Annotated in this window: 51 protein-coding genes, 3 tRNA genes and 3 pseudogenes (1 of these 57 cut by a window edge); 29 read left to right on the top strand and 28 right to left on the bottom strand. The window is 67.9% G+C overall.

What is annotated here, in order from left to right:
• The 4 genes in view from C9E82_RS18315 to C9E82_RS18300 are tightly spaced (at most 22 nt apart) and all read right to left on the bottom strand, a layout consistent with a single transcriptional unit that may run on beyond the window.
• Positions 1-613 carry the 5' portion of an amidohydrolase family protein gene (locus C9E82_RS18315; protein ID WP_119900940.1) on the bottom strand. It extends 281 nt beyond the left edge of the window, so the window shows 613 of its 894 coding nt (coding positions 1-613); its start codon is at positions 611-613; its stop codon lies beyond the left edge, outside the window.
• Positions 614-623: 10 nt separating this feature from the next.
• Positions 624-1,751: an FMNH2-dependent alkanesulfonate monooxygenase gene (ssuD, locus tag C9E82_RS18310; RefSeq protein ID WP_119900939.1), complete on the bottom strand. Its 1,128-nt coding sequence runs from the start codon at positions 1,749-1,751 to the stop codon at positions 624-626.
• On the bottom strand, positions 1,748-3,202 hold the full coding sequence (locus C9E82_RS18305) for an LLM class flavin-dependent oxidoreductase (protein ID WP_119900938.1): 1,455 nt from the start codon (positions 3,200-3,202) through the stop codon (positions 1,748-1,750). Before C9E82_RS18305 ends, ssuD begins: the two co-directional genes overlap by 4 nt.
• Positions 3,203-3,224: 22 nt before the next feature.
• Positions 3,225-3,788 carry an NAD(P)H-dependent oxidoreductase gene (locus C9E82_RS18300; protein WP_122449349.1) on the bottom strand — a complete coding sequence of 188 codons (564 nt, stop codon included), beginning with the start codon at positions 3,786-3,788 and terminating at the stop codon, positions 3,225-3,227.
• 432 nt (positions 3,789-4,220) lie between these two features.
• On the opposite strand from C9E82_RS18300, the gene C9E82_RS18295 reads away from it, so the two are divergent.
• From C9E82_RS18295 to C9E82_RS18270, 5 genes and pseudogenes are all read left to right on the top strand, one after another.
• Positions 4,221-5,201: an aliphatic sulfonate ABC transporter substrate-binding protein gene (locus C9E82_RS18295; RefSeq protein WP_119897627.1), complete on the top strand. Its 981-nt coding sequence runs from the start codon at positions 4,221-4,223 to the stop codon at positions 5,199-5,201.
• A gap of 28 nt (positions 5,202-5,229) precedes the next feature.
• Positions 5,230-6,060, top strand: a complete 831-nt coding sequence (locus C9E82_RS18290; RefSeq protein ID WP_119897628.1) for an ABC transporter permease — start codon at positions 5,230-5,232, stop codon at positions 6,058-6,060.
• 3 nt (positions 6,061-6,063) lie between these two features.
• Positions 6,064-6,822 carry an ABC transporter ATP-binding protein gene (locus C9E82_RS18285; protein WP_119897629.1) on the top strand — a complete coding sequence of 253 codons (759 nt, stop codon included), beginning with the start codon at positions 6,064-6,066 and terminating at the stop codon, positions 6,820-6,822.
• 21 nt (positions 6,823-6,843) lie between these two features.
• Positions 6,844-7,209 (top strand): annotated as a pseudogene (locus tag C9E82_RS18280) (acyl-CoA dehydrogenase family protein); the annotation flags it as partial.
• 296 nt (positions 7,210-7,505) lie between these two features.
• Entirely contained in the window at positions 7,506-8,903 is a 1,398-nt protein-coding gene (locus C9E82_RS18270) for an LLM class flavin-dependent oxidoreductase (protein ID WP_119897630.1), read from the top strand.
• Positions 8,904-8,980: 77 nt separating this feature from the next.
• Here C9E82_RS18270 and C9E82_RS18265 read toward each other — a convergent pair whose 3' ends face one another.
• The 4 genes and pseudogenes from C9E82_RS18265 to C9E82_RS25315 all read right to left on the bottom strand — a co-directional run.
• Positions 8,981-9,613 carry a methionine ABC transporter permease gene (locus C9E82_RS18265; protein ID WP_244936042.1) on the bottom strand — a complete coding sequence of 211 codons (633 nt, stop codon included), beginning with the start codon at positions 9,611-9,613 and terminating at the stop codon, positions 8,981-8,983.
• On the bottom strand, positions 9,606-10,721 hold the full coding sequence (locus C9E82_RS18260) for a methionine ABC transporter ATP-binding protein (RefSeq protein WP_119897632.1): 1,116 nt from the start codon (positions 10,719-10,721) through the stop codon (positions 9,606-9,608). The genes C9E82_RS18265 and C9E82_RS18260 overlap by 8 nt, the downstream gene beginning before the upstream one ends.
• Entirely contained in the window at positions 10,718-11,071 is a 354-nt protein-coding gene (locus C9E82_RS25320; protein WP_240643491.1) for a MetQ/NlpA family ABC transporter substrate-binding protein, read from the bottom strand. Before C9E82_RS25320 ends, C9E82_RS18260 begins: the two co-directional genes overlap by 4 nt.
• 118 nt (positions 11,072-11,189) lie before the next feature.
• Positions 11,190-11,438 (bottom strand): annotated as a pseudogene (locus C9E82_RS25315) (MetQ/NlpA family ABC transporter substrate-binding protein); the annotation flags it as partial.
• A 504-nt stretch (positions 11,439-11,942) separates the two neighbouring features.
• Between C9E82_RS25315 and dusA the strand changes: the two are divergent.
• Positions 11,943-12,917 (top strand): tRNA dihydrouridine(20/20a) synthase DusA, encoded by a 975-nt coding sequence (dusA, locus tag C9E82_RS18250; protein ID WP_119897633.1) that lies wholly within the window; start codon positions 11,943-11,945, stop codon positions 12,915-12,917.
• Positions 12,918-13,009: 92 nt separating this feature from the next.
• On the opposite strand, the gene mazG is transcribed toward dusA, so the two are convergent.
• Positions 13,010-13,840, bottom strand: coding sequence for a nucleoside triphosphate pyrophosphohydrolase (gene mazG / locus C9E82_RS18245; protein ID WP_119897634.1), 831 nt, complete (start codon positions 13,838-13,840; stop codon positions 13,010-13,012).
• A gap of 63 nt (positions 13,841-13,903) precedes the next feature.
• Between mazG and C9E82_RS18240 the strand changes: the two genes are divergently transcribed.
• The 13 genes from C9E82_RS18240 to C9E82_RS24840 all read left to right on the top strand — a co-directional run bounded on the left by C9E82_RS18240 (position 13,904) and on the right by C9E82_RS24840 (position 24,411).
• A complete protein-coding gene (locus tag C9E82_RS18240) occupies positions 13,904-15,091 on the top strand; it encodes a M20 aminoacylase family protein (RefSeq protein ID WP_119897635.1) in 1,188 nt (395 codons plus the stop codon).
• 195 nt (positions 15,092-15,286) lie between these two features.
• Complete coding sequence (gene yajC, locus C9E82_RS18235) at positions 15,287-15,619, top strand: preprotein translocase subunit YajC (RefSeq protein ID WP_119897636.1); 333 nt, start codon at positions 15,287-15,289, stop codon at positions 15,617-15,619.
• Positions 15,620-15,633: 14 nt separating this feature from the next.
• Complete coding sequence (gene secD, locus C9E82_RS18230; RefSeq protein ID WP_119897637.1) at positions 15,634-17,298, top strand: protein translocase subunit SecD; 1,665 nt, start codon at positions 15,634-15,636, stop codon at positions 17,296-17,298.
• Position 17,299: 1 nt separating this feature from the next.
• On the top strand, positions 17,300-18,286 hold the full coding sequence (gene secF / locus C9E82_RS18225; protein WP_119897638.1) for a protein translocase subunit SecF: 987 nt from the start codon (positions 17,300-17,302) through the stop codon (positions 18,284-18,286).
• Complete coding sequence (locus tag C9E82_RS18220) at positions 18,286-18,642, top strand: Mth938-like domain-containing protein (RefSeq protein WP_183154112.1); 357 nt, start codon at positions 18,286-18,288, stop codon at positions 18,640-18,642. The genes secF and C9E82_RS18220 overlap by 1 nt, the downstream gene beginning before the upstream one ends.
• Positions 18,639-19,268: a heme ABC exporter ATP-binding protein CcmA gene (gene ccmA, locus C9E82_RS18215; protein WP_119897639.1), complete on the top strand. Its 630-nt coding sequence runs from the start codon at positions 18,639-18,641 to the stop codon at positions 19,266-19,268. Before C9E82_RS18220 ends, ccmA begins: the two co-directional genes overlap by 4 nt.
• Positions 19,269-19,476: 208 nt before the next feature.
• Positions 19,477-20,133 (top strand): heme exporter protein CcmB, encoded by a 657-nt coding sequence (ccmB, locus tag C9E82_RS18210; protein ID WP_119897640.1) that lies wholly within the window; start codon positions 19,477-19,479, stop codon positions 20,131-20,133.
• A 41-nt stretch (positions 20,134-20,174) separates the two neighbouring features.
• Positions 20,175-20,900 (top strand): heme ABC transporter permease CcmC, encoded by a 726-nt coding sequence (gene ccmC, locus C9E82_RS18205; RefSeq protein ID WP_119897641.1) that lies wholly within the window; start codon positions 20,175-20,177, stop codon positions 20,898-20,900.
• Positions 20,897-21,040, top strand: a complete 144-nt coding sequence (gene ccmD / locus C9E82_RS18200; RefSeq protein ID WP_119897642.1) for a heme exporter protein CcmD — start codon at positions 20,897-20,899, stop codon at positions 21,038-21,040. Before ccmC ends, ccmD begins: the two co-directional genes overlap by 4 nt.
• On the top strand, positions 21,033-21,575 hold the full coding sequence (locus C9E82_RS18195) for a DsbE family thiol:disulfide interchange protein (RefSeq protein WP_119897643.1): 543 nt from the start codon (positions 21,033-21,035) through the stop codon (positions 21,573-21,575). Before ccmD ends, C9E82_RS18195 begins: the two co-directional genes overlap by 8 nt.
• A gap of 78 nt (positions 21,576-21,653) precedes the next feature.
• Positions 21,654-23,468, top strand: a complete 1,815-nt coding sequence (ggt, locus tag C9E82_RS18190) for a gamma-glutamyltransferase (protein ID WP_119897644.1) — start codon at positions 21,654-21,656, stop codon at positions 23,466-23,468.
• A gap of 226 nt (positions 23,469-23,694) precedes the next feature.
• Positions 23,695-23,770: transfer RNA gene (locus tag C9E82_RS18185), tRNA-Ala, on the top strand.
• Between the two features lie 86 nt (positions 23,771-23,856).
• Positions 23,857-24,411, top strand: coding sequence for a hypothetical protein (locus C9E82_RS24840; protein ID WP_221036001.1), 555 nt, complete (start codon positions 23,857-23,859; stop codon positions 24,409-24,411).
• Positions 24,412-24,583: 172 nt separating this feature from the next.
• On the opposite strand, the gene C9E82_RS18180 is transcribed toward C9E82_RS24840, so the two are convergent.
• The gene (locus C9E82_RS18180) at positions 24,584-25,612 is read right to left on the bottom strand and encodes an SGNH/GDSL hydrolase family protein (protein ID WP_119897645.1); all 1,029 of its coding nucleotides are present in this window, start codon (positions 25,610-25,612) and stop codon (positions 24,584-24,586) included.
• Between the two features lie 283 nt (positions 25,613-25,895).
• On the opposite strand from C9E82_RS18180, the gene C9E82_RS24170 reads away from it, so the two are divergent.
• A complete protein-coding gene (locus tag C9E82_RS24170; RefSeq protein ID WP_147393063.1) occupies positions 25,896-26,624 on the top strand; it encodes a sulfotransferase in 729 nt (242 codons plus the stop codon).
• A gap of 236 nt (positions 26,625-26,860) precedes the next feature.
• Here the strand turns inward: C9E82_RS24170 and C9E82_RS24620 are convergent, their stop codons facing one another.
• Positions 26,861-27,592, bottom strand: coding sequence for a hypothetical protein (locus C9E82_RS24620; protein WP_183154110.1), 732 nt, complete (start codon positions 27,590-27,592; stop codon positions 26,861-26,863).
• 61 nt (positions 27,593-27,653) lie between these two features.
• Between C9E82_RS24620 and C9E82_RS18160 the strand changes: the two genes are divergently transcribed.
• Together C9E82_RS18160 and C9E82_RS24165 are read left to right on the top strand one after the other, a co-directional pair.
• Entirely contained in the window at positions 27,654-28,049 is a 396-nt protein-coding gene (locus C9E82_RS18160; RefSeq protein WP_147393064.1) for a glycoside hydrolase family protein, read from the top strand.
• Between the two features lie 117 nt (positions 28,050-28,166).
• Positions 28,167-29,162 carry a helix-turn-helix domain-containing protein gene (locus C9E82_RS24165; protein ID WP_147393065.1) on the top strand — a complete coding sequence of 332 codons (996 nt, stop codon included), beginning with the start codon at positions 28,167-28,169 and terminating at the stop codon, positions 29,160-29,162.
• 40 nt (positions 29,163-29,202) lie between these two features.
• On the opposite strand, the gene C9E82_RS18150 is transcribed toward C9E82_RS24165, so the two are convergent.
• The gene (locus C9E82_RS18150) at positions 29,203-29,823 is read right to left on the bottom strand and encodes a hypothetical protein (protein ID WP_122449347.1); all 621 of its coding nucleotides are present in this window, start codon (positions 29,821-29,823) and stop codon (positions 29,203-29,205) included.
• A gap of 281 nt (positions 29,824-30,104) precedes the next feature.
• Here C9E82_RS18150 and C9E82_RS18145 point away from each other — a divergent pair, with 281 nt between their 5' ends.
• Complete coding sequence (locus C9E82_RS18145; protein WP_119897669.1) at positions 30,105-30,854, top strand: SDR family oxidoreductase; 750 nt, start codon at positions 30,105-30,107, stop codon at positions 30,852-30,854.
• A gap of 550 nt (positions 30,855-31,404) precedes the next feature.
• Here the strand turns inward: C9E82_RS18145 and C9E82_RS18140 are convergent.
• Positions 31,405-31,494: transfer RNA gene (locus C9E82_RS18140), tRNA-Ser, on the bottom strand.
• A 44-nt stretch (positions 31,495-31,538) separates the two neighbouring features.
• The gene (locus tag C9E82_RS18135) at positions 31,539-32,054 is read right to left on the bottom strand and encodes a hypothetical protein (protein ID WP_119897651.1); all 516 of its coding nucleotides are present in this window, start codon (positions 32,052-32,054) and stop codon (positions 31,539-31,541) included.
• 109 nt (positions 32,055-32,163) lie between these two features.
• On the opposite strand from C9E82_RS18135, the gene C9E82_RS18130 reads away from it, so the two are divergent.
• Entirely contained in the window at positions 32,164-32,574 is a 411-nt protein-coding gene (locus tag C9E82_RS18130; RefSeq protein ID WP_119897652.1) for a SufE family protein, read from the top strand.
• On the opposite strand, the gene mnmA is transcribed toward C9E82_RS18130, so the two are convergent.
• Positions 32,546-33,718, bottom strand: a complete 1,173-nt coding sequence (gene mnmA, locus C9E82_RS18125) for a tRNA 2-thiouridine(34) synthase MnmA (RefSeq protein WP_119897653.1) — start codon at positions 33,716-33,718, stop codon at positions 32,546-32,548. The genes C9E82_RS18130 and mnmA overlap by 29 nt on opposite strands.
• Positions 33,719-33,890: 172 nt before the next feature.
• On the opposite strand from mnmA, the gene sciP reads away from it, so the two are divergent.
• The gene (sciP, locus tag C9E82_RS18120) at positions 33,891-34,166 is read left to right on the top strand and encodes a CtrA inhibitor SciP (RefSeq protein ID WP_119897654.1); all 276 of its coding nucleotides are present in this window, start codon (positions 33,891-33,893) and stop codon (positions 34,164-34,166) included.
• 109 nt (positions 34,167-34,275) lie between these two features.
• Positions 34,276-34,986, top strand: coding sequence for a response regulator transcription factor CtrA (gene ctrA / locus C9E82_RS18115; RefSeq protein WP_119897655.1), 711 nt, complete (start codon positions 34,276-34,278; stop codon positions 34,984-34,986).
• Between the two features lie 312 nt (positions 34,987-35,298).
• Here the strand turns inward: ctrA and C9E82_RS24615 are convergent.
• From C9E82_RS24615 to fdnG, 7 genes and pseudogenes are all read right to left on the bottom strand, one after another.
• Positions 35,299-35,394, bottom strand: a tRNA-Sec gene (locus C9E82_RS24615).
• Between the two features lie 93 nt (positions 35,395-35,487).
• Positions 35,488-37,299, bottom strand: a pseudogene (gene selB, locus C9E82_RS18110) (selenocysteine-specific translation elongation factor); the annotation flags it as partial.
• The gene (gene selA / locus C9E82_RS18105) at positions 37,296-38,672 is read right to left on the bottom strand and encodes an L-seryl-tRNA(Sec) selenium transferase (RefSeq protein WP_119897657.1); all 1,377 of its coding nucleotides are present in this window, start codon (positions 38,670-38,672) and stop codon (positions 37,296-37,298) included. The pseudogene selB and the gene selA, both read right to left, overlap by 4 nt.
• Entirely contained in the window at positions 38,672-39,586 is a 915-nt protein-coding gene (fdhE, locus tag C9E82_RS18100) for a formate dehydrogenase accessory protein FdhE (protein ID WP_119897658.1), read from the bottom strand. The genes selA and fdhE overlap by 1 nt, the downstream gene beginning before the upstream one ends.
• A gap of 46 nt (positions 39,587-39,632) precedes the next feature.
• On the bottom strand, positions 39,633-40,319 hold the full coding sequence (locus tag C9E82_RS18095) for a formate dehydrogenase subunit gamma (RefSeq protein WP_119897659.1): 687 nt from the start codon (positions 40,317-40,319) through the stop codon (positions 39,633-39,635).
• Positions 40,320-41,309, bottom strand: coding sequence for a formate dehydrogenase subunit beta (gene fdxH / locus C9E82_RS18090; protein ID WP_119897660.1), 990 nt, complete (start codon positions 41,307-41,309; stop codon positions 40,320-40,322).
• On the bottom strand, positions 41,306-44,389 hold the full coding sequence (fdnG, locus tag C9E82_RS18085) for a formate dehydrogenase-N subunit alpha (protein WP_119897661.1): 3,084 nt from the start codon (positions 44,387-44,389) through the stop codon (positions 41,306-41,308). The genes fdxH and fdnG overlap by 4 nt, the downstream gene beginning before the upstream one ends.
• Positions 44,390-44,543: 154 nt before the next feature.
• Between fdnG and selD the strand changes: the two genes are divergently transcribed.
• Positions 44,544-45,620 carry a selenide, water dikinase SelD gene (selD, locus tag C9E82_RS18075; RefSeq protein ID WP_119897670.1) on the top strand — a complete coding sequence of 359 codons (1,077 nt, stop codon included), beginning with the start codon at positions 44,544-44,546 and terminating at the stop codon, positions 45,618-45,620.
• Here the strand turns inward: selD and C9E82_RS18070 are convergent.
• From C9E82_RS18070 to C9E82_RS18055, 4 genes are all read right to left on the bottom strand, one after another.
• The gene (locus C9E82_RS18070; RefSeq protein WP_119897662.1) at positions 45,607-45,987 is read right to left on the bottom strand and encodes a DUF1850 domain-containing protein; all 381 of its coding nucleotides are present in this window, start codon (positions 45,985-45,987) and stop codon (positions 45,607-45,609) included. The genes selD and C9E82_RS18070 overlap by 14 nt on opposite strands.
• A complete protein-coding gene (locus C9E82_RS18065) occupies positions 45,984-48,095 on the bottom strand; it encodes a TRAP transporter permease (RefSeq protein ID WP_119897663.1) in 2,112 nt (703 codons plus the stop codon). The genes C9E82_RS18070 and C9E82_RS18065 overlap by 4 nt, the downstream gene beginning before the upstream one ends.
• A 127-nt stretch (positions 48,096-48,222) precedes the next feature.
• A complete protein-coding gene (locus tag C9E82_RS18060) occupies positions 48,223-49,170 on the bottom strand; it encodes a TAXI family TRAP transporter solute-binding subunit (protein WP_119897671.1) in 948 nt (315 codons plus the stop codon).
• A gap of 147 nt (positions 49,171-49,317) precedes the next feature.
• Positions 49,318-50,334, bottom strand: coding sequence for an LLM class flavin-dependent oxidoreductase (locus C9E82_RS18055; protein ID WP_119897664.1), 1,017 nt, complete (start codon positions 50,332-50,334; stop codon positions 49,318-49,320).
• Between the two features lie 476 nt (positions 50,335-50,810).
• Between C9E82_RS18055 and C9E82_RS18050 the strand changes: the two genes are divergently transcribed.
• Both C9E82_RS18050 and C9E82_RS18045 read left to right on the top strand, forming a co-directional pair.
• Positions 50,811-52,046, top strand: coding sequence for an aromatic ring-hydroxylating oxygenase subunit alpha (locus tag C9E82_RS18050; RefSeq protein WP_119897665.1), 1,236 nt, complete (start codon positions 50,811-50,813; stop codon positions 52,044-52,046).
• A 4-nt stretch (positions 52,047-52,050) separates the two neighbouring features.
• A complete protein-coding gene (locus C9E82_RS18045; RefSeq protein ID WP_119897666.1) occupies positions 52,051-53,127 on the top strand; it encodes an FAD-binding oxidoreductase in 1,077 nt (358 codons plus the stop codon).
• A gap of 133 nt (positions 53,128-53,260) precedes the next feature.
• Here the strand turns inward: C9E82_RS18045 and metH are convergent, their stop codons facing one another.
• Positions 53,261-55,990 carry a methionine synthase gene (gene metH, locus C9E82_RS18040; protein ID WP_244936041.1) on the bottom strand — a complete coding sequence of 910 codons (2,730 nt, stop codon included), beginning with the start codon at positions 55,988-55,990 and terminating at the stop codon, positions 53,261-53,263.
• On the bottom strand, positions 55,983-56,173 hold a 191-nt coding region (locus C9E82_RS18035; RefSeq protein ID WP_183154109.1), incomplete at its 5' end, for a homocysteine S-methyltransferase family protein. The genes metH and C9E82_RS18035, both read right to left, overlap by 8 nt.

Genomic DNA, 56,173 nt, shown 5'->3' with positions numbered 1-56,173 from the left:
GAATCGCCTGAACATTGGGCCAATAGCCGTGAAAGACGCCGATCTTCAGCCGCGGAAAGGCCTGTGCGACGGCCGCGATCCCGGCGGGGTCGTTATAGCGCGGATCGGGCGTGGTCGGCCCGCTCATCAGGAAGACCGGCACGTCCAGCGCCTGCGCCAGCTCGTAGACCGGGAAATAGGCGCGGTCGTCGGGGTGGCGGGCGGGGCTGCCGAAGCCCGGCTCCAGGTCGATGCCGCGCAGGCCCAGGTCGCGGATGGCGCGCTCGGCCACGGACAGGGCCGCGGCCTCGCCCTGCACGACGGGATCGACGGCGCCGATGCCGGTCAGCCGCGACGGGTCCAGCGCGACGATGTCCGCGATGTCGTCATTGGGCAGGTGCTGGCCGGGCGTGTGGCGACCCACCACCACGGCGCGGGTCAGGCCCGCATCCGCGATCTCGGCCAGAAAGCCCTCGGGCGTGGACGAGCGGGCGAAATGCTGATCGTCGCCGCGCGTGCCGACGCGCCGGTTCAGCCAGCGCACGGTGTCGTAATCGGGTGTGCCGGGCGTTCGGCCGAAGAAATCGTGCAGATAGGCCGGGCGGCAGCGCATGTCGATGATCGGGCGGGTCATGGTCTGTCCTTCAGTTGGCGGCGCGGGCGCGCACGTCGAAGGCGCCGCCGGTCTGGGCGACGCCGCGCAGCGTCACGGGGTCCTTGCCGACCAGCGGGAACACCAGTTCGGCAAAGCGGATCGCCTCTTCCAGATGCGGATAGCCGGACATCACGAAGGTCCCGATGCCCAGGTCCTGATATTCGCGCATCCGTGCGGCCACGGTCTCGGGGTCGCCCACCAGCGCGGTGCCCGCCCCGCCGCGCACCAGGCCCACCCCGGCCCAGAGGTTCGGCGCCACCTCCAGCCGGTCGCGGCGGCCGCCATGCAGCGCGGCCATGCGGCTTTGCCCGACCGAATCCATGCTGGCGTAATTCGCCTGCGCGCGGGCAATGTCGTCATCGGTCAGACGGCTGATCAGGCGCTCGGCCTCGGCCCAGGCCTCGGCCTCGGTCTCGCGCACGATGGCGTGCAGGCGGATCCCGAAGCGGACGCTGCGGCCATGCGCCTGGGCCCGCTTGCGGATATCGGCGATCTTTTCGGCCACCGCCGCCGGCGGCTCGCCCCAGGTCAGGTAGACATCGACATGCTCGGCCGCCAGCGCATGGGCGGCGGGCGAGGAGCCGCCGAAATACAGGGGCGGCCAGGGCGTTTGCGGGCCGGGGTGAAAGTTCTGCGCACCCTCGACCCGGACATGCCTGCCGTGGAAATCGACGGTCTCGCCCTGCATCAGGCGTTTCCAGACAGTCAGGAATTCGTTCGCGTTCTCGTATCGGTCGTCATGGTCGAAGAAGACGCCATCGGCCGCCAGTTCGCGCGGATCGCCGCCCGGCACGACATTCAGCAGCAGCCGCCCACCCAGGGCCTCGTCCAGCGCGGCGGCCTGCCGTGCCGAGACGGTCGGCCCCTGCACAGAGGTCCGCAACGCCACCAGCAGCTTCAGCCGCTGCGTGAGCGGTGCCAGCGCGGCGGCGGCCACCCAGGGGTCGAGGCAGCTGGCCCCGGTCGGGATCAGCATCCCGTCATAGCCCAGGCGGTCGGCGGCCATGCCGATCTCGCGCAGATAGGCGGTGGTCGGCGCGCGCCCGAAATCGGACGTGCCCAGATAGCGCGTGTCGCCAGAGGTGGGCAGGAACCAGAAGATGTCGGGAACGGTCATTCGGCGGCCTCGATCAATCGTGCATTGGCGCCCTCGAAAGCCGAGGGGCGGGAACTGTCGGCGACGCTTTCGCGGCCCTTGTAATGGTCGCGCCATTCGGCGGCGGGGTGGCTGTCGCGGGCCCGCCCGCCAGGATCGCCCAGCAGCTTCTCGCGCAGCGTTCCGGGGGCATAATCGGCCTGCGCGCGCCCGCGCCTGCGCAGTTCGGGCACCACGAAATCGATGAAATCCGTGGTCGAGGCCGGGGTGATGGCATAGGCGAGGTTGAACCCGTCCACGCCGCCCTCGTCGACCCATTCCTCCAGCGCGTCGGCGATGGTCTGCGGGCCGCCCACCAGCACCGGCCCGAGCCCGCCGATCGACCGCTTGCGGATCACGTCGCGCACGGTCCAGGCCTCGCTATCGGCGGCCAGCGATTCCAGCGTCGTGCGCAGGCTGTCGTTTTCCACCGCCGTCAATGGCGCATCCGGGTCCAGGGACGAGAAGTCGAGCCCGGTCCAGCCGCCATAGAGGGCCAGCGCGCCCTCGGGGCTGGCATAGTCCAGATACTCCTCGTATTTGCGCTGCGCCGCCGCGTCCGAGGGGCCGGTGATGACGGTCAGCAGGGCGAATATCTTCAGGCTGTCGGGCTCGCGACCGGCGGCCACGACCTCGGCGCGGATCGCATCGGTCAGCTTCCTGGCGGTCTCGGGGCCGGTGGCCAGCACGAACATCGCCTCGGCATGGCGGGCGGCGAATTGCCGCCCCCGCGACGAGGCGCCGGCCTGGAAGATGACCGGCGTGCGCTGCGGCGAGGGTTCGCACAGATGGAAGCCGGGAACCTTGAAATATTCGCCCTCGTGCCGGATCGGATGGACCTTGCGGGCATCGGTGAAGATGCCCTTCTCGCGGTCGCGCAGGACGGCGCCGTCTTCCCAGCTGCCCTCCCACAGCTTGTAGGTGACCTGCATGTATTCCTCGGCCAGATCATAGCGGGCGTCGTGGCCGATCTGCCGGTCCATGCCGATATTGCGCGCGGCGCTGTCCAGATAGGAAGACACGACGTTCCACGCCACGCGCCCCTTGGTCAGGTGGTCCAGCGTCGAAAGACGCCGTGCCAGCAGATAGGGATGTTCGAAGGTCACGGCGGCGGTGATGCCGAAGCCCACGTTCCTCGTGACCGCCGCCATCGCGGAAATCGCGGCGAAGGGATCGTTGACCGGCACCTGGGCGCCGTCGCGCAGGGCCGCCTCGGCCGAGCCGCGATAGACGTCATAGACCCCCACCACGTCGGCGATGAACAGCGTGTCGAAGGCGCCGCGCTCCAGCTCGATGGCAAGGTTGGTCCAGTAGTCCAGATCGTTGTAGCGCGACGCCTGGCTGGACGGGTGGCGCCATGTCCCCGCGGCCTGATGGCCGACGCAGGTCATGTCGAACGCATTCAGGATGATGCGCTTTTTCGGCGTGCTCATGGTGATGCTTCCTTGGAGGGGGTCAGGCCAGCGCGCGCAGGGCAGGGCGGGCCGGGGACAGGTCCAGGTGATCGGCAAACTGGGCCACGGCGCGATCCAGCCTGGCGCCGGTGTCGTCCGCGGTGATCCGGCCATCGGTGAACTCCGCCGAGGAGGCATAGACGCCCGTGGCCAGGATGCGGGCCTCGAAGAAGCCGAAAAGCGGGCGCAGCTGATGCTCGATGATCAGCGCATGACGCTGGCCGCCGCCGGTCGCGCCCAGCAGCACGGGCTTGCCCAGCAGCGCCTGCGGGTCGATCAGGTCGATGAAATGCTTGAACAGCCCCGTATAGCTGCCCTTGTAGACCGGGCTGGCCACGATCAGCGCATCCGCGGACAGGAATTCCTGCAAATGCGCATCCAGTCCGGGCGCGTTGCCAGGATTCGAGCCAAGGCCGAACCCCGCACCCAGATCGGCGATGTCGAAGACATGCGCCGAGCCGCCAAAGCGCGCCACGGCGCATTCGGCGGCCTGCGTCACCAGCTGCCGGGTTTTCGACGGCCTGCTCCAGGAGCCCGCAAAACCCACGAATCTTGGTGTTGTCATGGAAAGCTCCTTAAAGACGACCATATTCGTAGTGAATTTTAACGATGCCCCCGGCCAATTCCCAATCCAAAGCAGGCGCGTCATTTGGGCGAATATTTCCTTATGCCGCCGGTAAAGAGAGAATCGTTACCGCCCCGCAGCTTGGGCGACCTCTGCGTCGCGATGGCGCCCGGTCTCGATCCGCACGAAACGATCCTTGCCGCCACGGCGAAGGGTCGCTTGCGGGGCGGGCGGTGTGATTCGGGGCGTGCCGCCAGGGGCACAGAAAAGATTTGATCGTCCGCGGCGCCTGACGGAGGTGGCCATCACTCTGGATCGCCCGAAAACGACCGATCCGTTCCGTTGAAGCCGGGGCAAAATACTCGATAATGCCAGTCGACAATTAAACGCGGCGCCCTTCGCATGGCGTCTCATTTCGACAGGATCACGACCATGTCTCATTTCTCACGCCGTGGGCTGCTGCTTTCCGCTGCCACCATTGCGACGACGGCGGCCATCGGGGCGCCCTCGATCCTGCGGGCGCAGGGGCTGCCGCAGCTGCGCATCGACTGGGCCACCTACAATCCGGTATCGATGCTGTTGAAGGAGAAGGGCTGGCTGGAGGAAGCCTTCGCGGCCGAGGGCACGGCGATCACCTGGGTCCAGTCGGCCGGATCGAACAAGGCGCTGGAATTCCTGAACGCCAGCGCGATCGACTTCGGCTCGACCGCCGGCTCGGCGGCGTTGGTGGCGCGGATCAACGGCAACCCCATCAAGTCGATCTACAGCTATTCGCGGCCCGAATGGACGGCGCTGGTGACGCGGGCCGATGCCGGGATCGCCTCGGTGTCGGATCTGAAGGGCAGGACCGTGGCGGTGACGCGCGGCACCGACCCGCATATCTTCCTGATCCGCGCGCTGGCCGACCAGGGCCTGACCGAGCGCGACATCACCACGGTCCTGCTGCAGCATGCCGACGGCAAGACCGCGCTGGTGCGGGGCGACGTGGATGCCTGGGCGGGGCTCGACCCGCTGATGGCCGCTGCCGAACTGGAGGATGACGCGCAGCTGTTCTTCCGCAATGCCGATGCAAACACCTACGGCATCCTGAACGTGCGCGAGGCCTTCCTGTCCGAGCAGCCCGAGGCGGCGGCCCGCGTGCTGTCGGTCTATGAGCGCGCCCGCCTCGATGCACTGGACAATCCCGACGAGCTGAAGCGGATCGCCGTCGCCGCGACGGGCCTTTCGCCCGAGGTCATCGACATCCAGCTGGACCAGCGCACCGGCCTTTCCCAGCCGCGGATCGGTGATGCGCAGCAGGCCGCGATCCTGGCCGCCGGTCAGGCGCTGCAAGAGGCGGGCGTGATCGAGGCCGGCGTCGATGTGCCCGGCGTCGTGGCCGCGCTGCTGGACGACCGCCTGCCCAACGCCTGATCCCGCACCCGCGAAAGGAGCCCGCATCATGGTCGAGCTGTCCTCTGCCTCCACCCGCACCCGGCCTGCGCGCCCCGCGCTGACGGCGCTGTGGCCGCTGGCCGGGCTGATCCTGCCGCTTGGGCTGGCCCTGGCCTGGGAAGCCGTGGTGGCGCTTGGCTGGAACTCGGGACGGCTGCTGCCGCCGCCCTCGGTGATCCTGGCGACGCTGACCGACCTGGCGGCGCGCGGCGATCTGGCGCATCACGCGCAGGCCACGCTGACCCGCGTGGTCCTGGGCTTCGGCGCGGGGGTCGTCGCGGGCACGGTGCTGGGCGCGTTGACCGGCTATGCGCGCGGTCTGGCCCGGCTGCTGGATCCGACCCTGCAGGCGCTGCGGGCGATCCCCTCGATCGCCTGGGTGCCGCTGTTCATCCTGTGGTTCGGCATCTTCGAGGCGCCCAAGGTGGCGCTGATCGCGGTCGGCGTGTTTTTCCCGGTCTATCTGGGCGTGATGGAGGCGATCCGCGGCGTCGACCGCAAGATCGTCGAGGTGGGCCGGGTCTTTCGCCTCTCCGGCGTGGCGATGGTCCGGCGCATCCTGCTGCCCGCCGTGCTGCCCGCCTATGTCACCGCGCTGCGATCGGGGCTGGGCCTTGGCTGGATGTTCGTCGTCGCGGCCGAGTTCATGGGCGCCTCGGCGGGGCTCGGCTATCTGCTGATCGACGGCCAGCAGTTGGGCAAGCCCGCGCAGATCGTCGCGGCGATCATCGCCTTCGCGGTGTTGGGCAAGCTGACCGACAGCCTGCTGGCGCTGGCCGCCGCGCCCTTCCTGCGATGGGAGGACAGCTTTGCATCCAGCCCCCGCAGCAGCGAGTAAGCCATGCTGACCATCCAGCACCTGTCCAAGACCTATCCCGGCGGCACCCATGCGCTGGAGGCCGTCGACCTGACCGTCGGCGCGGGCGAGATCGTGGCCATCGTCGGCGGCTCGGGCTGCGGCAAGTCCACGCTGCTGCGCATCGTGGCGGGGCTGGATCGCCCCAGCGCCGGGCGGGTCTCGATCGACGGCCGGGTGGTGTCCGAGCCCGATCCGGCCATCGGCATCGTCTTTCAGGAACCGCGCCTGTTTCCGTGGCTGACGGTCGCGCAGAACGTGGGCTTCGGCCTCGCGCATCTGCCGCGCGCCGAGCGCGACGCCCGCGTGGCCGAGGCGCTGGCCCGCGTGGGCCTGTCCGACAAGGCCCATGTCTGGCCCCGGCAGCTGTCGGGCGGGCAGGCGCAGCGCGTGGCCATCGCCCGCGCCCTTGTCGCCCGCCCCGAGGTGCTGCTGCTGGACGAGCCGTTCTCGGCGCTGGACGCCTTCACGCGGCTGGATCTGCAGCGCCACCTGCTGCAGATCTGGGCGGCGGTCAGCCCGCGCCCGACGCTGGTGATCGTCACCCATGACGTGGACGAGGCGATCCTGTTGGCCGACCGGGTCATCGTCATGCAACCCGAGCCGGGCCGGATCGCGCAGGAGATGCCCGTCGATCTGCCCCGCCCGCGCGACCGCGCCGCCCCGGCATTCGAGGCGCAACGCCGCCAGATCATGTCCGCGCTGGACCGCACCCTGCCGGGGCTGTCGGTCCTCTCTGCCTGAACCCTGCCGAAAGGTCCGACCATGACCCATCAGGACAAGCGCCCGCCCGTGGCCGCAATCCCCGCCCGCATCACCACCCATGCCGAGGCCATCGCGGCGGCCCGCGACCTGGCCGCGGACTGGGCCCCCAAGGCGGCGGCGCGCGATGCCGAACGCATCCTGCCCCATGCCGAGATGCAGGCCTTCAGCGACAGCGGCCTGGGCGCGACCACCGTGCCCGTGGCGCATGGCGGTCCGGGCCTTGGCCGGCGCACGCTGGTCGAGGTCTTCGAGATCCTCTGCGCCGCCGACAGCTCGGCCGGTCAGGTGCCGCAGAACCATTTCGGCGTCCTGCAATTGCTGGACGAGGCGGGCAGCGACGACCAGAAACGGCGCTGGTTCGGCGACGTGCTGGCGGGGCAGCGGATCGGCAATGCCGGCCCCGAAAAGGGCCGCCAGCCGATCACCCACAATCGCACCGGGCTGCACCGGACGCCAGAGGGGCTGCGCCTGTCGGGGCGGGTTGACGCCGTTCAGGGTGTAATTGCCGATGGCGTGGTATTTCCAGCGCACCGGATCGTGCAGCGTATGGGTGCGGACATTGCGCCAGTAGCGGTCCAGATTATCCGCCGACATGGTGGCCGAGGTGCCGGTCAGCTCGAACAGCTTGTTGGCGGCCAGCAGCCGCGACACGGAGCCCTCTGATGACCACGCCGCTTGGCAAGCAGATCATCGTCAACGCCTTCAACATGAATTGCGTGGGCCATATCAACCACGGCCAATGGACCCATCCGCGCGACCGCTCGGCGGACTATACGCAGCTTGATCATTGGACCGCGCTGGCAAGGACGCTGGAGGACGGGCTGTTCGACGGCATCTTCCTGGCCGATATCCTGGGCAGCTATGATGTCTATGGCGGCGGGCTGGACGTGACCCTGCGCGAATCCGTGCAGCTGCCGGTGAACGATCCGGTGATGCTGGTCTCGGCCATGGCGGCGGTGACCCGGCACCTGGGCTTCGGCGTCACCGTGAACGTCAACCAGGAGGCGCCCTATACCTTCGCCCGCCGCCTTTCCACGCTGGATCACCTGACGCGCGGGCGGATCGGCTGGATCATCGTCACCGGCTATCTGGACAGCGCCGCCCGCGCCGTCGGCCGCGACGGGCAGACCGACCACGACCTGCGCTATGACCAGGCCGACGAATATCTGGAGGTGCTCTACAAGCTGTGGGAAGGGTCCTGGGACGAGGATGCCGTGATCCGCGACCGCGACGCGCGCATCTATGCCGATCCCGCCAAGGTGCGCAGCATTCGCCACGAGGGGCGCTTCTACAGGGTCGAGGGCCCGCATCTGTCCGAGCCCTCGCCGCAGCGCACGCCGGTGCTGCTGCAGGCGGGCAGTTCGGGGCGGGGTCTGCGCTTTGCGGCGCGCCATGCGGAATGCGTCTTCATCTCGGCCCCCGACAAGGGGGCGGCGAAGAAGGCGGTGACGGCGCTGCGGCAGGCGGTGGCCGATGCCGGGCGCGATCCGCAATCGGTGCGGGTGCTGATCGGCGTCAATGTGGTGACCGATACCAGCGCAGCAGTGGCGGCCGAGAAGCTGGCCGAATACCGCGCCAATTCCAGCCCCGAGGCGGGGCTTGCGCATTTCGCGGCCTCGACCGGCATCGACTTCGCGCCCTATGGGCTGGACGATCCGATCCCCTACGGGCCGGGCAATGCGATCCAGTCGGCCAGTTCGCTGGCGCAAAGCCGGGGCTGGACCAAGCGCGACCTGCTGGCGCAGCTGGCGCTTGGCGGGCGCTATCCGCTGGCGGCGGGCACCCCTGCCGAGGTCGCGGACGAGCTGGAATCCTGGGTGCGCGCGGCGGGGGTGGACGGCTTCAACCTGACGCGCCTCGCCTCGCCCGAGACCTACGAGGATTTCGCCCGGCTGGTCGTGCCGGAATTGCAGGACCGGGGCAGCTGCAAGACGGAATACGCGCCGGGCACATGGCGCCGGCGGCTGTTCGGACAGGGCGACCGGCTGCCCGCCGATCACGCGGTGGCGGCCTATCGCCCCGGCGGCGATGGGGTGCAGTTCGCGGGGGCTGCGGAATAGGCGGTATCCTGACGATATGCGAAGGTGGCGCGAAATGATCGCGCCGCCCTCGTCCTGTCGGTTGCCGGACCCGAAGCCTAGCGCGCCCGCAGGCGCCGGACGGCAAGATCCCCGCTGATCTGCACCGCCGAGACCAGGGCGATCAGGATGACGACCACCACCAGCATCACCACCGTGTCAAATCGCTGATAGCCATAGCGGATCGCCACATCGCCCAGCCCCCCGGCGCCCGCCATGGCCGAGGCGCCGATCATCGAGACCACGGTGATCGTGAAGCCGCCGATGATGCCGGGCAGGGCCTGGGGCAGCAGGACGTGGCGAATGATGTGCCAGCGGCGGCAGCCGATGGATTGCGCGGCCTCGACCAGGCCGGGATCGACCTCGCGCAGCGAAACCTCGGCGATGCGCGCGAAGAAGGGCGTGGCCGAGACCGACAGCGGCACGATCGCCGCCCAGATCCCGATCGTGGTGCCTGCGATCAGCCGCGTCAGCGGGATCAGCGCGACCAGCAGCACGATGAAGGGCACCGCGCGGAACCCGTTCACGACCATGCCCACGATGCGGTTCAGGCGCGGCGCCGGAAAGATGCCCCCCGGACCCGAGGTGACCAGAAACACCGCCAGCGGAATCCCCGCCAGCACCGCGATCCCGGCCGAGATGCCGACCATCAGCACCGTGTCCAGCAGCGCCTGCCACAGGCGGTCAGTCATTTGCGGCGAGAGCATGGCCCAGAACCTTTCTGTCGTCACAGAGATCATCCAGCCGCGCCAGATCGGCATCGGGCGCGGCGGCGACCAGCACCCGGCCCACGGCCCGGCCCTGGATGCTGTCGATATTGGCCGTCAGCAGCCGCCCCCGACGGCCAAGCGCCCCCGCAAGCGCGCTCAGATCCGGGCGGCGCTGGCCGGCAAAGCCCAGTTCCAGGATCACCTCGTCGCGCGGGCTGCGGCGTTCGGCGTGCAGGCGCGCGGCCAGATCCTCGGGCAGGCCCTTCAGCAGCGGTTGCAGCAGCGCCTGCGTCGCCGGATGGCGCGGCGCGCCGAAGACCTGCCAGACCGGGCCCTGTTCGGCGATGCGTCCGGCCTCCAGCACCAGCACGCGGTCGCAGATCTCTCGGATCACGCTCATCTCGTGGGTGATCAGCACGATGGTCAGGCCCAGCCGGGCGTTGATGTCGCGCAGCAGCGTCAGGATCGACAGCGTCGTTTCCGGGTCCAGCGCCGAGGTCGCCTCGTCGCAAAGCAGGATCTCGGGGCGGCCGACCAGTGCGCGGGCGATGCCCACCCGCTGCTTCTGGCCGCCCGACAGGCGCGAGGGATAGGCGTCGCCCTTGTCCTTCAGGCCTACCAGCTCCAGCGCCTCGGTCACGCGGGTTTCCCGTTCAGGGCGCGGCACGCCGGCGACGCGCAGGGGCAGGGCCACGTTCTCGCGCACGGTCTTGGCCGAAAGCAGGTTGAAATGCTGGAAGATCATGCCGATCCGCCGCCGCAGCGCGACCAGTGCCGCCTCGTCCAGCCGGCCGATATCCTGCCCGTCGACCAGCACGCGGCCCTGGCTGGGCTGTTCCAGCCGGTTGATCGTGCGCAACAGGCTGGACTTGCCCGCGCCCGAGCGGCCGATGATCCCGAAGACCTCGCCCGCCCGGATGTCCATGTCGATCCCGTCCAGCGCCCGCACGTCGCCCGATCCCGCGCGATAGGTCTTGCCCACACCTTTGAAACGCACGGTGCCGGCGGCCGGGCCGGCGGGCCACGCGACCTGCGCGGCCTCGACACGGCCCGACACGCGCAGCGCGTCGATGGTCAGCGCCCGCGTCATCGCTGTAGCCAGGCCAGCAGATACAGCTTGTCGCTGCCCGCGAAGGAATCGTGGATCTGGTCCTTCACCGCCTGCGAGTTCTGGAAGATCTCGATGAATTTCGCGATCGTCTCGTCATCCTTGCGATCCTCGCGGGTGACGAAGCCCACGTTGAACTGCAGATCCTCGATGCCGGAATAGATCAGCCCGCTGGTCGGATCGAAGCCGCCCCCGGCGACGATGAAATGCGGATAGCCCTGCGCCAGATCCACGTCGCCGGTCACGCGCACCAGCTGCGGCCCCTCGACCTCGGAAAAGCGCAGGTTCCTGGGATTGTCCACGATATCGTCCACGGTGCCAAGGAAGCCCACGCCTTCCTTCAGGGTGATCAGCCCGGCGCGTTCCAGCAGCAGCAGGCCGCGCCCCTTGGTTCACCGGATCGTTGGCGATGGCGACCGTCCCGCCCTCGGGGATATCCTCGAAGCTGTCATGGCGCAGCGAATAGAGGCCGATATTCTGCAGGATGCCGGGCGCGACCAGCTCGAAATCATAGCCGCGCTCTTTCTCGGTGTTCTCCATGAAGGGGCGGTGCTGGAAGAAATTGATGTCGATATCGCCGGCATCCAGCGCGACATTGGGGGTGGTCCAGTCGCTGAACTCGACCACCTCGACCTGGATGCCCTGGGCCGGAGAAGGAAGCCCCCTGCCTGGCCGCCCCGGGGAAGCACTTTGTTCCATATGCCCGCGGATGAGCGTCGGCAGCGGTCCCGGACGGCTTTCCGCTCCTCCTCGCTTGCCAAAATGCGGGCGGCCGCGATCCGACGAGCTGCCCAGTGGCATCCTCTCCGTCAGGCAGGAGGGGACGTGCATACTCGATCAGCTTGCGGCGACCGAGCTGTCCGGTCTTCTCCTTCCCAAGCTCGCTTCAGCGTCGCAAGGGTGGTTTCCCTACTGCGCAGATATCAGTATATGAAGGCCACGCAGGTCGCCGAATAGGTTCAGGCGGGCCAGGGACGATCGGTCAGGCGGCAGCCCCTGGTCTCGGCCTGACGCGCCCATTTCCGGGCCTCGTCGCGGCGCAGGAATGTCTGATCCGGAGCCGGCAGGCAGCGGAAGGCGGGTGATCGATGCCATTTTCCTGTGCGCCATATGTGCAGTGAGTCGCAGAAGGAAAAATTCGGGGATATCAGGGCGCAGTCCAGGGTAGGGGCAAGCTTCATCAATGGATTGAATGTATCAGGAATGCAGTTAGATCAATCGCATACGCTGTCCATTGCGCCGATGATGGACTGGACCGACCGGCAGTGCCGCGGCTTTCACCGGCTGATGTCGCGCCGCGCGCTGCTCTATACGGAAATGGTGACGGCGCCGGCGATCCTGCATGGCGACCGGGCGCGGCTGCTGGATTACGACGCGGCCGAACATCCGGTGGCGCTGCAGCTTGGCGGCTCGGACCCGGCCGAGCTGTACCAGGCCACGCGTATCGCCGCGGATTGGGGCTATGCGCAGATCAACCTCAATGTCGGCTGCCCCAGCGACCGGGTGCAATCGGGCTGCTTCGGCGCGGTGCTGATGAAGGACCCCGGCCTGGTCGCCGACTGCGTGGCCGCGATGATCGAGGCGAGCCCGGTCGAGGTGACGGTGAAATGCCGCATCGGCGTCGACGACCAGGACCCGGCCCAGGTGCTGCCCGCCTTCATCGACCGGCTGCGGCAGGCCGGGCTGCGGCAGCTGACCATCCATGCCCGCAAGGCCTGGCTGCAGGGCCTCAGCCCGCGCGAGAACCGCGAGATCCCGCCGCTGGACTATCCGCTGGTCCATGCGATGAAAGCCGCCTTTCCCGACATGCGGCTGGGCATCAACGGCGGCATCGCCAGCCTGGAACAGGCGCGCGACCACCTGGCGCATATGGACGAGGCGATGATCGGCCGCGCCGCCTATCACCAGCCCTGGCAGATCCTGGGACAGGCCGACCGGCTCTGGGATCAGGCGCCGCCCTTCGACGATCCCCGCGACGTGGCCCGCGCCATGCGCCCCCGCATCCTGGCGCATCTGCGCGCCGGCGGGCGGCTCCACCAGATCACCCGTCACATGCTGGGACTGTTTCACGGCCAGCCCGGCGCGCGCGGCTGGAAACGGGTGCTGTCGGAAGGCTCGGGCGGCGGGATCGAGGTCTATGACGCCGCGCTGGACCAGGTCGCGCGCATCGCCGCCTGACCCGAGACCCTTCTGCCCTCGCACTCCTTGCAAATACCTCGGGGGGAAGGCCCCGCAGGGGCCGCGGGGGGCAGCGCCCCCCGCCACCGCCGCTATTCCGCCGCCCGCCCGGCCTTCTCGGCCGCCTTGGCCCTGTCCCACAGACGGTCCATCTCGGCCAGGTCGCTGTCCTCGGGACGCCGGCCGGCTTCCGCCAGCGCCGCCTCGATGAAGCGGAAGCGGCGGGTGAACTTGGCATTGGCGCGGCGCAGCGCCAGTTCCGGGTCGATCTTCAGGTGCCGCGCCAGGTTGGCCATCACGAACAGCAGGTCGCCGAATTCCTCGTCCAGCGCCTCGGCGTCCAGCCGGTCGCGGGCCTCGACCAGCTCGGCCGTCTCCTCGGAGATCTTCTCCAGCACCTCGCCGGCGCCCGGCCAGTCGAAGCCGACGCGCGCCGCGCGGTTCTGCAGCTTGATCGCGCGGGTCAGCGCGGGCAGGCCCATCGCGACCCCGTCCAGCGTGCCGCGCTCGGCCTTGCCGGCCCGCTCGACCGCCTTGATCGCCTCCCAGTCGCGGACCTGCTGCTCGGCCGACTTGTCGCGGCTTTCCTCGCCGAAGACATGCGGATGGCGGAAGACCAGCTTGTCACTGATCGCCGCCGCGCAATCGGCGAAATCGAACATCCCCGCCTCGCGCGCCATCTGGGCGTGAAAGACCACCTGCAGCAGCAGATCGCCCAGCTCTCCCGGCAATTCGTCCCAGGCCTTGCGCTCGATCGCGTCGGCGACCTCATGGGCCTCCTCGATCGTATAGGGCGCGATCGAGGCGAAATCCTGTTCGACATCCCAGGGGCAGCCGCGATCGGGGTCGCGCAGCTCGGCCATGATGTCGATCAGGCGGGCGATCTCGGCCCCCGGATCGCGGGCGGCTTTCGGTTCGGCCATTGCATTTCCCCTGTGCTTGAGGTCCTGATGCCGGGACTGCCACAGCGAAAGGTCCAAGTCCACATGCCCGTTCTGAACCGCATCGCGGATTTCGCCGATCAGATGACCGCGTGGCGCCGCCACCTGCACCAGCATCCCGAACTGGGCTTCGACTGCCACCGGACCGCCGGCTTCGTGGCCGAGCGGCTGCGCGAATTCGGCGTCGACGAGATCCACGAGGGCATCGGCCGGACCGGCATCGTCGCGATCATCCGGGGCAACGGGGAACAAGGGCCGGTGATCGGGCTGCGCGCCGACATGGACGCCCTGCCGATGGACGAGGAGACGGGCGCCGAATGGGCCTCGACCGTGCCGGGGCGGATGCATGCCTGCGGCCATGACGGGCACACGACGATGCTGCTGGGCGCGGCGAAATACCTGGCCGAGACGCGCAACTTCGCAGGCAGCGTGGCGCTGATCTTCCAGCCCGCCGAGGAGGGCGGTGGCGGTGCCGACGCCATGGTGCGCGAGGGCATCATGGAGCGTTTCGGCATCGGACAGGTCTTCGCGATGCACAACAATCCCGGCCAGGCGGCGGGCAGCTTCCAGACCACGCCCGGCCCGATCATGGCGGCGGTGGACACGTTCGAGATCCACCTGCGCGGGCGCGGCGGCCATGGCGCGATGCCGCATCTGACCGCCGATCCGGTCGTGGCCGCGGTGGCCATCGTCAGCGGCATCCAGACCATTTCCAGCCGCAACCATTACGCGCTGGACGACCTGGCCCTGTCGGTGACGCAGATCCATACCGGCAGCGCCGACAACATCGTCCCCGAGACCGCCTATATCTGCGGCACGGTGCGCACCTTCGATCCCGATGTGCGCCAGATGGTGCGCCGCCGCATGACCCAGATCTGCGACGGGCAGGCGACGGCCTATGACGTGCAGGTCCGGCTGGACTATCAGGAGGGCTATCCGGCCACCGTCAACGATCCCGCCGCCGCCGAATTCGCCGCCGAGGTCGCGCGCGAGATCGCCGGCGAGGCGGCGGTTCACGACAATGCCGGGCGCGACATGGGGGCCGAGGATTTCAGCTACATGCTGCAGGCGCGGCCGGGCTGCTACCTGTTCCTGGGGCAGGGCGAGGGGCCGGGCGTCCACAATGCCACCTATGACTTCAACGACGAGGTCGCCCCGGTCGGCGCCAGTTTCTTCGCCCGGCTGGTCGAACGCGCCCAGCCCGCCGCCCAGCCCGCCACGCAGAGGGCCTGAGCGTCATCCGGGGGGCCCGCGCTTCCCCGCGCGGCCGGAAAAAATCGAACCGTTCGGGATAACGAAACCGTTGGCGGGGCTTGACCCGGCCCCCGACCTCGCTTTCTTGCCAAGGGCGCGCGCCGGGGATAGGTTGCGCGCCAATTCACGAAAGGTCCGCCACCCTGGCGGGTCCGCCAGCCGAGAGGATCATTCATGTTCGTGACCCCCGCCTATGCACAGGCCGCAGGCGGCGCCGGTGCCGGCGCAGCCTTTGCACAATTCATCCCGCTGATCCTGATCTTCGCGATCATGTATTTCCTGATGATCCGTCCCCAGCAGCGGCGGCTGAAGCAGCATCGCGAGATGGTCTCGGCGCTGAAGAAGGGCGACCAGATCGTGACCCAGGGCGGCATCATCGGCAAGGTCGCCTCGGTCCGCGATGACGAACTCGAGGTCGAGATCGCCTCGGGCGTGCGCGTCCGCGTCGTCCGCTCGACCGTCTCGCAGGTGCTGAGCGCGACAGCGCCGGTCGCCGCCAACAGCTGAGGATACGGGGCGAAATGCTTCAGATTGACCGATGGAAACGCATCCTGATCATCGGGCTCTGCGTGATTGGCCTGTTCTATGCGATCCCGAACCTGTTCTATCAGCGGGTCGAGGCGCATAACGACGCGGTCGCGATGATCGAGAAGACCGGGGTCGAGACGCCCGAGCTGATCGCCGCGCGCGACGGCTGGCCGGGCTGGATGCCGAGCGGTCTGGTCAATCTGGGGCTGGACCTGCGCGGCGGCGCGCATCTGCTGGCGGAAGTCCAGCTGGAACAGGTCTACAAGTCGCGCATGGATTCGCTGTGGCCGGAACTGCGCCGCGACATGACGGCGGCGCGCGACCAGCTGGGCGCGGTCCGCCGCGTCGCCTCGCCCGAGGGCACGCTGCGCATCGAGATCGGCGAGCAGGCCGGGATGAGCCGCGCGGTCGAGATCGTGCGCAGCTATTCCTCGCCCGTCACCTCGCTGACCGGCGCGGGCCAGAGCAGCCTCGCGATCCGCACCGAGGGCAATGCGATCATCGTGCAGCTGTCGGATGCCGAGAAATCCGCCACCAACGACCGCACCATCCAGCAGAGCCTTGAGATCATCCGCCGCCGCGTCGACGAGGTCGGCACGCGCGAGCCGACCATCATGCGCCAGGGCGAGGACCGGATCCTGATCCAGGTGCCCGGCATCGGCTCGGCCGAGGAGTTGAAGGCGCTGATCGGCACGACCGCGCGGCTGACCTTCAACTCGGTCGTCGGCACCGGCACCGATCCCGACGCGCCGGTCGAATTCGGCCAGTCGGTCCTGCCCTCGGTCGACCAGCCCGGCTTCTACTACACCATCGAGAACAACCCCGTCGTCACCGGCGAGGAACTGACCGACGCCATGCCCGCGACCGACCAGAACGGGATGCCGGCGGTCGATTTCCGCTTCAACCCGACCGGCGCGCGCAAGTTCGGCAACTATACCGCCGCCAATGTCGGCCAGCCCTTCGCCATCGTCCTGGACGACGAGGTGATCTCGGCCCCGGTCATCCGGCAGGCGATCACCGGCGGCTCGGGGCAGATCTCGGGCTCGATGAATTTCGAGGAGGCGAACCGCCTGGCCGTGCTGCTGCGCGCCGGCGCCCTGCCGACCGAGCTGACCTTCCTGGAGGAACGCACCATCGGCCCCGAGCTGGGCCAGGACAGCATCGACGCGGGCCGCACCGCCTCGGTCGTCGGCTTCGTGGCCATCGTGGCCTTCATGATCGCGACCTACGGGCTGTTCGGGGTCTTCGCCTCGGTCGCGCTGGCGATCAACATGGGGCTGCTGTTCGGGCTGTTGTCGATGCTGGGCGCCACGCTGACGCTGCCCGGCATCGCCGGGATCGTGCTGACCATCGCCATGGCAGTGGACGCCAACGTGCTGGTCTTCGAGCGCATCCGCGAGGAATTGCGAAGCGCGCGCGGCCCGGCGCGGGCGATCGAGCTGGGCTATGAACGCGCCATGTCGGCGATCATCGACGCCAACCTGACCTCGTTCATCGTCGCGGCGATCCTGTTCACGCTGGGTTCGGGACCCGTCAAGGGCTTCGCGGTGACGCTGACCATCGGGCTTGTCACCTCGGTCTTCACTGCCCTGTGGCTGACCCGCCTGCTGACAATCATGTGGTTCGAGCGCGCACGTCCGCGCCAGATCGAGGTGTGATATGGCGTTCCGTCTGAAGCTTGTTCCCGACAATACCAAGATCGACTTCCTGCGCTGGCAGGTGCCGACCTTCGGCCTGTCCGTGGTCCTGTCGGTGATCTCGGTCGTGCTGATGCTGGTCATGGGCATGAATTACGGCATCGATTTCAAGGGCGGCACGACGATCCGCACGGAATCGTCGCAGCCGGTCGACATCGGCGCCTATCGGCAGGCGATGTCGCCGCTGAACCTTGGCGACGTGACCATCACCGAGGTCTTCGACCCGACCTTCCGGGCCGACCAGAACGTCGCGCTGGTCCGCATCAGCGCCCAGGAGGGGCTGGAGGCCGTCACCCCCGAGACGATCAACGCCGTCGAGGCGGCGCTGCAGGAGGTCGATCCCTCGATCACCTTTCCTTCCGTCGAATCGGTCGGCCCCAAGGTCTCGGGCGAGCTGATCAACACCGCGATCTATTCGGTGCTGGCGGCGCTGGTCGGCATCTCGGCCTATATCTGGATGCGGTTCGAATGGCAGTTCGCCGTCGGCGCGATGCTGTCGCTGGCCCATGACGTGCTGGTGACGCTGGGGCTGTTCGCGCTGTTCCAGCTGAAATTCGACCTGACCACCATCGCGGCGCTGCTGACCATCGTCGGCTATTCGATCAACGATACCGTGGTCGTCTTCGACCGCCTGCGCGAGAACCTGATCAAGTACAAGACCCGCCCGCTGCGCGACCTGATCAACCTGTCGGTGAACGAGACGCTCAGCCGGACGATCATCACCTCGGGCTCGACCCTGATGGTGCTGGTGATCATGATCTTCCTTGGCGGCGACGTGATCCGCGAATTCGTCCTGGCCATCGCCTTCGGCATCCTGATCGGGACCTATTCCTCGATCTATGTCGCCAAGAACCTGGTGCTGTGGCTGGGCGTCAGGCGCGACTGGGGCAAGAAGGACGAGGCCAAGAAGAACGCCTCGCCCTTCAGCGGCGCCGAGGAATCGCCCTGATGCCGATGCGCCCGACCGATTACGCGGCGGGGGCGGTGCCGGTCGACGGCTATGGGCCGGGTTTCTTCCGCGCCGGCGGGCAGGTGATCCATGGCGCGGTGCTGGTCGATGGCGCCAGCGCCCAGGCCTGGGGCGGCCTCGACGATCTGGGGACGCTGGCGGCGCTGGCCGGGCGCATCGACGTGCTGTTCCTGGGCATGGGCGCGGCGATCGCCCGCCCGCCCGCCGATCTGGTCGCCGCGCTGGAAGGACTGGGCATCATGGTCGAGGCGATGGCCTCGCCCACCGCGGCGCGGACCTATAACGTCACCCTGTCCGAGGGCCGCCGCGTCGCCTGCGCGCTTCTGCCGCTGTGAGCCTGCTGGCCGTCCATGACCTTGCCGTCGCGCGCGGCGGTCTGCGGGCGGTCGAGGGGGTTTCCTTTTCGCTGGCGCCGGGCCAGGCGCTGATCCTGCGCGGCCCGAACGGCATCGGCAAGACCACGCTTCTGCGCACGGTGGCCGGGCTTCAGCCCCCCGTCGCCGGCCGGATCGAGCTGGCCGAGGACGCCGTGGCCTATGCCGCCCATGCCGACGGGCTGAAGGGCGCGCTGAGCGTGACCGAGAACCTGCGCTTCTGGGCCGCGGTCTTCGGCGGCGGCGACATCGGCCCGGCCCTGGCGGCGATGGACCTGACCCACCTGGCCGACCGGCCCGCGGCCGCGCTGTCGGCCGGCCAGAAGCGGCGGCTGGGCCTGGCGCGGCTTCTGGTCACGCGCCGCCCGCTCTGGGTGCTGGACGAGCCCACGGTGTCGCTGGACGCCGAATCGGTCGCCCGTTTCGGCACGGCGATCCGGGCGCATCTGGGGCAGGGGGGCGCGGCGCTGATGGCCACCCATATCGACCTTGGGCTGGCAGAGGCGCGGGTGCTGGACCTGGCGGGTTATCGCGCGAAGGCCGGCCAGCAGGTCCGCCCCGCCGGCTTCAACGAGGCCTTCGCATGATCCCCGCGCACCCTGCCACGCCCCGGCCTTCCCCGGCATGGCTGGCGGCCCGCGCCCGCCCGACGGCCCCCGTCGGGCAGCGCCCGGCCTCCCGGTCCCTTGCCCGGCGGGGGCTTGCAGCCCTGTGCGGCGGGCGCGGCGCCGGGCGCTTCGCCACCGCCGGCAGCGCAGCGCCGGCAGCCCGCTTCCCGCGCGAAGGATGCCCTCGATGCTGGCCCTGCTGAAGCGCGACCTTGCCCTTGCCACCCGCGCGGGCGGCGGCTTCGGGCTGGGCGTGGCCTTCTTCCTGATCCTCTGCGCGCTGGTGCCCTTCGGCGTCGGGCCCGAGACCTCGGCCCTACGGCCCATCGCCTCGGGGATCCTCTGGGTCGGGGCGCTGCTGGCCTGCCTGCTGTCGCTGGACCGCATCTTCGCGCTGGATCACGAGGACGGCAGCCTGGACCTGCTGGCCACCGCCCCCCTGCCGCTGGAGGGCACCGTCGCCATCAAGGCCCTCGCGCATTGGATCACCACCGGCCTGCCGCTGATCGCCGCCGCGCCGGTCTTCGGCCTGCTGCTGCACCTGCCCGCCGGGGCGATGCCGTGGCTGCTGGCCTCGCTGCTGATCGGCACGCCGGCGCTGTCGATGCTGGGCGCCTTCGGGGCGGCCATCACCGTGGGGCTGCGGCGCGGGGGGCTGCTTCTGTCGCTTCTGGTGCTGCCGCTTTACATTCCGACGCTGATCTTCGGGGCCGAGATCGTCCGGCGCGGCGCCGAGGGGGGCAGCACCGCCACGCCGATGCTGTTCCTGGCCGGGATCACCGCCGGGGTGCTGGCGCTGGTACCTTTTGCCGCAGCCGCCGCCTTGCGGGTGAACCTGCGCTGATGTGACTTGAGCCGGGCCCCCGCCGCCGCTAGGGAAAACACATGTCGATCTGGGAATACGCCAACCCCGTCAAGTTCATGCGCCTCTCGGGCGCGGTGCTGCCCTATGCCGTGGCCGGGGCGGCGATCTGCACCATTGGCGGGCTGGTCTGGGGCTTCCTGACGCCGCAGGACTACAAGCAGGGCGCGACGGTCAAGATCGTCTTCCTGCATGTGCCCGCCGCGATGATGGCGATCAATATCTGGGTGATGATGCTGGCCGCCTCGCTGATCTGGCTGATCCGGCGCCACCATGTCAGCGCGCTGGCCGCCAGGGCCGCCGCCCCGATCGGCGCGGTGATGACGCTGATCGCGCTGGCGACCGGGGCGATCTGGGGCCAGCCGATGTGGGGGACCTGGTGGGAATGGGACCCGCGCCTGACCAGCTTCCTGATCCTGCTTCTGTTCTATATCGGCTACATGGCGCTGTGGGCCGCGGTCGAGGATCCCGACAGCGCCGCCGACCTGACCGGCGTGCTGTGCCTGGTCGGCTCGGTCTTCGCGCTGCTGTCGCGCTATGCGGTCCTGTTCTGGAACCAGGGGCTGCACCAAGGCGCCAGCCTCTCGGTCGCGCCGGGCGAAAGGATGAGCGCCGTCTATCGCTATCCGCTCTATCTGTCGATGCTGGGCTTCTTCCTGCTGTTCCTGGCGCTTCTGCTGATCCGCACCCGGACCGAGGTCCGCCGCCGCCGGCTGGCCGCCTTGCAGGCAAGGGAGACCCGCGCATGATCGAGCTTGGAAAATACGCCGCCACGGTGCTGTGGTCCTATGGCGTCTCGGTGGCGCTGCTGGCGGCGCTGATCTGGCAGACCGTCGCCGCCAATGCCCGCGCCCGCCGCGAGTTGGAAAGGCAGGAAAGGAATGGCTAGGATCTCTCCGCTTGTCGTGCTGCCGCCCGTCGCCTTCGCGGCGCTGGCCGCCATGTTCCTGTGGGGCATGGGGCGCGAGGATCCCGATGCGCTGCCCTCGGCCATGGTCGGGCGCGAGGCGCCGGCGCTGCCCCAGACCACGCTGCCCGGCAAGGAACAGCTGACCGACGAGATGCTGCGCGAGCCCGGCGTGAAACTGGTCAATTTCTGGGCCAGCTGGTGCCCGCCCTGCCGGGCCGAGCATCCGACGCTGATGGATTTGTCCGAGCGCCTGCCGGTCTATGGCGTGGACCTGAAGGACCCCGAAGCCAACGCCCTGCGCTTCCTGGAGGAGGACGGCGACCCCTTCCATGCCATCGCCACCGATCCGCGCGGCCGCGCCGCCATCGACTGGGGCGTGACCGCCCCGCCCGAGACCTTCATCATCGACGGTCAGGGCAGGGTGCTTCACCGCTTCGCCGGCCCGCTGCTGCGCGAGGATTACACCAACCGCTTCCTGCCCGAGCTGGAAAAGGCCCTGTCCGAGGCCGAGTGATCCCCGAATGACCCGCCTGCCTTGCACGGTCCGGTTGCAGGGTCCAGACTGATCCCGTCCAAGAGGGAGGGGATCACGATGAAGCGGATCGGATGGGTTGCGGTGCTGGTTCTGGGCGGCGCGGGTCTGGGCACGGCATGGGCGCAGCAGGAAGCCGACGCGGTGGCACCCGAGGCGGCCACCGACAGCAGCGCGCCCGAGGCCTTCGCCGGGCTGGGCGAGGCCGCGCAGGCGGCGCTTGCGGCCAAGGCCGAGGGCCGGCCGGTTTCGGCGCAGAACTGGATGGTGACGGCGGCGCATCCGCTGGCGGTCGAGGCCGGGGCGCGGGTGCTGGAACAGGGCGGCAGCGCGGCGGATGCGATGGTCGCGGTGCAGGTGGTGCTGGGCCTGGTCGAACCGCAAAGCTCGGGCCTCGGCGGCGGCGCCTTCCTGGTCTGGCATGACGCCGAGACCGGCCAGATCACCACGCTGGACGCGCGCGAAACCGCCCCCGCCGCCGCGACGCCGCTGCTGTTTCTGGACGATGCGGGCCAGCCGCTGGAATTCATGGAGGCGGTGGTGGGCGGCCGCTCGGTTGGCACGCCGGGCACCCCCGCGCTGCTGGAGGAAGCGCATCGCCGCTGGGGCCGGGCCAACTGGGCCGGCCTTTTCGCCGACGGCATCCGGCTGGCCGAGGAGGGCTTCCCGGTCTCGCCGCGCCTGGCCGAACTGGTCGCGGGCGAGGGGATCGAGGCGCTGGGGCAGCATGATGCGACGCGCGACTATTTCTTCCCCGACGGCCAGCCCGTGGCGATGGGCGCCATGCTGCAGAACCCCGACTATGCCGAGGTGCTGCGCGCGCTTGCCACCCATGGCAGCCGCGCCTTCTATCAGGGCGAGATCGCCGAGGCCATCGTCGCCGCGGTGCGCGGGGCCGAGGACAATCCCGGCCTTTTGGCCATGGAGGACCTGGCCCGCTATCGCGTCATCGAGCGCCCGCCGGTCTGCGTGGAATATCGCGACCACGATGTCTGCGGCATGGGGCCGCCCTCGTCCGGGGCGCTGACGGTGGGGCAGATCCTGGGGATGCTGGGCGGCTATGACCTTGCCGCGCTGGGGGCCGACAATCCCGAAAGCTGGCGGCTGATCGGCGACGCCTCGCGCCTGGCCTTCGCCGATCGCGAACGCTACATGGCCGACAGCGATTTCGTCCCGATCCCGGCCGAGGGCCTCATCGCCCCCGACTACCTGGCCGAGCGCGGCGCGCTTCTGTCGGGCGACGACAGCCTGCCCGAGGTCGCCCCCGGCCAGCCCGGCTGGAGCCACGCCATGCTGTGGGGCCGCGACAATGCGCTGGAACTGCCCTCGACCTCGCATATCTCGATCGTGGACGCGCAGGGCAATGCGCTGTCGATGACCACGACGATCGAGAACGGCTTCGGCTCGCGCGTCATGGCCAAGGGCTTCCTGCTGAACAACGAGCTGACGGATTTTTCCTTCGCCACCCATGACGAGGCCGGCTGGCCGATCGCCAACCGCGTCGAGCCGGGCAAGCGGCCGCGCTCCTCGATGGCGCCCAGCATCGTGCTGAAGGACGGCCAGCCGGTGCTGGTGATCGGCTCTCCGGGCGGCAGCCGGATCATCGGCTATGTGGCCCGCGCGATCATCGCGCATCTGGACTGGGGGCTGGACGTGCAGCAGGCCATCGCGCTGCCGCATCTGGTCAACCGTTTCGGCCCGATGGATGTCGAGGCGGGCACCGAGGCCACCGCGCTCTCCGAGGCGCTTGCCGCGATGGGCTTCGAGATGAACGAGACCGAGCTGAACTCGGGCCTGCAGGGCATCGCCATCGCCCCGGACGGCCTGACCGGCGGCGCCGATCCTCGCCGCGAGGGCATCGCGCTCGGCGGCTGATCCGGGGCTGGTGCCGGGATGGCGGACCCTGTCCCGACGCTGCTCGGGGCAGCGAATGCCTGGCCTCCCTGCCGGCCAAAGGGCTTGATGCGGGCGATCTTCGCCGCAGCATCGGCGGCTTGCAAGAATTCGGCCGGCGAGGATGATTTTTCCCCTTGCAGCCCCCGCCCGTCCCCAATATACGACCCTCCACACGGCGCCGGAAGGCGCCGCTGAGACCTCCGGTGGGGCCATAGCTCAGTTGGTAGAGCGCTTGAATGGCATTCAAGAGGTCAGGGGTTCGACTCCCCTTGGCTCCACCAATCAGTCGCTATGCGACTGCGAAATCTCCAGCATCTGCAGCATATTCGTCTTCCGCGTCCTTGAAATCGCTTCCGAATCCCGGAACATGAGGCAGGGCGACGGGCATCACCAGGGATCGCGGTTGCTGGTATTCCGTGATGCGGGTGCCAAAAGGTTCGCCCATGTCGATCCCCGGCAGAAGGCAACGCGGACGCTCTGGACCGACTCCGAACGCGCGGCGAGGATCAAGGCCGCAGCGGTCGAGGCCGAGGTCATGGCCTATTGGGAAGCCTTGGCAGCCGGGCAAGCCGATGATGCGGCTGCCGCCTATGAGGCGGCGCGGGAGCTGGCGCAGCCGCGCGGGTTTCCTTGCCGCCCGGCGGCGGAACTGGCAGCCGGGTCTATTGACAACCTGCTCACACGGCTTGAGGCGCTTATCCGTTCTGATGGGACTTTCGCGCCTCTGGCGGAAGCCTCTGCCCTTCTCGGCGTAATGGACAAGCCCCGTCTCGATCACGGCGGCGCTGGCCGAGTTCGTGAATTTCGCGGCCATCGAGCGGCAGGCGGGCAAATCCGAGCGGCAGATCAAACGCTGGCGTCAGCCGCACGAGCGCGCCGTCTCGACCTTCGTGAAGCTGAATGGCGACCTTGCCATGACTGAGATCGGGCGCGAACATGCGCAACGGCTGGATCAGGCTCTACCCGCTGGCCAGCACCGCGCGGGGGCGTATCGACGCACCCCTGCGGCTCCTGCAGCACGGCAAGTCGCCGGGCCTGACGATACGGTTCCAGCGGATCCAGGTGACGGGATGGCCGCCGCCTGCAGCGCCGTTCTAGTGGGCGCCATGGCGCTCCAGGGGTTCCTCGATCAGGAATCCACACACGCCTGCCTTGGGTTGCTTGACCGGATTCGAAAGCATCTTGAGCGTCAGATATTCGTTGAAGAAGCGCCCGCCCATTTTGGCGGGCGCAACGATGATGCTTTCGCCAGGCTCGACGGGCCATGCTGCGCCCGTCGCCCGCTCAAGGGAGACCGCCTTGAGGATCGGTTTCGGAAACGAGGGATGGCTGGTTGCAGAGAAGCGGAAGCCGCGGCGCTCTCGACCATCGAGACTGATCCTGGCGCGCAGCCCGCACTCCTCATCGGGGCGGCAAAGCGCCATGATCGCCAGCAACCTGCCGGGGGAGGCGGCTTCAAGCCTGAGCGGCACCCGGGCGACGGGCACGCGCATGACCGAGTTTTCGTAGATATCTGTTTTCGCCGGCGACAGCAGCGAGACCTCGGACTGGCCGGTGTAGATCGGCGCGGCCTGATCCGGGACGGTCGCGCGGCTGGCCAGGTCTGCGGCGCCCTCGGCGATGAACTGCATCAGGTCGGGAAGCTTTGCATAGTGCTGTTCGTCGGCGAAATGATCGTCGGGAAGGCGCTGCAGCCCTTTCAGCGAACGAAACGCCGGGGATACATCGAAATAGGCAATCCCGTAGTGCTCGAAGAGATCCATCAGCTTTCGATAGTAGCGAGAGCGCTCTTCGGCGGCTTCTTCCCGAAGCGGGGTGAAGAGGGCAGGAGCGAACCTGATGCCGTCACGCCGGCATATCCGCAGCAGGTGTTCCACGGATTTGAGGACGTGGTCGATCTCATAGCCGCCCTTGATGTGGTTCACTTCGTTCAGGGCATATTCCCAGATCACCGTGTCGCCCCGGCGCGGGCCGTCCTCGAGGAACGTTCGATAGATCGCGGTCAGGGATGTGGTGGCGCCGATCGACAGATTGCGCACCTCGTGGCCGAGGACGTGCTCGAGGTTTCCGACCCATCCGCTGCGATATCGTGAGTTCGATCCGCCAAGAACGACCAGCGCCATGCTTCACCTTCGCGTTGTTTTCGACGCGGGTTATTCCACTCAAGGCGACCATGCTCAAGCGCAGATCGTCTCTGATGATCTGGACGTAGCGGGCCAGATGGAGGCCATCCTTCACGGGCTGAAGATCAGGTGGACGGGTGAGGATATAGCCCCAGGTGGTGAGATCTCGCTGATGTCGACAAATCAGACATATTGCTGGTTGACTCGATCGCCCGCGGCAAACCAAGCTTCAGCCAAAGGCACTTGATCGCCGAATGGAGCCCGTGCGTCTGAAGGAGGGGAGATGGCGGCCAGCGAAAACATGACCAGATTTGTTGTTCTGAGCAACGCGCGATCGGGGACATCGCTCCTGACGGCAACGCTGGGATCACATCCGCAAGTCATGTGCCACGGCGAGATTTTTCACAGGAAGCCGGCGACGCATTTGAAGGGAAGCTTTTCCGGCTTGACTACCGATGAGGTGAACGAAATCCGCCTGGATGAGGATGCGTTTGTGCAGCGTGTTTTCGATCAAGGCGGGTTCAACGCTGTCGGCTTCAAGATGTGGCGAGATCAGAGTCGATCTTGCTGCGACAAGCTTCTGAAGCATGAAGGTGTGAAGAAAATAATATATGAACGCGAAAACAAGCTTGCGCAACATTCATCAAATATTCTGGCCAAGAAAACTGGTGTTTGGAACATCCCGAATGAAACAGCCAGAAGCAGGGTGAAAAGAGAGCTTATCGACTTCGACAAGAGGTGGTTTGTAAAATTCAAGAAATTCCAGGACGATCTATTTGATTACTATAGGTCGTCTGTTGTTGGCGATGTTCTTGACGTTAAGTTCTCAACTATTGCCTCCGGAGATTTCTCCAGGGTTCTTGCATTCCTTGCGGTTGACCATGTGGACCTGGAACCCAAGAAAGCGCGGATGCATTCCGCGAATATTCTCAGCAGGTATAAACCCGAGTATCATGATGAGATCATGGAGACCCTGGAGGAGATCGGGCACCCAGAATGGGTCAGTGAGTGATCGCAATCCCGACCCGCGGCATCGCTCGGTCGAGCTCGCCTGAATCGCGAAATCGCTGAAGGGATCGGTCGACATTCGCTAGCGGCCGTTCGGCGCGAACAGGCCCGAGCAGCTTCGCCTCGCGCGCGGCTTTCCCATCCAGTTCTGTTCCAGCGGAAGCCAAGCAGGGGCGACATGCACCGCCTGCTTGGCCGGCCATGTCTGACAAACCTACCCGATCCTGACGATATATCGTGCTAAACATAACGCAACCCGGAATCGAACAGATCGATGAGGGGAACCGACGATTCTGCCAGCCCGCGCGGGGCTTTTTCCATGTGCGAGGCGCACCCATCACATGAGAACGAGGAGATGAGCATGATGCCGGCAGTCGATAACAGGATCAGCACGAGGACCATGCTTGTCGCGCTTGGTGGTCGGCGTCGCGGGGGCATGGGGCATGTGGCAATCTGTCGGGGCGATCCGACGACATGGCGCGCATCCGGGCTGTGGAGACGGCGACGGCGCGGCAGGATGAGCGGATGGTGCTGATCCTCGACCACCTGCGGAAGATCGAATCTCGGGTCGAGCGCGGCCCGCATCCGTAATCGCCGGTCTTTCTCGGCCCCTCGGCCGGTGGGGCGGACAAGGGCAACTGCATGCCCGCCCCTGGCCCCGATCGGACCCATCCTGACGGTATGCCCGGCCCCGAGCGGCGGCAAATCACATTCATGACCGCCTCGCCGGGCCATTGCCCATGACAACGCATTGACCAACGCACTCTTGTTGGGCTGATCCTCGAGCGCGGCGGCAATGTCCGGATCGATCATGAAGTTCATGCGGACCTTGCGTTCACCGGCAAGCAGAGGCGGACGCCCCCGCCGCGCCGTCTTCGCAAAGGCGCTGTCCAGTTCACGGACCTCGCCGCCATCGCCGATATATGGCTTGGCTGCGGAATAATCCCCGCCCGCGCCCCGTTGTTCAGCCACACCGAGGAGACAGCCATGAAAGCCCCTGACAGCGGCGGCGTGCGGCCTTATGACGCGCGGGATGTCCGCGGATCTGGATGCCGCGCTGAGCGACGTCTTCACCGTATTCCGCCGTGACCTGGCGAAATATGAGGGGGAGGTTTACCGCGCTCTGACCGGGATGACGGTCGAGCAGCGCCAGTTCGACGCAGCGGTCGGCTGCCATTTCAATACTGGCGTCATCGGCCGGGCGGATTGGATCAAGAGATGGCGCCTGGGTGGCATGGGCGGCACGCTGGTCGGGATCATGAACTGGTCCAAGCCGAAAGAGATCATCGATCCGTGGGAGGCCGAACAGACGCCTTGGGCCACCGGCCGATCCGGCGGACCGGCGCGTCGATCTGACCGGTCAGCACGGCGGGTCGTATCACCTGGAGGCCGGTGCGGACGCTCTCGCAGGCGGAAATTCTCGCGCTGATGGATGTGCAGCCCGATATCGCGCCGACGATCCGCCGTGGCTCCAGCGGCCAGCAGGTTGCCGATGCCCAGCACCGCCTTCTTGCCCCCGCGTCCTTCCCCCGGCGCGAGGGCTTTCATGTCCGGCTATTCGCATCAACACGTCACATGGCGTGGCTCCGGGACCGGTTGCGGCACGGCACTGGAACCGCCCGATCCGCCAACATGGATGACAATCCATTCCGGCCTCACCATTCTCACGAAACACTCCGCCGGCTTCGGTCGGCTGGGTTTCATGCCGATGACAGGCAGAATCACAGGGAAAGGTGATCTTCCGATGGATGCCGCAACACCATTCACCCCGGAGTCGCTTGCAGAGAAATGGGGCGTCAGCGCAACGTCCATCCGAAACAAGTGCAACACCGGCGAGTTGCGCCATTTCCGCTTTGGCAGGCTCTATCGCATCCCCGCAGATCATCAGCAGCAGCGGCCCGATCTTGCCCAAGGCGACCAGGGCCGCCCGAACCTTGGCCACGAAACTTGCGAGGCGTGCCGCAAGAGCTATGTTGAGGGCCGCGATCACCGCAAAGACGATCGCCCGCAGCACCTCGGGCAGCAGATATCCTTCAACGGTTCCAAGCGCCTCTGCCCAGAGATTCGGCGACATCATCATGACGACACTAACCATCGAGGTGAACAGTTCCCCGACGACCTCCGTCTCGCGGATCATCTCGATCAGCGCGCCCACCCATTCCGCGCTCTTGTCGACCAGCAGCGTGATGAGTTCACCGATCTGACCGGGAAGGTCCTTCAGCGCCTCGAGCGCGGTTTCCATTTCGGACTTGAAACCGTTCGGCACCGAGGCGATCTGTCGGGACAGCGCGTCGACTTGGCTGGCGGCGGAGGGATCGCGAACCAGTTCGACCGTCGCTGGCCCCGCGTGCGCGCCATTCCGTCAAGCGCGACCCCGTTTCGGTCGGTGACGCGCGGCGGCGCCATGGTCACGGGCCTGCGCCAGCGATCAGCGTATTCGGCGCGGATCAGCACCGTCCCGCGACATGCGGCGGTGGCATCGCCCGGCGGGATGGCCGCGGCATGGGCGCTGTGCAACTGCCGACCGGACGGTGCCAGGTGACGGGGGGATCGGAATCCCTCCGCCATACGGGATGCGGCGACTAATACCGCAGCCGGCGGCGCAGCAAGATCAGTCCGGCGCCCTGCATCAGCAAGAGCGCGCCGACCAGTTCCATGACTTCCTCGCTGCGCCCGGCCGAGCGGCTGGCCCAGTCCGACAGCTCAATGCCCCAGGGCGCCAGCTTGCGGCCCAGCCCGTCCAGCGACTTGGCGATCACATACAGCGCCAATGCTACGGCCAGCACCCAGGCCCAATCCTGCCTGCGGCGCAATCCTTGCAGCCAGGGCACCAGATCGCGCCGCAGCAGGCGCAGCCCCGCACAGATCAGCAGCGTCAGGACCAGGGCGCCGGCGATCTTCTGCACCCAGGGGGCGGTGCCGGAATACAACCGCAGCGACAGGATGCCGCTGTCGGTGAACGCCTTGTCCCAGTCCAGCTCGCGCAGCCCGGCGGCCGTCACGAACACCAGCAGATGCCAGCGTTCCAGGGCCCTGCGGCGCATCATGTCGCTGGCCAGCCACAATGCCGTGACGATCAGGTAGAATGCCGAGGCGCTCTCGATTGGGCCGGTTTCGGCGAACATCTTCTCGGGCGTCTCGACCAGGACCAGCCCCACCAGCAGCCAGCCAAGCGTCAGCCCGCAGGTCAAGGCAAGCAGCAAGAGAGGATCGCGATGGCGGTCAGGAGGGATCGGCGGCATAGGCTCTCTTGTTGGTTCTGCAACGAATGTGTCACATATATAGATCTCTACCTATGGCCAGTCTTCCCATAAAATAACCCCCGCGGCGTCGGCCCCTCTGCACCCTGCCAAACGCCGCTGCGGGCGGTCTGGTTCGCCGCCCCGGCTTCGGTCCTGATCGCCCGAGGGCAGGGGCGACGCCGCTGGCGGCTTCCGGGATCCGCGGCTAGGCTCGGGGGCATGTTCAACGCAAGGAGGAGATGATGGTCAATCTTGACGGCCAGGTCGTTCTCGTCACGGGCGCAAGCCGTGGCATCGGCGCCGCCGCCGCGCGGGCCTTTGCCGAGGCCGGCGCGCTGGTCGGGGTGATGGCCCGGAACCAGGCGGCGGTAGGCGAGCTGGCGGCCGAGATCGGCGGCATGGCGCTTGCCGGAGATGTTGCGCGGCCCGCCGATATGGAGCGCGCCGTTGCCCTGCTGCGCGACCGCGCCGGGCGGCTTGACGTGCTGGTGAACAATGCGGGCCTCATCGGGCCGATCGCCGACCTGGCCACGGCCGATGTCGAGGAATGGGGGCAGGTGATCGACGTCAATCTGAAGGGCGTCTTCCACGGCATGCGCGCCGCGCTTCCGGTGATGCGGGCTCAGGGGCGCGGGACGATCCTCACGGTGGGATCGGGGGCTGCCCATGCCCCGCAAGAGGGCTGGAGCGCCTATTGCGCCAGCAAGGCCGGCGCCTACATGCTGACGCGCGCGGTCGATCTGGAGGCGCGCGCCGACGGCATCCGCGCCATCAGCCTTTCGCCGGGCACGGTGGCGACCGAGATGCAGAAGACGATCCGGCAGAGCGGCATCAACCCGGTCAGCCAGCTGGACTGGTCGGTGCATATCCCGCCCGAATGGCCCGCCCGCGCCCTTCTGTGGTTGAGCGGCCCGGATGGCGATGAGTTCCTGGGCCGCGAGGTCTCGCTGAGGGACGACGAGATCCGTCGCCGGATCGGCCTGACAAGCTGACGGGGCCGAGGGGGGCGCTGCCTGTCGGTGGGCGGGCAGGCGGCGACAGTTGTCGTCCGGGCGAACGAACGTCCGGTGTAGTTCAGTACGGCGTGCGACGATCTGTTGGTTGGTAACCAGTCGGGGGCGGCATGTGACGGAAGAGGTGCGACTCCAGCCCGCCGGTCCCGCTCCGACCGATGCGCCATCGGAGCCTGATCCGCCCGAAACCGGGGTTCCGCTGGTCGTCGACCTGGACGGCACGCTCTGTCGCAGCGATACGCTGCATGAGGGGCTGATCGGGCTGATCGCGCGCCTTCCGATGCTGCTGCTGAAACTGCCGTCATGGCTGGCCGGAGGACGGGTCGCCTTGGCGAGCGAAGCCCGCACCCGACTCCGGCTTGGAAATGGCGGCTATCGGCGGGAACACGTCCGAGCCTTCGCCCAACACGTCGAAGTCGCAGACGACGCAATCTACATCAAAGGCAGCAAAAGAACCCTGTTGAGGACGCTGGTAGCCACTAAGGGAGGGAAAACGGCGGGAATCGGCGTTCCCGGTTTCATACCGAAGTGGCGGAGGCGGTGGGATTCGAACCCACGGTGGGCTTTCACCCACGTCGGTTTTCAAGACCGGTGCATTAAACCACTCTGCCACGCCTCCGACGGCTGCGGCTTAGCGCGGCGGGTGCCGCCGCGCAACCGCTGTCAGCGCGCGATCGACAAGAGGTTCGACGCGCCGGCGATCTCGACCCGCGCGACGCCGGCAAGCTGGGTATGGGACAGGGGCAGCGCCACCGTGATCACATCCACCGCCGGATTGGCGGGCAGCCTTGCCGCGGCGGCCTCGGGCGGGGGCGGCAGGGCGACGAAGCGCAGCCGCAGCACGCCATCCGCATCCGGGGAAATCCGCCCCTCGGGCTGGGGAACCGCGGTGATCAGCCGCGCGCCGTGATAGCCCTTGGTCGGCCCGATCCCGGTCACGACCAGCAGGCGGCCCTCGTTCAGCGGCTCCCACCGGGCCGACAGCAGCTGCGGGATCGCCGGGCTCTGGTCGCCGGTGACGGCATAGCCGCCGACGGGTTCCAGCGTCGAGGGGCCGCGGTCGCGTCCGCCGCCGCCGCCCATCCAGCCAAGCGGGTTCCAGCCGCTGTCACCGAAGCGGCCGCCGCAACCGGCAAGCAGCAGGGCCGAGATCAGCAGCGGCGCGGTCAATCGTCTCATGTCACCATCCCTTGGTTTCGCCTGATTGTTAGGGGAAAGCGGCGGATGGATAAAGCCTCTTTGACCTTGGGCGCAAGCCGCGCTAACCCGTGGACGAAAGGAATACGCCATGGCCACGCCCGCATTCGAAGACATCGCCGACACATTCGACTTCCTCGACGACTGGGAGGAACGGTACCGCCATGTGATCGAGCTGGGCCGCGCGATGCCCGCGATGGACCCGGCATTGCAGGTCCCCGCCACCAAGGTCGAGGGCTGCGCCAGCCAGGTCTGGATCATGCCGATCATCAAGGACGGCCGCTTCGATTTCCAGGGCGACAGCGACGCGATGATCGTGCGCGGGCTGATCGCGGTGCTGCACGCGCTCTATTCCGGCGTGCCGGTGGCCGAGATCGCCCGCATCGACGCCCATGCCGAACTGGCCCGGCTGGGCCTGGACGAACACCTGTCCTCGCAGCGCTCGAACGGGCTGAGGGCGATGGTGCAGCGGATCAGGCAGCTGGCCGCCGACGCAGGCTGATCCAGCCGCCGCCAAGCACGCGCGTGCTGTCGGCCGCGTAGAAGACGCAGGCCTGGCCGGGGCTGACGCCCTCCTCGGGGTCCAGCAGCTCGACCTCGGCCCGGCCTTGCCCCAGCGGCCGCAGGATCGCCGGCCGGGGCGGACGGGTCGAGCGGATGCGCACCAGGCAGGCGATCTCGCCCTCGAAGGGCCCGTCGCCCAGCCAGTTCACCTCGGTGATCGGCACGATGGTGGTGGCCAGCGCCGATTTCGGGCCGACGACGACCTGGCGCCGGTCGGGATCCAGCCGCAGCACGTAGAGCGGATCGCCCAGGCCCCCGATGCCCAGGCCCCGCCGCTGGCCGATCGTGTAGTGGATCACCCCGCGATGCCGGCCCAGTACCTTGCCGTCCATGTCCACGATCTCGCCCGGATCGGCGGCGCCGGGGCGCAGCTTCTCGATCACCGCGGCGTAGTCGCCATTGGGCACGAAGCAGATATCCTGCGAATCGGGCTTGTCCGCGACCGACAGCCCGTATTCTGCCGCCAGCGCCCGCGTCTCGGCCTTGCTGGCCAGATGCCCCAGCGGGAAGCGCAGGAAATCCAGCTGCTCCTGCGTGGTCGAGAACAGGAAATAGCTCTGGTCACGGGCCGGGTCGGCGGCCATGTGCAGCTCTGCCCGCAGCGGGCCCTGCTTGCGCTGGATATAGTGGCCCGTCGCCATGCAGTCGGCATCCAGGTCGCGCGCGGTTTCCAGCAGGTCGCGGAATTTCACCCGCTCGTTGCAGCGGATGCAGGGCACGGGCGTCGCGCCCGCCAGATAGGCATCGGCGAATTCGTCGATCACCGATTCGCGGAACTTGTTTTCGTAATCAAGCACGTAATGCGGAAAGCCCATGCGCTCGGCCACCCGCCTGGCATCGTGGATGTCCTGGCCCGCGCAGCAGGCGCCCTTCTTGGCCAGCGCCGCGCCATGGTCGTAAAGCTGCAGCGTCACGCCGATGACGTCATAGCCTTCCTGCTTCAACTTCGCCGCCACGACCGAACTGTCCACGCCGCCCGACATCGCCACCACAACGCGCGTGTCGGCGGGGGCCTTGGCGAAGCCGAGGCTGTTCAATCCGGTTGCGGGCGCCGGGGCGCGCAGAAGGGCGGGCGAGGTCATGGATGGGCTCCGGCCAGGAGGCGGCTGTGGGGTCGGCTTGGACGATTTGCGTCGAAATATAGGCAAATGCTGTCCATTCTCAAGGCGCGGACCCGGAAAAACCGCTTTGCGGCTAACGCGGGATTAAACGCTGTCGGTCATCGTGCTCGGACATGTTCGAAGGACAGGTGGAATGTTCGTGAAAAAGACCGATGGCCCCCGCACCGTGACGCTGCCCGACGGCTCGATCCTGACCGTCGCCGATCTTCCGCCGGTCGACACCCGCTGGGTCGCCAGCCGCAAGGAAATCGTCGTCAAGGCGGTCGCCTATGGGTTGATCTCGCGCGAGGATGCGCTGCGCCGCTACGACATCAGCGAGGAAGAGTTCGACAGCTGGTGCAGCGCCATCGCGCGCCACGGGCGGGCGGCGCTGAAAGTCACCTCGCTGCAGAGATTTCGTGATAAATGACAGTGCCTTGTTGCATCGGCGGGTTTTTGCCGAAAAAGTAACGACATGTTAACCATTGCGGGCCAAGTTGCGTGCCAGGCCCATGTCGAATCGGGGAGAGATCCGAGTAATGCGTATTCTTTTGGTTGAAGACGATCCCAGCACCGCCCGCGCGATCGAATTGATGCTGACCGCCGCCAGCTACAATGTCTTCCGCACCGACATGGGCGAGGAAGGCATCGATCTGGCGAAGCTCTATGACTATGACCTGATCCTGCTGGACCTGGATCTGCCCGACATGCACGGGATGGAGGTGCTGCGCCATATCCGGCTGGCGCGGATCGACACGCCGATCCTGATCCTGACCGGCTCGGACGATACCGAAAGCAAGCTGCGCGGCTTCGGCTTCGGCGCCGACGACTACATGACCAAGCCCTTCAATCGCGAGGAATTGCAGGCCCGGATCCAGGCGATCATCCGCCGTTCGAAGGGCCACAGCCAGTCGATCATCCGCACCGGCGAGATCGTGGTCAACCTGGATGCGCGCTCGGTCGAGGTGAAGGGCAAGCCGGTGAACCTGACCGGCAAGGAATACCAGATCCTGGAGCTGCTGAGCCTGCGCAAGGGCACCACGCTGACCAAGGAGATGTTCCTCAACCACCTCTATGGCGGCATGGACGAGCCCGAGCTGAAGATCATCGACGTCTTCATCTGCAAGCTGCGCAAGAAGCTGTCCGAGGCGCTTGGCGGCGAGAACCATATCGAGACCGTCTGGGGCCGCGGCTATGTCCTGCGCGATCCCGGCCCCGGAGACGCCGAGCGCCTGGCCGTCGGCGCCTGACCACGGATGGCGGCGCGGGGCCTGTGGCCGGGCGTGCCGCGGCCTGAAACCCGTCGCGCCCGTCTCGCGCACCATTGCGCGATCGATCCATTGATTTCCAGAGGCTCTCGACGAGTAGATCGGAATGCGAGGCTGCGATCAGCCCCTGTCCGCGCTGCAGCCGATGGAGGCCGATTTGCCGAAAGATTGGAACGCGATTGAATTCGGCACGGGCCTGTTCTCAAGAAGCGCCATATGCTGGCGCGCAGGCCGAGGGGTACTGCCGTCGCGCCCCAGAGGGAACGCGCATTGCCGCGATCACTCGCGCCGGGCTGGCGGAAGGGAGTGGGAGTCGAACCCACCCGGGACAGGCTCGCTGCCCCAACCGGAGTTGAAGTCCGGCCGCCCCACCGGGGACGATTCCCATCCATGCGTGCCGAACAGGTCGGCCCGATGCGGATTGATGCGCCGAAGATCGCCGCGGCGCAAGGTTACGCCGTGGCGGTCGAAGAAGTCGAGGATCTCGATGGCGACCTTGCGCCCGTTTTGCACCCGGTCGCGGAAGGCCGGCGCGGTGAACCAGCCATCCGCGGTCGCGCCGGCGACATCGCGGATGATCGCGACCATCTCGGCCGTGACCTCGCGGGCGAAGAAATGATCCTGTGCGATCTGGTCGGTGCGGCCCAGCTTCTGGGTCAGCTTCAGCACCCGGCGGATCTCGGCCTCGTCGATGCCGAATTCGGCGGCGAAGTCGCGCACGCGCGGCGGGCGGAAGCGAGTATCGCCGCGCAGGGCCGGCAGGATGCGGGCGAACAGCGCCTCGTCCTCGGGGGAAAGCCGGACCTCGTGGCCGGGCAGGCGCAGGAAGGCGCCGTCCAGGACGATGCGGCCATCGGCGGCCTCCCGGTGCAGGAGGGCCAGCCAGGGCTGTTTCGGCAGGCGCGGGCGCAGCATCAGGCGGCATTTCTCGCGCCCCATGCCGGGCAGGTCGGGATTGTCGGCGTGGAAGGCCGCCAGCGTGGCAGTCAGCCCCTCGCGCAGCGCCTGATGCGCCTCGACCGACAGCGCCAGGCCGCCGATGCTGACCGCGCCCACGCGATCCAGCGCGGCGGTCATGTCATCCTCGGACAGGCTGCGGTCGCGGGCGAAGGCGGCGATGCCGACCGGGGTGACCGACAGCAGCGCGGCCAGCGCCTCGGCCGGGTCCGCATGGTCGGCGGCGGCGATCAGGGCCAGCCGCTCCGGCGTGCGGCGCTTGCGGGCCGGCGCGCGCAGGTCCAGGAAATGCCCGCCGCCGATGGTCCGGCTGGCCGAGCTGTCGCGCAGGATGAAGCGGTCGCCCACCGCGGCGGCAATGGGGCGCTCCAGCACGATCTGCACCGGGCCGCTGGTGCCGGGATGCAGCGGATCGCCAAGCGGCACGATGCGGGCGCCCAGCTCGACCGCGTGGCTGTGCAGGCGGGCGGGGAACCACGTGCCGACGGGCTTCGGCTCGGTTCCCAGCACCGCCAGCTGCGCGTCGATCCGGTCGGTGGGCGCGTGCAGGCCGGGCGTCAGCACCACGTCGCCGCGACCGATCGCCTGTTTCGTGACCGCCTCTCCGGCAAGGTTCAGCGCGCAGCGTTGTCCTGCAAGCCCCTGATCCGCCGGGCGGTTCTGGGCGTGGATGGCGCGGATGCGGGCGGCGATGCCCTGCGGGCTGATGGTGACGCTGTCGCCCAGGCCGATGCGTCCGGTCAGCACGGTGCCGGTCACCACTGTGCCCGCGCCCGCCAGGGTGAAGCTGCGATCGACCGCCAGCCGGAAGGGGCCCGAGGCGTGGCGCGCCGTCGTCTGCGCCTCGGCCGCCGCCAGCGCCGCGCGCAGGTCCGCGATCCCCTCGCCGGTCAGGGCCGAGACGGGGATGACCGGCGCGTCGCGCAGCCCGGTCGGGGCCAGCGCCTCGCGGATCTGCGCGGCGACCTGTTGCCGGCGGGCGGCATCGACCAGGTCCGCCTTGGTCAGGGCGACGATCCCGCGCGCGATCCCCAGCAGATCGAGGATCGCCAGATGCTCGCGCGTCTGCGGCATCACCCCGTCATCGGCGGCGACGACCATGAGCGCCAGGTCGATCCCGCCCGCGCCCGCCAGCATGGTGTGGATCAGCCGTTCATGCCCCGGCACGTCGACGAAGCCGGTGATGCCGCCGCCGCCCAGATCGGCATAGGCGAAGCCCAGGTCGATGGTGATGCCGCGGGCCTTTTCCTCGGCCAGCCGGTCGGCATCGGTGCCGGTCAGCGCCTTGACCAGCGCCGTCTTGCCATGGTCGATATGCCCCGCCGTGCCGACGATCATGGCGCGGCCAGGGCCTCCAGCAGCGCCTCGTCGCGGTCAAGGCAGCGCAGGTCCAGGATCAGCGCGCCGCCCTCGATATGGCCCAGGACCGGGCGGGGCAGGGCGCGCAGCCGGGCCGCCAGCCGGTCGGGGGCGTCGCCGCCATCGCCGGTCAGCCGCAGCCCGGCCGAGGGGATGGTATCGACCGGCAGCGCGCCCGAGCCGATCTGGCTGGCGCATTCGCAGGGCGCCGCGTCGAACCCGTGCGGGGCCAGGATCGCGGCCACCTGCGGCGCAAGCCGGGTGGCCTGCGCGGCGATCTCGGGCTGCGGGCGGGACAGGTGGCGCAGGGTCGGCAGGCGATCGGCCAGCCGGTCCGGGTCGCGATAGAGCCGCAGCGTCGCCTCCAGCGCCGCGATGCGGATCTTGTCCAGCCGCAGGGCGCGTTTCAGCGGGTTGCGGTTGATCTGCGCGATCAGGTCCCGCCGCCCGACGATGAAGCCCGCCTGCGGCCCGCCCAGCAGCTTGTCGCCCGAGAAGGTGATGAGATCGGCGCCCTCGGCCACCGCCTCGGCCACGGTCGGCTCGCGGCGCAGGCCGTAGGCCGACAGATCGACCAGCGAACCCGAACCCAGGTCGTTGAGCAGCGGCACCCCGGCCTTGCACGCGATCCGCGCCAGATCCGGCGCCGCCACCTCGGCGGTGAAGCCTTCGATGCGGTAATTCGAGGTATGGACCTTCAGGATCACGCCGGTGTCAGAGGTGATCGCGGATTCGTAGTCGCGCGGATGGGTGCGGTTGGTGGTGCCGGTCTCGACCAGCCGCGCGCCGGCGCGGGCCATGATGTCGGGCATCCGGAAGGCGCCGCCGATCTCGATCAGCTCGCCGCGCGAGACCAGGGCCTCGCGTCCCGAGGCCAGCGTGTTCAGCGCGATCAGCACGGCGGCGGCGTTGTTGTTGACCACGGTGGCGTCCTCGGCCCCGGTCAGCTCGCACAGCAGCCCCCGCAGATGGTCGTCGCGCTGGCCGCGCCCGCCGCCGTCCAGGTCGAATTCCAGCGCCAGGGGCGCGGCCATGGCGGCGCAGGCGGCCTCGATGGCGGCTTCGGCCAGGATCGCGCGGCCCAGATTGGTGTGCAGCACCGTGCCGGTCAGGTTCAGGACCGGCCGCAGCCCCGATCGCGCCTGGCCTTCCAGATCGGCGCTGACACGGGCGGGCAGGGCGGCGGCCAGTGCCGCGCCGCTGGCGCCCTCGCGGATCGCCCGGCGCGCGGCGTCCAGCTGCGCGCGCAGCGCCCCGGTCACGGCCTGGCGGCCATGCGCCTCGACCAGGGCGCGGCCCATGTCGGATTGCAGCAGCTGGTCGACCGAGGGAAGCGCGCGGAAATCCGACATCAATAGCCCGCAAGGAAGGCGTTGACGCCGCCGCGCCGCGCGCCGGTTTCCTTCATCATCATGTCCAGCCCCAGGCTGGCCACGTCGTCGGCCACCGGATCGAGGCTGTGGTTCCTGACCTGGTAGAGGATCTTGACCCAGCTGTCGCATTCCGAACAGATCTCGGCCTTGACGGTGGCCTCGTCGGTCTCGACCGAGCGATAGCTGATCCCCTTGGTCGAGCCGCAGCACAGGCACTTGACCCGCACCTCGTTCCACTGCGTGGCGCAGCCGGCGCAGCTGGCATAGCGCAGGTTCTCGATCCCCGCCGCGCCGATGACCGAGGAACTCGCGGGCCGCCCGCCGCAGGCCGGGCAGCTGCCCACCCGGATCGGCACCAGCGCATCGGCATCCAGCGTCGCGGCCAGCGCCGCCAGGTGGATCTGCACGGCGGCGGCGGTGAACAGATGCGGGGCGGCGCTGTCCTCGGGGATGCGGTCGGACACGACGTTCTCCAGCAGCCAGTGCCGGTCGGCGATCCCGGCCGTGGCCACCGCCTGCAGCGCCAGCCGCGCCGGTTCGGGCATGTCCAGCGACTCGGCTTGCGTGCAGAAGCGGGCCAGCAAGTCGTGCAGCGCGGCGTCATTCGCCAGTGCCGCGCGGTCGATGGGCGGCATCCGGCTGGCGCGGGCCAGCGCCACGCGGTCGGGCGGCAGCGGGGCGGGGGCGGGCAATTCGGCGGCCAGCCGCGCCTGCAATGCGGTCAGATCGGCCAGGAAGCGCAGGTAGGGCGCCAGGTTGCCGCCGTGATCGGCCAGGAAGGCGAAGCGGGCGGCACGCCGGGAAAACAGCGCCTGGGGGTCGGGAAGAAAGGCCAGCGGTGGCTTGGGAACGCCGCCGACGGCATCGGGATCGGGTCGCGGATTGGCTGCCATGATTCCTCCGGGCCGGACCGGCCACCGGGTTGTCGGGGTTCGGGGCCTACTCTGCCGGGCCTTTGCGGTCGCGTCCAGCGATCTCGCGCAGCCATTTGCGGTGGTGGCGCCAGGCCCATCCGCCGGTAACGGTGCCGCGGGTCATGGCGCTGATCGTGCCGCGCGTCCAGATCGCCGCATAGACATGCAGGATGAAGACCAGGATGATCGCCACCGCGGCCAGCGAATGGACCAGCACCGCGATGCGGCGCAGGGGGATCGAGACGAGGGCGGGGAAATATTCCTCCCAGATCATCACGCCCGAGACGATTAGCACCACGATCAGGACCGACATCGCCCAGAAGACGAATTTCTGCCCGGCATTGTACTTGCCCAGTTCCGGCAGCTTTTCCTCGTGGCCCTTCACGACCTCGCCGATATTGGCCACCCAGGTCCGGTCCTCGGGGCGGGGCAGGTTCAGCCGCCACAGTTGCAGGAACAGCAGCAGGAAGCTGAAGAACAGCACGATGCCGATGATCGGATGGATCCAGCGCGTGACCTGCCCGCCGCCGAAGATGCCGGTCAGGAAGAACAGCGACGGGTGGAACAGCGCCAGCCCCGACAGCAGCAGCAGGATCAGCGATGTCGCTGTGACCCAGTGGTTCAGCCGGGTGATGCCGCGATAGCGGCTGACCGTCACCGGGGCGCGGCTTTCGATGTGATCGCCCGGTTCGGAATAGCGCAGGCGCGGCATTCAGACATCCTCCCGCGGCTGGGGCTGGGGCGCCTCGGTCTCGACCAGGCGCTCGGCCTCGACCTCGTCCTCCGGCTCGACCTGGTTGGCGCGGGCGAACAGCCCGTGCAGCGTCGCGCCGATCGCGGCCAGCCCCATCACCGCCAGCCCGGCGGTCTTGGTGACGCCCTTCCAGCCCTCGACGATGGGCGAGATGCGCGGATTGTCGGGCAGGTCGTTATAGATCGAGGGCTTGTCGGCGTGATGCAGCACATAGATCACATGGGTGCCGCCGACGCCTTCGGGGTCGTAGATCCCGGCATTCTCGTAACCGCGCGACTTCAGGTCCTCGATCCGGGTTTCGGCATGGGCGACCATGTCCTCCTTGGTGCCGAAGACGATGGCCTCGGTCGGGCAGGCCTTGGCGCAGGCCGGCCCCTGGCCCACCGCCACCCGGTCCGAGCACAGCGTGCATTTGTAGGCGGTGTGATCGACCCGGCTGATGCGCGGGATGTCGAAGGGGCAGCCCTTGATGCAATAGCCGCAGCCGATGCAGTTCTCGTGGATGAAATCCACGATGCCGTTGGAATATTGCACGATGGCGCCGGGGGCCGGGCAGGCCTTCAGGCAGCCCGGATCCTCGCAATGCATGCAGCCGTCCTTGCGGATCAGCCATTCCAGCTCGTTCGTCGCCGGGTTCTCCCATTCGGCAAAGCGCATCAGGGTGAACATGTCGGGGGTCAGGTCATGGGGGTTTTCATAGACCCCGACATTCTCCTCGACCGCCGGCATGGTGTCGTTCCACTCGATGCAGGCGGATTGGCAGGCCTTGCAGCCGATGCATTTGGACACATCGATCAGCTTGGCCAGCTTCGTCAGCTGGCGTTCCGGCTGCGGCACGTTCGAGGTGGCCGAGATGCGCACGACGTCGCGCGCATCGAAGCCCGGCGCGATCGGCTGGACCGGAGGGTTCGCCGCCGCCGTGGTCGGTTGAGGCGCGGTATCGCTCATGCCACCGGCTCCTCTGATGCGGGTTCGATATTGACCAGGAAGGCCTTGAATTCAGGCGTTTCCACATTGGCGTCGCCGACGAAGGGCGTCAGGCTGTTCGGCCCCCAGCCCTTGCGGGCCGAGCCCATGAAGCCCCAGTGCAGCGGGATGCCGACGACATGGACGGTCTTGCCGTCGCAGGTCAGCGGCCTGATCCGCTTGGTCACCACCGCCTTGGCCCAGACCTGGCCGCGCTTACCCCAGATGCGCACGCGCCCGCCCTTGGCGATGCCTTTCTCGGCCGCCAGTTCCTCGCTGATCTCCACGAAGAACTCGGGCTGCAACGCGGCATTCACCGGGTTGTGCTTGGTCCAGTAGTGGAAATGCTCGGTCAGCCGGTAGGAGGTCGCGACCAGCGGGAATTCCTCGCTGGTGGCGAAGCGTTCGGCATCCGCGGCGAAGACCCGCGCCACCGGATTGCCGCGCATCTTCGGGTTGAAGACATTGGCCATCGGCGATTCGAAGGGCTCCATATGCGCCGGGAAGGGACCGTCGCGCATCATCCCCCGCGAGAACAGCCGAGAGCTGCCCTCGGGGTTCATGATGAACGGGCCGACATCCTCGGGGCGCGAGGTGGGCGGGATGTCGGGAACGTCATAGCCCTCCCAGCGTTCGCCGTTCCATTCCAAGAGCTTGCGGCTGGGATCCCAGGGCCTGCCCTGCAGGTCGGCCGAGGCGCGGTTGTAGAGGATCCGCCGGTTCGCCGGCCAGGAGAAGGCCCAGTTCAGATAGGCGCCGGTATCGTCGGGATCGTTGTTGTCCCGGCGCGCCATCATGTTGCCGTCCTCGGTCCACGAGCCGGTATAGATCCAGCAGCCCGCCATGGTCGATCCGTCGTCGCGCAGCTCGCCGAAGCCGGACAGCTGCTGGCCGGGCTCGGCGATCACGCGGGTCGGATCGTCGGGATCGCGGACGGTCTCCAGCGCGCGGCCGTTCATCTCGCGCGCCAGTTCCTCGGCCTTGGGATCGCCGGGATCGGCATAGTCCCAGCTGAGGTTCAGGATCGGATCGGGGAAGACCCCGCCCTCGTCCTGGTAAAGCTGGCGCACACGGGTCCAGATCTGCGCCATGATCCAGGTGTCGTGCTTCGCCTCGCCCGGCGGCGTCGCCCCCGGCCAGTGCCATTGCAGCCAGCGGCCGGAATTGACCAGCGCGCCCTCGTCCTCGGCGAAGCAGGTGGTGGGCAGCTCCAGCACCTCGGTCTGGATGCTGGCCGGATCGACATCGTTGTAGATGCCGTGGTTCTGCCAGAAATGCGAGGTCTCGGTCTTCAGCGGGTCCATGACGACCAGCATCTTCAGCTTCGAGAAGGCCTCGGTCAGCTTGGCCCGGTCGGGGAAGGCCAGCAGCGGATTGAACCCCTGGCAGAAATACAGGTTCACCTGGCCGTGGTTCATCAGCTCGAACATGCGCATCCCGTCATAGGCCGGCACGTCCAGCTTGGGCAGATAGTGATAGGCCCAGTCATTCTGGGCCGTGGCGGCATCGCCCCACATCGCCTTCATGAAGCTGACCATGAACTTTTCGTAGTTCTGCCAATAGCTGGTCTGGCCCGGCCTGAGCGGTGCGAAGCGGCGCGAGGACATGTAGCTCTGCCAGTCCGGCTCGCTTTCGGTCGGGATGTTCAGATAGCCGGGGATCAGGTTCGACATCAGCCCGATATCGGTCAGGCCCTGGATGTTCGAATGCCCCCTCAGCGCGTTCATGCCGCCGCCGCGCACCCCGATATTGCCCAGGATCAGCTGCAGCATCGCCATGCCGCGAATGTTCTGGGCGCCCTTGGAATGCTGCGTCCAGCCAAGCGCATACATCGAGGTCATGGTCTTGGTGGGCGTGGAACATTCGCCGATCATCTCGCAGATCGTCAGGAAGCGGTCCTTCGGCGTGCCGCAGACATTCTCGACGAATTCCGGCGTGTAGGGATCGACATGGGCCTTCAGCAGGTTCCAGACGCAGCGCGGGTCCTGAAGCGTCGGGTCGATCTCGGCAAAGCCGTCCTCGCCGATCTTGTAGTCCCAGCTGTCCTTGTCGTAGTCGCGCCTTTCCTCGTCATAGCCGGTGAACAGCCCGTCGGCCCAGCCGAACTCGTCCTTCACCAGGAAGGCGGCGTTGGTGAAATGCCGCACATAGTCCCATTGCACCTTGTCGTTCTCGATGCACCAGCGGATCACCCCCATCAGGAAGGCGATGTCGCTGCCGGGGCGGATCGGGGCATAGTAGTCAGACACCGATGCCGTGCGGGTATAGCGCGGGTCGACCACGATCAGCTTGGCGCCGCGCGCAGCCTTGGCCTCGGTCACCCATTTGAAGCCGCAGGGATGCGCTTCGGCAGCATTGCCGCCCATCACGACCACGAGGTCGGTATTCTTGATGTCGGTCCAGGAGTTGGTCATCGCTCCACGGCCAAAGGTCGGGCCCAAACTGGACACCGTGGGGCCGTGTCAGACGCGCGCCTGGTTGTCGAATCCGACGATCCCCATGGACCGGACCGTCTTGTAGGTCAGCCATGCGGTTTCATTGGTGGTGGCCGATGCGGCCAGAAAGCCGGTGGTGGTCCAGCGGTTGACCGGCACGCCGTTCTCGTTGACCTGCACCATGTTGGCGTCGCGGTCGTCCTTCAGCGCGCGGGCGATCTTGTCCAGCGCCTCGTCCCAGGTGATCGGCTGGAAGTCCGAGGCCCCGGCGGCGCGATGGCGCGGCTGGGTCAGGCGCAGCGGCGCCTTGACGAAATCCTTCAGCGCGGCGCCCTTGGGGCAGAGCGTGCCGCGGTTGGTCGGGTGGTCGACATCGCCCTCGATATGGATCAGCTCGGCGGTCTCGCCGGCCTTCACGTCGCCGCGGGAATACATGATGACGCCGCAGGCGACCGAACAATAGGGGCAGGTGTTGCGCGTTTCGGTGGTGGTGGCCAGCTTGAAGGCGCGCACATGCGCCGCCTCGGCCGCCTCTGCCTCGCCGAAGCCCATGGCCCCCAGCGAGGTCGCCGCAACCCCCGCACCCGCCAGCCTCAGAAAGCCGCGGCGCGAAAGGTCAATGTTCATGGGACCCCTCCATTTTGCCTGTCGTTCACGATAGGTACGCCTCGATGGTGCGCCGCAGCCGCCATCTTGTCAAGGAAGCCCTGGCTGCGCGCGGCCGGTGGACCTGCGGGCGATCCGCGCTATGCTGCGGAAAATCAAGCCGCAGGAGGAGCCGATGAGCCAATTCGATCCCAGCGCCGAACCCCGCGCCGAGCCCCGGCTGACCTCGTTGTCCCATGGCGGCGGCTGCGGCTGCAAGATCGCGCCGGGCGTGCTGTCGGGCATCCTGCGCGGCACGAAGGCGCTGCCCGTGCCCGAGGCGCTGCTGGTCGGTATCGAGACCTCGGACGATGCCGCCGTCTACCGGCTCAGCGAAAGCCAGGCGCTGGTCGCCACCACGGATTTCTTCATGCCGGTGGTCGACGATCCGCATGATTTCGGCCGCATCGCCGCGACCAATGCGATCAGCGACATCTATGCGATGGGCGCGACCCCGATCATGGCGCTGGCGCTGGTGGGGATGCCGATCAACGTGCTGTCGGTGGAAACCATCGGGCTGATCCTGGAAGGCGGCGCCTCGGCCTGCCGCGAGGCGGGGATTCCCATCGCGGGCGGGCACAGCATCGATTCCGTCGAGGCGATCTACGGGCTGGTGGCGCTGGGGCTGGTCGATCCGCGCGACCTGAAGAAGAACAGCGGCGCCCGGCCGGGGGACCTGCTGGTGCTGGGCAAGCCGCTTGGCGTCGGCATCCTGTCGGCGGCGCTGAAGAAGGGCGCGCTGGACGATGCCGGCTATGCCCGCATGATCGCGACCACGACGCGGCTGAACCGGCCGGGGCCGGAACTGGCGCGGATGGCGGGGGTCCATGCGATGACCGACGTGACCGGCTTCGGCCTTGGCGGCCACGCGCTGGAGATGGCGCGCGGATCGGGTTGCGACCTGGCGCTGGACTGGCAGGCGGTGCCGCTGCTGGAGGGCGTGGCGGCGATGGCCGCGCAGGGCGTCGTCACCGGCGCCTCGGGGCGCAACTGGACCAGCTATGGCGAGGGGATCGCGCTGCCCGAGGGGTTTTCGGACCCGGCCCGCGCGCTGCTGACCGATCCGCAGACCTCGGGCGGCTTGCTGGTCGCCTGCGCGCCCGAGGCGCTGGAGCAGGTGCTGGCCTGTTTCGCGCAGCACGGTTTCGCGGATGCCGCGGTGGTGGGGCAGGTGCTGGCGCCGTCCGGGGCGTCGCGGGTCATTCTGCGCTGAGCGCGCCGCACTCCTCGGCCTGCCACAGGCGCAGGGGCTCGTCCGGGCGCTGGCCCAGCTCCAGGCAACGCCCCGACGCACACAGCGTCCAGCCGCTGCCGGTCGTGCCGGAACTGGCCAGCAGCACCTCTTTCTGCGGCGGCAGCTCGACGCTGTAGCGCCAGCCGCCGCGGACCCGGCGCGCGTGGTCGGGGATCTCCATCCCGGCGCCGGGGGACTGCACGAAGGCCTCGACGGGGCGCAGCCCTTCGGGGCTGGCCTGCCAGTATTCCTCCCAGCGGGTATGGGTCACGGAATGCTGCCAGCGCAGGGTGAAGTCGTCGGCGGCCAGCGCCAGCACCACCCCGGCCGCGGCGATGCAGATCATGCAGGGACCTGCCGGCGCGGGCCGCGATGGCGCAGCCAGTGCTGCAGCAGGAACAGCGCGGCCAGCGCGAAGCCGATCACGTCCGATTGCGGCGAGGCCAGCACCAGCGCCACCCCCGCGCCGAAGGCCCAGACCCGTTCCCACAGCCGCGCCGGCGCGATCAGGTAGCCGACCACCGCCACGCCCCACAGCCCGATGGCCAGCGCCGCCTTGAAGGTGACGAAGGCGACCTCGGCCCAGAAGCCGAACTGTTCGTTGAAATAGGACCCCGGATAGGGTTCCTGCAGCATCAGCGCCGGGGAATAGACGGCGATGAAGGGCATGATGAAGCCGGCGATCGCCAGCTTGGTCGCGTCGATCGAGATCTTCAGCCCCGAGACCTTGGCCATCGGCGCCGCCGCGAAACAGGCCAGCGCGACCGGCGGGGTCAGGTCGGCCATGATCCCGAAATAGAAGACGAACATGTGGCTGACCAGCAGCGGCACGCCCAGCTGCTCCAGCGCCGGGCCGGCCAGGGACGAGGTGATGATGTAGTTCGGGATGGTCGGGATGCCCATGCCCAGCACCAGGCAGGTGATCATCACCAGCACCAGCGACAGAAACAGGTTGTTCTCGCCGATGCGGATCACCGCGCCGATGAAGGTCGAGGCGATGCCGGTCAGGGTCAGCGTGCCGATGACGATGCCGACGATGGCGCAGGCGGCGGCGACGGGCAGGGCGTTGCGCGCCCCCAGGGCCAGCGAATCGCGCACGATGACCAGCGCCTCGCGCGCGCCCCTCAGCAGGAAGCAGGCGGCCAGCAGCACTCCGATCACGATCATCAGCAGGTCGACGCCGTATTTCAGGAAGGCGGCCGAGGCCAGCCCGACCGAGATCCAGAAGACGATGCGGAAGACGAAGGGGCCGATGGTCGCGGCGATGGCGGTGGCCAGGATCAGCACCACCACCAGCGCCAGCCCCATCGAGCCCGCGAAGATCGGCGTGTAGTCGGCGAACAGCAGATAGACCAGCATCCCCAGCGGGATCATCAGCATCCACTGCTTCTTGATCGCCGCCCAGGGGCTGGGCAGCTGGTCGCGCGGCAGCCCGCGCAGGTTGTGCTTGCCCGATTCCAGGTAGACGTTCCAGAAGCAGACGCCGAAATACATCGCGGCGGGGATCAGCGCGGCCCGGACCACGTCGCCGTAAGGGATGTTCAGCGTCTCGGCCATGATGAAGGCGACGGCGCCCATGATCGGCGGCATGATCTGTCCGCCCATGGAGGAGGTCGCCTCGACCCCGCCCGCGAAGGAGGCGCGAAAGCCGAATTTCTTCATCAGCGGGATGGTGAACTGGCCCGAGGCCACGACATTGGCCACGCCCGAGCCCGAGATCGTGCCCATCAGCGCCGAGGACAGCGTGCAGACCTGCGCCGCGCCCCCCCGCCAGTGCCCGACCAGACCCAGCGCCACGTCGTTGAACAGGTCCAGCATCCCCGCGCGTTCAAGGAAGGCCGCGAAGACCACGAAGATGAAGATATAGGCCGAGGAGACATAGACCGGAGAGCCGTAGATGCCCTCGGTCCCGAAGGCGAAATGCTCGATCAGCATCGTCGCGTCATAGCCGCGATGGCCGAACATGCCGGGCAGGTTCTCGCCGAAAGCGCAATAGCCAAGGAAGGCGCAGGCGATGATGAACAGCGGCCAGCCCATCAGCCGCCGCGCCAGCCAGAAGACCAGCACCAGCAGCACCACGCCCATCGCCAGGTCCACCGTGGTCAGGAAGTTCGAGCGCAGCAGGATGTCGCGGTAGAACACCCAGTTGTAGACCCCGGTCGCGAAGCCCGCGATCCCCAGCAGCCAGTAGAACCCCTGCGATACCCGGTTGCGCGCCAGCAGGTTGCCGATCAGCACGAAGCCCAGCAGCAGCAGGAAGCCGACATGCATCGCGCGCACGATCTGGCTGGCCAGCGGGCCATAGGCCGCGATCCAGATCTGGAACAGCGAGAAGGTCAGCGCGATCCAGTAGGCGATGCGGCCGGGCAGCCCCTCGCCGAAACCGGCGGGCAGGCCCTCGATCTGCTCCTCGGCCGCGTGCTGGCTGTCGTCGGACAGGTGCAACTTGGTCATGGGGTTTTCCTGCTTGTGCTGGGAAGGGTCTGCGGAACGCGCAGGGCCGGGTCATCACCCCGGCATGTTCCGCCTGGACGGCAAGACGGGCGGCGGGCGGGACAGGCCCCGGCCCGCCGCGGCGGCGTCACTCCAGCACGCCGATCTCGCGATAATACCGCTCGGCGCCGGGATGCAGCGGGATGGGCAGGTTCTGGACCGCCTCGGCCGGGTCAAGCGTCGCCGCCGCCGAATGGGCCGAGGTCAGGCGCGGGATGTTCTCGAACATCAGCTTGGTCATCAGATAGACGGTCTCTTCCGACACCGCCTCGGAGGTGACCAGGATGTTCGTGACCGCCGCCGTCGGCACGTCCGCGTCCTGGCCGTCATAGGTGCCGGCCGGGATCACCGCCTGCTTGTAGGGGGCGCCGATCCGCTCGACCACCTCGGCCGGGATCTCGACGATGCCGATCTGGTGCGTGGTCGCCAGGTCCTTGATGAAGGCCGCGCCCAGGCCCGAGCTTTGCAGCGTCGATTGCAGCTGGCGGTTCTTGATCAGCTCGGCCGATTCCGCATAGGGCAGGTATTCGACCCGGCCCATGTCGTCATAGGACATGTCGGCGGCGGCGAAGATCGCCCGCGCGTTCAGCTCCGTCCCCGAGGCCGGCGCGCCGACCGAAATGGTCTTGCCCTTCAGGTCCTCCAGCGTGGCGATGCCCGCGTCGCCCGAGGCCACGATCTGGATGTAGTTGTCGTAGATGCCGCCGATGGCGCGCAGGTTGGTCAGTTCCGACTGGAAGCCCGCCTCGGTATCGCCCGCCCATGCCGCCATGACGGAATCGCCAAGCGCGAAGGCCACCTCGCCGCGGCCCGCCGACAGCAGGTTCAGGTTCTCGACCGAGGCCTTGGTGGCCTGGACCTGGGTGCGCGAGCCCTCGATCCCCTCGACGTAAAGCTCGGACAGGGCCACGCCGAGCGGATAGTAGACGCCCGAGGTGCCGCCGGTCAGCACGTTGATGAATTCGGCCCTGCCGTCCTGGGCCGAGACCGAAAGCCCGGCGGCCGCGACGGCCGTCCCGGCGATCAGATTGAACATGCGCGACATCTTCATCCTCCCATGTCGTCGTCCTTGCGGCGACAACACTGCGCGGAAATCGGCGCTGCGGGAAGGGGTTTCTTCACGAAAACCTGACCGAAGCGGAAAACTGTCCCGGAAATCAGCAGCTTGGCACGGAATGCAGGTTCAGCGCCAGCCCAGGCCGGGGGCGACATGGGTCAGGATCGAGCCGATCACATGGGCGTTGTAATCGACGCCCAGCTGGTTGGGGACGGTCAGCAGCAGCGTGTCGGCCTCGGCGATGGCCTCGTCGCCGGCCAGCTGCGCGATCAGCCGGTCGGGCTCGTCGGCATAGCTGCGGCCGAAGACGGCGCGGGTGTCGTCGATGATCCCCACCTGGTCGCGGTCGCCCGAGCGGCCGAAATAGGCTCGGTCGCGGTCGTCGACCAGCGCGAAGATCGAGCGGCTGACCGAGACGCGCGGCTCGCGCGCATGGCCCGCCTCGCGCCAGGCGGCGCGGTATTTGCGGATCTGCTTCGCCTGCTGGACATGGAAGGGCTCGCCGCTTTCGTCCCATTTCAGGGTCGAGCTTTGCAGGTTCATGCCCAGCTTCGCCGCCCAGACCGCCGTCGCGTCCGAGGCCGCCCCCCACCAGATCCGGTCGCGCAGGCCCGGCGAATGCGGCTCCAGCGGCAGAAGGCCGGGCGGGTTGGGAAACATCGGGTTGGGGTTCGGCTGCGCGAAGCCCTGGCCCCGGATCACGTCCAGGAAGACCTCGGCATGGCGGCGGGCCATGTCGGCCTCGGTCTCGCCCTCTGCGGGCTGATAGCCGAAATGCTTCCAGCCGTCGATCACCTGCTCGGGCGAGCCGCGGCTGATGCCCAGCTGCAGCCGCCCGCCGGCGATCAGGTCCGCCGCGCCGGCGTCCTCGGCCATGTACATCGGGTTTTCATAGCGCATGTCGATGACGCCGGTGCCGATCTCGATCCGGCTGGTCTTCGCGCCGATCGCCGCCAGCAGCGGGAAGGGCGAGGCCAGCTGGCGCGCGAAATGGTGGACGCGGAAATAGGCGCCGTCGGCCCCCAGTTCCTCGGCGGCGACGGCAAGCTCGATGGATTGCAGCAGCGCGTCGGCGGCGCTGCGGGTGCCCGAATGGGGCGAGGGCGACCAATGGCCGAAGGACAGGAAACCGATCTTTTTCATGATCCGCCTTTGCGTGGCTGGTATGGCCCCGATCCGCGGGGCTGTCCCGTCCAAGCTAGGGCGCCCGCGGCGCGAGGCAAGGCGGCGCGGGCGGAACCCGGCGCACAGGCGCTGTGCGGGAACGCGAAGGGCCCGTCCGCCAGCCGATACCGTCACCCGATACCGTCACGCGATTCGGGCAGGATTTCACCCCCCCGAGGGATCGGCAAGGCGACCTCACGCCGCATCACTTGTCGCAAAATGTCCCCGCCAAGCTGGAATCGGTCGCAAACAGGCGCTCGGGACCCCGGAATCGGGCGCTAGATGGGCCTGTCCGGGGTCGGTTTCGTCATGGAATCCGACTCGGGCGCCACATCGAGCCGCGGGCGGCCGGGGGGAAGGGCGGGGACCACAGAAGGAACCGCCGGAACCCCGAAAACCCGCCAGTCTTCAATCTGTTCCGCCAGTTCCATCTGCGGACAAACCGGGGTTGCCAGATGCTGAGCCCTACTGAAATCCGGGCGGAGATCGCCGCGCGCCGTCCCAATTTCTCGCTGACGCGAGACCTTTATTGCGACGAGGGCGTCTATCAGGCCGATCTGGAGCAGATCTTCTATCGCGAATGGCTCTATGCCGTTCCCGCCTGCGAGATCCCCAAGACCGGCAATTTCGCGACGCTGCAGGTCGGCGCCTATCCGGTGATCGTCATCCGCGGCGCCGACGGGCGGGTGCGCGCCTTCCACAATGTCTGCCGCCATCGCGGCCAGCGGCTCTGCGCCAAGGCCAATGGCAGCAATCCCAAGCTGGTCTGCCCCTATCACCAGTGGACCTACGATCTGGACGGCAAGCTGCTTTACGCCCGCGACATGGGCGAGGATTTCGATGCCGGCAAATACGGTCTGAAGCCGGTCCATTGCATCGACCTGGCCGGGCTGATCTATATCTGCCTGGCGCAGGTGCCGCCGGCGATCAACGACCTGGCCAAGCACCTGATGGGCTATCTGACCCCCAGCGGGCTTTCCGACGCCAAGATCGCCCACAGCTCGACCATCATCGAGCAGGGGAACTGGAAGCTGGTGATGGAAAACAACCGCGAATGCTATCATTGCGGTGGCTCGCATCCCTCGCTGTGCCGGACCTATTCCGACAACCCGCTGATGACGGTGATGGAAGGCCCGAACGCCGCCAGCCCCGAGATCCTGGCGCATTGGAAGCGCTGCGACGATGCGGGTCTTCCGGCGCGTTTCGTGAACCAGGCCGACATGCAGTGGCGCCTGGCGCGCGTGCCGCTGCTGGACAACGCCGAAAGCTTCACCATGTCGACCAAGGCTGCCGTGGCCCGGCGCATGGGCACGATCCCGTGGAACGACGCGGGCAGCCTGATGTATTACCACTTCCCCTCCAGCTGGAACCACTTCCTGCCCGATCACGCCATCGTCTTCCGGATCATGCCGATCAGCCCGACCCAGACCCAGGTGACGACCAACTGGCTGGTCCACAAGGACGCGGTCGAGGGCGTCGACTACAACGTCAAGGAACTGACCGAGGTCTGGCTGGCCACCAATGACGAGGATCGGCAGGTGGTCGAGGAGAACCAGAAGGGCATCCTGTCCCCCGCCTACGAGCCCGGCCCCTATTCGCCGCGCCAGGAGGAGGGCGTGATCCATTTCGTGGACTGGTATTGCAAGACCATGTCCGAGCGCCTGGGGCCGGTCAGCATGGCGGCGGAGTGACGGAATGGCGAAACCCCGCCTGAACTGGGCTTCCGAGCCCTGGAACGACGCCGAGCCCCTGGAATGCGCGATGGTCGTGCCCGAGACGGCCGATACCGCCACCTTCACCTTCTGCGCGCCTTCGGGCGCGTGGTTCGACTATCAGCCGGGGCAATTTGTCACGCTGGATCTGCCGGTGCCGGGCGGGAACGTGCAGCGCACCTACACGATCTCGTCCTCGCCCTCGCGGCCGCTGTCGATCTCGGTGACGGTCAAGGCGCAGGCGGATTCGGTGGGCACGCGCTGGATGCTGGACCATCTGCGGCCGGGAATGCGGCTGAAGGCCTACGGGCCATCCGGGATCTTCAGCTTCCACCGCCATCCGGCGAAGAAATACCTGTTCATCTCGGCCGGGTCGGGGATCACGCCGATGATGTCGATGACCACCTGGGCCTGGGATTCGGGGCAGGTCTCGGACATCGTCTTCGTCCATGCCGCGCGCCGGCCCTCCGAGATCATCTTCCGCAAGGTGCTGGAACAGTTCGTGGACCGCTATCCCGGCCTGCAGCTGTATTTCACCGTCGAGGAGCCGGACACCTTCGGCGCCTGGCCCGGCTATCGCGGCCGGCTGAGCCAGATCATGCTGGGGCTGATGGCGCCCGACTATCTGGATCGCGAGGTCTTCTGCTGCGGCCCCGAGCCCTTCATGCAGTCCGTGCGCGAGATGCTGATCGCGCTTGGCTATGACATGGACCGCTATCACCAGGAGAGCTTCGGCGCCCCGGTCGCGACCGAGGCCGATGCGCCGGTCCTTGACGATGTCATTCCCGATGAAAGCGCAGGGGCCGAGATCACCTTCGCGGTTTCGGGCGTGACCGCGGCCTGTTCGGAAACCGACACGGTGCTGGCCGTGGCCAAGCAGTCGGGGCTGAACATCCCCTCGGGCTGCACCTTCGGGCTGTGCGGCACCTGCAAGGTCAGGAAGACCTCGGGCGAGGTGCACATGGTCCATAACGGCGGCATCTCGGACGAGGATATCGAGGAGGGCTGGATCCTCGCCTGCTGCTCGAACCCGATGGGCAAGGTGACGGTCGAGGTCTGACCGGCGCCGTCCGGTGCTGTCTGGCGGGCGGGGGAGGGGCTCTGCCCCGCCGCCCTGCGGGCGGCCCCCCGGGATATTTCTGCCAAGATGAAAGCCGGCGCGTTGCGTGCGAAAGGTTGAGGGGGGGAGCCGGTCAGGCGGCCTCCTCCTTGGCCGCGCCGGGGACGTAGTTCAGGATCGGCGCCAGCCAGCGTTCGGCTTGGTCGACGGGCATGGACTTGCGGCGGGCGTAATCCTCGACCTGGTCGCGCTCGACCTTGGCGACGCCGAAATAATAGGCGTCGGGATGGCCGATATACATCCCCGAGACCGAGGAGCCCGGCCACATCGCCATGCTTTCGGTCAGGGTGACGCCGGTCGCGGCCTCGGCATCCAGCAGGCGGAACAGGGTCAGCTTCTCGGTATGGTCGGGCTGGGCGGGATAGCCGGGGGCGGGGCGGATGCCGCGATAGGGCTCGGCGATCAGCTCCTGCGGGCTGTAGGATTCATCGGGGGCATAGGCCCAGAATTCGCGCCGCACCCGTTCGTGCAGCATCTCGGCCATGGCCTCGGCGATGCGGTCGGCCAGCGCCTTGACCATGATCGCGGCGTAATCGTCATTGGCGCGTTCGAACCGCGCGGCGATTTCCGATTCCTCGGGGCCGGCGGTGACCACGAAGCCGCCGACGTAATCGGCCACGCTGCCTTCGGGGGCGACGAAATCGGCCAGCGCCACGTTCGGGCGGCCGCCGCGCTTGCTGGTCTGCTGGCGCAGCGTGTGCAGCATGGCCAGCGTGTCGGCCCGGTCCTGGCCGCTATAGAGGCGGATGTCGTCGCCCACCGCATTGGCCGGCCAGAAGCCGACCACGGCGCGGGGGCGGAACCACTTGCCCTCGATGATCCGGGCCAGCATCTCCTGCGCCTCGGCAAACAGCGTGCGGGCGGCCTCGCCCTGCTTTTCGTCGTCCAGGATGCGCGGATAGACGCCCTTCAGCTCCCATGTCTGGAAGAACGGGGTCCAGTCGATATAGCGGGCGATTTCCGCGAGGTCCCAGTCGTCGAGGATGCGGGTGCCGAGGAAGGCGGGGGCGGGCACGCGGTAATCCGTCCAGTCGATCTTCAGCGCATTGGCGCGGGCGGCCTGGAGCGGCAGGCGCTGCTTGGCGGCCTCGGCGCGTTCGTGGCGTTCGGCCACATCGGCGTATTCGGCCCGCACCCCCTCGACATAGGCCTGCCGCTGCGTCGGGCTGAGCAGCTGGCTGACCACGCCCACCGCGCGGCTGGCATCGGTGACATAGACCGCCTGGCCGCGGGCATAGCGCGGTGCGATCTTCACCGCGGTATGCACCTTGGAGGTCGTCGCTCCGCCGATCAGCAGCGGGATGTCGAAGCCCTCGCGCTCCAGCTCCGAGCTGACATGGACCATCTCGTCCAGCGAGGGCGTGATCAGGCCCGACAAGCCGATCGCATCGACCTTTTCCGCCTTGGCGACCTCGAGGATCTTCTGCGAGGGCACCATGACGCCCAGGTCGATGATCTCGTAATTGTTGCAGGCCAGCACGACGCCGACGATGTTCTTGCCGATGTCGTGGACATCGCCCTTGACCGTGGCCATCAGCACCTTGCCGGCGCTTTCGCGGCCCGCACCGCCGCTCAGGCGCTTCTCCTCCTCCATGTAGGGCAGCAGCACGGCCACGGCCTGCTTCATCACGCGGGCCGATTTCACCACCTGCGGCAGGAACATCTTGCCCGCGCCGAACAGGTCGCCCACGACGTTCATCCCGGCCATCAGCGGCCCCTCGATCACGTCCAGCGGCCGGGTCGCGGCCTGACGCGCTTCCTCGGTATCGGCCTCGATGAATTCGGTGATGCCGTTGACCAGCGCATGTTCCAGCCGCTTTTCCACCGGCCAGTCGCGCCAGGCCAGGTCGCGGACCTTTTCCTCGCGCGCGCCGCCCTTGAAGCGCTCGGCGATCTCCAGCAGCCGCTCGGTCGCGTCGCCACCAGCCTTGGGGCGGCGGTTCAGGACCACATCCTCGCAGGCCTCGCGCAGCTCGGGTTCGATCTGGTCGTAGACGGCCAGCTGGCCGGCATTGACGATGCCCATGTCCATCCCCGCCTGGATGGCATGATAGAGGAAGACGGCATGCATCGCCTCGCGCACGGGTTCGTTGCCGCGGAAGCTGAAGCTGAGGTTCGACACCCCGCCCGAGACATGGGCATGGGGCAGGTTCTGGCGGATCCAGCGCGTGGCCTCGATGAAATCCACGCCGTAATTGTTGTGCTCCTCGATCCCGGTCGCCACGGCGAAGATGTTGGGGTCGAAGATGATGTCCTCGGGCGGGAAGTCCAGCTCCTCGGTCAGGATCCGGTAGGCGCGGGCGCAGATCTCGGTCTTGCGCTGGAAGGTGTCGGCCTGGCCGGTCTCGTCGAAGGCCATGACCACCACCGCCGCGCCATAGGCAAGGCACAGGCCCGCCTGGTGGCGGAACTGCTCCTCGCCCTCCTTGAGGCTGATCGAGTTCACCACCGGCTTGCCCTGCACGCATTTCAGGCCGGCCTCGATCACCTCCCATTTGGAACTGTCGATCATCACCGGCACGCGGGCGATGTCGGGCTCTGCCGCGACGAGGTTCAGGAACTCGACCATCGCCGCCTTCGAATCGATCAGCCCCTCGTCCATGTTGATGTCGATGATCTGGGCGCCGTTTTCCACCTGGTCGCGGGCCACCTCGAGCGCGGCGGCATAGTCGCGATTGGTGATCAGCTTGCGGAAGCGCGCAGACCCGGTGACGTTGGTGCGCTCGCCCACGTTCACGAAGGGGATGTCGGGGGTCAGGACGAAGGGTTCCAGACCAGACAGGCGAAGGTAACGGTCAGACATGGGGCACCTTGCGGGGGGCGAAGGGGGCGACGGCATCGGCGATGGCACGGATATGGTCGGGCGTGGTGCCGCAGCAGCCGCCGGTGACGTTGACCAGCCCCTCTCGGGCGAAGTCGGCGACCTGGATGGCGGTATCCTCGGGGCCCTCGTCATACTGGCCGAAGGCGTTGGGCAGGCCGGCAT

Origin of the sequence: Paracoccus sigandri, from assembly GCF_003709565.1 — a bacterium.
GTDB classification, from domain to species: Bacteria; Pseudomonadota; Alphaproteobacteria; order Rhodobacterales; family Rhodobacteraceae; genus Paracoccus; species Paracoccus siganidrum.
The sequence above is the reverse complement of the archived record's forward strand: the minus strand, read 5'-3'. Positions and strand labels throughout refer to the sequence as shown.

Bases quoted from the DNA above. Each gene is read 5' to 3' on its own strand.
- ctrA (WP_119897655.1), top strand. From the start codon at position 34,276: ATGCGTATTCTTTTGGTTGAAGACGATCCCAGCACCGCCCGCGCGATC.
- fdxH (WP_119897660.1), bottom strand. From the start codon at position 41,309: ATGAGCGATACCGCGCCTCAACCGACCACGGCGGCGGCGAACCCTCCG.
- C9E82_RS18285 (WP_119897629.1), top strand. From the start codon at position 6,064: ATGCTGACCATCCAGCACCTGTCCAAGACCTATCCCGGCGGCACCCAT.
- selD (WP_119897670.1), top strand. From the start codon at position 44,544: ATGAGCCAATTCGATCCCAGCGCCGAACCCCGCGCCGAGCCCCGGCTG.
- C9E82_RS18070 (WP_119897662.1), bottom strand. From the start codon at position 45,987: ATGATCTGCATCGCCGCGGCCGGGGTGGTGCTGGCGCTGGCCGCCGAC.
- mnmA (WP_119897653.1), bottom strand. From the start codon at position 33,718: ATGACCTCGCCCGCCCTTCTGCGCGCCCCGGCGCCCGCAACCGGATTG.
- C9E82_RS18160 (WP_147393064.1), top strand. From the start codon at position 27,654: ATGTCCGCGGATCTGGATGCCGCGCTGAGCGACGTCTTCACCGTATTC.
- ccmD (WP_119897642.1), top strand. From the start codon at position 20,897: ATGATCGAGCTTGGAAAATACGCCGCCACGGTGCTGTGGTCCTATGGC.
- C9E82_RS18055 (WP_119897664.1), bottom strand. From the start codon at position 50,334: ATGAAAAAGATCGGTTTCCTGTCCTTCGGCCATTGGTCGCCCTCGCCC.
- dusA (WP_119897633.1), top strand. From the start codon at position 11,943: ATGCAGTTAGATCAATCGCATACGCTGTCCATTGCGCCGATGATGGAC.
- C9E82_RS18270 (WP_119897630.1), top strand. From the start codon at position 7,506: ATGACCACGCCGCTTGGCAAGCAGATCATCGTCAACGCCTTCAACATG.
- fdhE (WP_119897658.1), bottom strand. From the start codon at position 39,586: ATGGCAGCCAATCCGCGACCCGATCCCGATGCCGTCGGCGGCGTTCCC.
- C9E82_RS18240 (WP_119897635.1), top strand. From the start codon at position 13,904: ATGCCCGTTCTGAACCGCATCGCGGATTTCGCCGATCAGATGACCGCG.
- sciP (WP_119897654.1), top strand. From the start codon at position 33,891: ATGTTCGTGAAAAAGACCGATGGCCCCCGCACCGTGACGCTGCCCGAC.
- secF (WP_119897638.1), top strand. From the start codon at position 17,300: ATGGCGTTCCGTCTGAAGCTTGTTCCCGACAATACCAAGATCGACTTC.
- C9E82_RS18195 (WP_119897643.1), top strand. From the start codon at position 21,033: ATGGCTAGGATCTCTCCGCTTGTCGTGCTGCCGCCCGTCGCCTTCGCG.
- C9E82_RS18260 (WP_119897632.1), bottom strand. From the start codon at position 10,721: ATGACGCGGGCGCTGACCATCGACGCGCTGCGCGTGTCGGGCCGTGTC.
- C9E82_RS18135 (WP_119897651.1), bottom strand. From the start codon at position 32,054: ATGAGACGATTGACCGCGCCGCTGCTGATCTCGGCCCTGCTGCTTGCC.
- ccmC (WP_119897641.1), top strand. From the start codon at position 20,175: ATGTCGATCTGGGAATACGCCAACCCCGTCAAGTTCATGCGCCTCTCG.
- C9E82_RS18095 (WP_119897659.1), bottom strand. From the start codon at position 40,319: ATGCCGCGCCTGCGCTATTCCGAACCGGGCGATCACATCGAAAGCCGC.
- C9E82_RS24840 (WP_221036001.1), top strand. From the start codon at position 23,857: ATGAGGCAGGGCGACGGGCATCACCAGGGATCGCGGTTGCTGGTATTC.
- C9E82_RS24170 (WP_147393063.1), top strand. From the start codon at position 25,896: ATGGCGGCCAGCGAAAACATGACCAGATTTGTTGTTCTGAGCAACGCG.
- ccmB (WP_119897640.1), top strand. From the start codon at position 19,477: ATGCTGGCCCTGCTGAAGCGCGACCTTGCCCTTGCCACCCGCGCGGGC.
- ggt (WP_119897644.1), top strand. From the start codon at position 21,654: ATGAAGCGGATCGGATGGGTTGCGGTGCTGGTTCTGGGCGGCGCGGGT.
- metH (WP_244936041.1), bottom strand. From the start codon at position 55,990: ATGTCTGACCGTTACCTTCGCCTGTCTGGTCTGGAACCCTTCGTCCTG.
- C9E82_RS18295 (WP_119897627.1), top strand. From the start codon at position 4,221: ATGTCTCATTTCTCACGCCGTGGGCTGCTGCTTTCCGCTGCCACCATT.
- yajC (WP_119897636.1), top strand. From the start codon at position 15,287: ATGTTCGTGACCCCCGCCTATGCACAGGCCGCAGGCGGCGCCGGTGCC.
- C9E82_RS18300 (WP_122449349.1), bottom strand. From the start codon at position 3,788: ATGACAACACCAAGATTCGTGGGTTTTGCGGGCTCCTGGAGCAGGCCG.
- C9E82_RS18145 (WP_119897669.1), top strand. From the start codon at position 30,105: ATGGTCAATCTTGACGGCCAGGTCGTTCTCGTCACGGGCGCAAGCCGT.
- selA (WP_119897657.1), bottom strand. From the start codon at position 38,672: ATGTCGGATTTCCGCGCGCTTCCCTCGGTCGACCAGCTGCTGCAATCC.
- C9E82_RS18290 (WP_119897628.1), top strand. From the start codon at position 5,230: ATGGTCGAGCTGTCCTCTGCCTCCACCCGCACCCGGCCTGCGCGCCCC.
- C9E82_RS18060 (WP_119897671.1), bottom strand. From the start codon at position 49,170: ATGTTCAATCTGATCGCCGGGACGGCCGTCGCGGCCGCCGGGCTTTCG.
- C9E82_RS18265 (WP_244936042.1), bottom strand. From the start codon at position 9,613: ATGACTGACCGCCTGTGGCAGGCGCTGCTGGACACGGTGCTGATGGTC.
- C9E82_RS18130 (WP_119897652.1), top strand. From the start codon at position 32,164: ATGGCCACGCCCGCATTCGAAGACATCGCCGACACATTCGACTTCCTC.
- C9E82_RS18180 (WP_119897645.1), bottom strand. From the start codon at position 25,612: ATGGCGCTGGTCGTTCTTGGCGGATCGAACTCACGATATCGCAGCGGA.
- secD (WP_119897637.1), top strand. From the start codon at position 15,634: ATGCTTCAGATTGACCGATGGAAACGCATCCTGATCATCGGGCTCTGC.
- C9E82_RS18305 (WP_119900938.1), bottom strand. From the start codon at position 3,202: ATGAGCACGCCGAAAAAGCGCATCATCCTGAATGCGTTCGACATGACC.
- C9E82_RS24165 (WP_147393065.1), top strand. From the start codon at position 28,167: ATGTCCGGCTATTCGCATCAACACGTCACATGGCGTGGCTCCGGGACC.
- C9E82_RS18065 (WP_119897663.1), bottom strand. From the start codon at position 48,095: ATGACCAAGTTGCACCTGTCCGACGACAGCCAGCACGCGGCCGAGGAG.
- C9E82_RS18050 (WP_119897665.1), top strand. From the start codon at position 50,811: ATGCTGAGCCCTACTGAAATCCGGGCGGAGATCGCCGCGCGCCGTCCC.
- mazG (WP_119897634.1), bottom strand. From the start codon at position 13,840: ATGGCCGAACCGAAAGCCGCCCGCGATCCGGGGGCCGAGATCGCCCGC.
- C9E82_RS18220 (WP_183154112.1), top strand. From the start codon at position 18,286: ATGCCGATGCGCCCGACCGATTACGCGGCGGGGGCGGTGCCGGTCGAC.
- ssuD (WP_119900939.1), bottom strand. From the start codon at position 1,751: ATGACCGTTCCCGACATCTTCTGGTTCCTGCCCACCTCTGGCGACACG.
- C9E82_RS18045 (WP_119897666.1), top strand. From the start codon at position 52,051: ATGGCGAAACCCCGCCTGAACTGGGCTTCCGAGCCCTGGAACGACGCC.